Genomic DNA, 52627 nt, shown 5'->3' with positions numbered 1-52627 from the left:
GGCTGGCAGGCCAGGCCCCGTTTGCCGAAAGCGATCATGCCGTCGAGGAAGAAGCGCTTGATGCCGTCGATGCCGTCGCCCGGAAACAGCATCCGGTAATCGGTGCCGAACAGCCCGCCCTTGTGCACGGTCGTGATGTCGACCCAGTCCGCGTCCGGCTCGAAGCTGTATTCGATTTCGGGCGCGTTGAGGCCGATATTGTTGTTGTGGTCCGTCCGCCAGAGCGGGTGCACCCGGTTCGGGCGGAGCGGAATATCGTGCGTCGCCCGGGCGGTGGCGGAGCGCAGGGCCTGCTCAAGCGCGATGAAACCGCCCTCGATCCTGGCCTCGTTCCCGGCCTTCACGTAATAGCGCGGCACGCCGGTATCGGCGCACATCGGGCGGCGGTCTTCCGACGCCGCCTCGTAATTCTCCAGCATGGCTTCCAGCACGAAGGCGGAAAGATCCCCGTCCTCGGCCGCGGCCATCCCCTTGATGCCTGCGAGATAATCGTCCGGAATATCGATCCCGGCCTTGAACATGATCTCGTAGGCAGCCTGTTCGGCTGCTTCTTTCCTGATCACCGGCGTTTCTCCCTGACCGTCAGGCGCCTCATGGGCGCGCTGCGGCAGAGAAAGCCTAGACCCTTTTCCCGGGACGGGGGAAGGGGGCGGCCGGAACTTGTGCCGTTCCGGCGGTGCGTCCCGGCCCTGGGCGCGGGTTTGAGCGGATTCTTAATGAACGCTGACGATTTCCCAGACATCGCCGGGCCGCAGGCAGGCTGTGCCGACCTGTTGCTGATTGCTGCTGCCGACCGCGACGCTGCGCCGGAACTCCCGGCAATAATCGCCCGACGCGGGTGTCTTGCCTGCCTGCTGCTGCCATGCGCCGTCCGGCTGCAAGCAGGCATTGCCATAGGCCGGAACGGCCGTGCCGCCGATGTTGATCGTGTCCTGATACTCGCGGCAATGGGCCGTTACGGCTGGTGCCGGAGTGGGGACAGGCACGGGCACATAGGTCGGCACCCGGATCACTTTCGGAGGTGTTGCCGGGTAGACGGGCACGACCTTATAGACGGTGCGCGTTTGCTTCCGGGACGTGACCCAGTGGCATTTGCCGCGCACGATCTCGTAATGCCCCGACCCGCGATGATGCACATTCTTGTTCTTGTAATAGGTCCGGCAATAGCTGTCGGGGTAATTGCCGCGATCATGCCTGTCCGGATTTTTCCAGGAGGCGGACAGCGCCTCGCCGGCGGCGAAGACGATCAGCATGCCAAGCAGACCGGCGGCGATGCGTAGCAGCAGAAGGCGGGGGCCGAGAAGGCGGGGAGGCAAGATGGCGTGCGTGGTCATGGGAAATTCCGATCCCGGAAATGGTGTCTCGGAATAAAGAACGGCCCTGCACGGGAAATCCGTCGGGGCGCCCATGTAAAAATAGGTTAATCGGCGCTATTTCCCGTCCGGCTTCTTCAGCGCCCGCCGTCCGAAATCTTGAGACGCTGGTCTGCGGTGTCAAACCCGGAGTGAACTCTCCAGGTGCTGGCGGCCGAATAGGCCGTCAGGCCCTGCCGGGTGGGAAGTGGACGTTTGCATGCACTCGGCACCGAGGTCTGCAAAGCGCAAGAAGCAGGCATTCCTCAAAAGAGCGAACGGTAGCCGATTCGTTCGCCACTCTCCAGCCACAACGGACTTTCAGAGAAAGCGGGGAGAGGGGGGCAAACGCTAGATATGCCCACCGCCCCCAACAGGAATTCCCTAGGAATATGGGCGTCTTCTTGTTCTGGTCATCCGTATGCCCGCGAGCTCTAACCCCGCGTCAGACGCGCTTTTCTGGGCATTGCTCTGCGACTACTTGCGGCGTATCCGAGCGAGCCGAGCCTTCGCCACTATTGCAGAAAGCCCAACTGCGGCTTCAATGCCTCCAGTTTCCTCAATAGAAAGGTTGATTAGGCGCCCGATGACCTCGTTGTCAAAGCCAGACGAGATTATTAGGTCCGTGGCTTTGTCTAAACCCGGATACCGCTCCAAACGCAGCAGCGGTTTCTGATTTTCGGTTTCGCCTCGACCTCGTTTCTGCGCCTCTTCCTTCGTGAAGTTGAAGCGCTCCTGTTGCTTGTTGTTCTGACTGCCGTGTAAACCCACAGGAGGTTCGGGAGTGATTCTGGGCATCTGTTTGTCGCTCGTATTTCCCTTAATCACCGCGCGCCGCTTGGCAAAGATGCTTTGCCCGAAAGGTAAGTCGAACCACTGCCATATAGCGGATCCAGCCTTATATTCTTGGCCCTTGGGATCAAGTTTTCCAAGTCCAGATAGTGCAAATGAGCCTTGCCAACGAACAACTGCATCGGATTGATTGGATGGCGGTTCCCAACTGGAAACGTCAGGATATGCGAAGCTGGAGGTGCGTTCGCGCTGCGCGATACTGACCATTCTGCCTGCTTCCTTCCGGATATAGGCTGTGTCTTGTAAGGTCCATTTCGGCTCGTTTACTGCGAGCGCACCAAGTATCGCGCCTGCCATAGTCGCGATCGTATCGGTATCACTCTCCAATTCATTTGCTGAGCGCACCAGTGCTTCTTCTACCCTGTCTGGTAGATAAATTTGACATAGCGTCAATGCTGCCAACGCAGTTTTGAACCCGGAGCCTCGATATTTTTCGGTGAGGCAACCCAATTTGTGCAATATTTCGTGGTAATCTGGACTTTGAGATGATTCGAAAACCTTCTTTATTTTCGAAATATCAGATTGCGCTTCCAGCTGGAATTCATGGATTGCCTCGCGCAAGGATTTTCCCGTTTCACGCTCCCATGTCGGCTCCCAAAGGGACGCAAGCTCGCTGTCACGCTCAATAGCGGATGGGATCTCTTGCATGTAGGATACAAAACTCATTGCGCTTTCGATAGAAGGAACTTTCCGCGTCGAAAATGTGTCCCAGAGGCACAATGAATGAAAAATTGCCCCACAGAAGCCATGAGGGTGGCCGTGAGTGACCAACGCGTCGCGCAAGACGCGGTTTAACATTTCATCCAGAGTGCCCGATGCGCTCCAAACATGGGGTTGTATTCTCATGGCCGCACCGTTGCCGCCGGCAGAGATATATCTCTGCTGGTCCGTCGCGAAGAAATTGGAGAACCAATTTACGCCCCGTTTCGACAAGTTCGCGGCGGCCGCCTTAGAACCTATACCGGCGCCTAAGCAGTACCCTTGCCAAGCTGTCACTTCGACCTTGGCAAAAGCCTCGACATCGAATGAACCGTTTCCACGGATAGACCTTGAAACACAAAGTCGAAGTTGAGTGTCGTCCGAATATGTCCCCGCCGGGAAATCCACCGTTACGCCAGAACGTCCTCCAATAAGCCTTTTCCATTCCGTAGTCTCGAAAACCGTTTTGCGTCCGGTCCTGTGCTCGACACCGCTTTTGCCTCGGCTCAGTTCGGTCATCCACCCGAGTGCATCGCCCGCGGCTGCCCATAGCGCGGAGTTGATAACCGCCCGTTCATAGTCAGCACGCTCATATTTCGCGACTGGTGCTTGATTGCTCTGGATGCTCAATTTTGCCTACCGATGAACTTCTGTGGTTGGATGGAGACGTTGACGCTTGAGTAGCCGAAGTCCTGTAGCCATCCGACCGCTATATCATGATGTTCATCCTGTTCGACATAGACCGTCGTCAGATGTTCCAGACTAAGACTTTCTGGATACAACACTTCTGCTTGTTCACAAGTTGGCAGTGACGCTTCTCTGCCAAATCTTTGCACGTTCCATGGATTGCCATAGTTGCCAAGTTTCTTACGCCGAATGCTCGGTGCAAATAAGGCGCCAAAACCATCTTCAGCTTGCCCTCTCTGGCATTGATCGTAACTGTTATTGGTTGTGGCAAACCAAACTCCATCGTGGGTCATAATTACCGGATCGAAGGACAAAATACACCACCAGACATCGTGATTCGTGTGCCAGCGGCGCGAAACATCTAGAAACCTGCGGTTAATCTCAGAAATCGATAAGTTCACGTATCGAAGCCAGTCTTCAGTCTTATCAAAGAGCGCTGACTCTTCGGGACGAACAGCCGAGTTTAGCTGCAAAACGTGGCGCAGGTAGGCATCTTCACCGAGAAGTGGTCGTGAAAGCAGGCTTTGACTCGCAAGCGAACCAATCAAGCCACGGTTCGTCGTGAAATGAAGGACTTCTGTTATTCCCCGTTTCGCTATCGCCGACTGCAGACTCAAAGCGCCACCTCTTCGTAAGTATTAGCGATGAAGTAATCAGTAAGTCGAGATTCTTCTCCAGGTTTGTATCCTACAATCACTTGCTTCCTAGCCCTGGCAACAGCAACCGCAAGAAGCCTCCTCAAGACTTGGACTTGGTCTGTCCTCTCTTCGTCGCCAAAGCGCGTGTTTTCTTGATTGAAGCCAAGGATGATGACGTGGTCGTATTCGAGACCCTTGGCGGAGTGGAAGGTGGAAATTGCGACATTAACATCTCCTTCTGGCCAATCGGGATTTCTCTGCATATCCACAAAATCAATGCCAGACCTATTCAGCTCAGCCCTAATGGTGTCAAACCATCCACCACCCTCAGGCTTCAAAAAACCCACTGTCTCATTTCTCAAATCAACGTTATTTCGGATATATTCTATGGCCCAAGAAATCTGCTTAGAATATTTCCCAGAGATGACCTTAGGAAGCGGCCCTTTTGTTTGCGCAGAATCCAAATTTGGCAATACACCATCGACATCGACTGTCAGTCCATCCAGTATACCAGAGGCGAAGGCCGCTATTTCTTTTGTGTTTCGATGGTTTTCTTGAAGTCGGTGCGAACGGTTACCCGTCACGTTGACACCTGCCTCCACCCAAGTGAACCCGCGCGCATAAATTCTCTGTGCGGTGTCGATCACGAATGTTGCTGCGTGATCATCTGCTAGGTGGTGTGTGATGGACCTAATCTCGTTTGCGGAGAAATCTTGGCTCTCATCCACAATGATTATGTCGTATTCCAGCGATGGGATGTCGCGGCGCATTTTTATTGCAAGTGTATTCCAGTCCAGCCAACCGTTTTCATCAAGGCGATCGCGATATGGATAGACTACTTCATCCAAAATACGTCGTCGCAGGCTTGCGTCGACCCTTGGCAATGCTCCACGGCCTGTGCGCTCACTTCTGACATATTCTTCTATGTTTTCCGGTTCAAAGCGCCCAAGAAGATACTCAACTTCTTGAACGACATATGACGGGTCGAGACCTTCAAATAAGCTCGCAAGTTGCCGAAGATAACGTCTCGCGTCGTTAGCTTGTACTGCAGTCACGCCAAGCTTCGACAGTGACCACTTTGCGAATGTGGAAATTTCAATCTCGTGATTTGAGCCAGTGATCTGTGCTTCAGCCAGCGCGCGAACATAGCCTGCGAGCGTTCGGTTAAAAGTAAGAAGTAGAACCCTAACCGGACTTTCATTCCCAATACGATCTTTCCGCGCCCGCATCATGTTCGCGAGCGAGGTAAGCCGTAGAAGCGCGGTAGTTGTCTTGCCACTACCCGCTGAGCCTCGGATCAACTCGGCGCCCGTTTGGTTTGTGCTAATGATCTTAAGTTGTTCCGGCGACGCTTTGATTCTGCCCAAATGCTTCATGCTGTTACCCTACCCTCATTTGGCGCAAATCTATCGTTCTGGGCTGGGCATGGAAACACTTTGTTTGCTGGGGTTTCATCGCCAGGGTTTGATCTTGCCCAGTGCAATGGATGGGTTGCGACCCCAAGGCGGCCCTTCACGCGCTTCATGTCGGTGCGTGGCGTGATGCTAAACTTGGCAGGGGGGACCGCTTCGGGCTGGAACGGTCATGCGTCGCGTACCGTACGAAAGTCCGCTTTGGCTCGGTTCCCGCCATCCCCAGCGGGTACCAAGCGTCAGATTTTCGCCACCAGGCACGCGTCCCCTATTGCGCGAACAGCGCATCGCTGCCCGCAGCCGGAGTCCCTGCATGAACTGCGCGGCATAGCACCTCTCCCGACGCTGCTCATACAGTCTTCACATGGTGCTCATCAGTCGGCTTGAAAAAATACAAACATCCAGAACATGCGCTGAGCGGCGCTATTTGCCGTCCGGCTTTTTCAGCGCCCGCCGGGTCAGCCGGTGCAGGCTGAACCAGAGCGCGATGACGAGCACCGGCAGGAATGCGGCGGAGACGATTGTCGGATCGACCGCGATCAGGTGCGCCTTCACCATGCCGTCGAGCAGATATTTCAGCAGATTGACCGCGTAATAGCTGATCGCCACCACGGACAGGCCCTCGACCGTGCGCTGGATGGCGAGCGACTGGGCGGCGCGGCGGTTCATGCTGTCGAGCAGGTCCCGGTTCTGCCGCTCCACCTTCACCTCGATGCCGGTGCGCAGCAGGCTGGACAGGCGCGAGGCCCGTTTCGAGATCGCCTCCTGCCGGCTCTGCACCGACCAGCAGGTGCGCAGGGCCGGGTCGATCCGGCGCATCAGATAGTCGAACAGGTGGATATAGCCGTTCAGGTTGATGGCGCCGAGCTGGCGCAGCCGTCCCTCGACGATCTCGAAATAGGCGGTGCTGGCGCGGTAGCGGTAGCTCGAGCTGGCGATGATGGTCTCCAGCTCGGCCGAGAGCTGGGCCAGCGGGTCGAGCAGGCTTTCGTCGGTGCGGTCCTGATCGCCGTCGGCCAGTTCGGCGGCGATCTTCGCCAGCCCGCGCTCGATCCGCTCCAGCTTCGGGCTGCTCTCGCGGGCGATGGGCAGGGAGAGCAGGGCGAGGCGCCAGTAGGTATTGAGCTCCAGCACCCGCTGCACGGTCTGGCCGAGCAGCTCGGGGCCGAGGGCGCCGGCCCGCAGATACATCCGGTCGAAGCCGTCATCGTGGCTGCGCAGGTCGCCGTATATCTCGACCCGCTCTTTCTCCATGCGGTTGGCCCTCTCCATGCGATTGGCGAACACCTCGTTGCCGTCGAACCAGCGGGACAGCCTGTTGCCGTCGAGCGGCGTCTCCAGGCCGTCGGAGACCGCGACATGCACGGCGACCATGACCTCGCCGAATTTCGCCTCCTTCCAGTCCGCCGGCAGCAGCCCGAAGACGGTTTCCTCGAAGGGCGCCTCGAAGCTTTCCTCGCGCAGGAAGGTGTAGGTCGAGAATTCGGTATGGCGCTCCCACTTCACGGTGAAGGGGCCGAGATCGGCGGTGAAATGCTTCATCTCGGCGGAGGGCTCGGCCTTGCCGAACTTGCGGCAGAGCGCGACCAGATCCTCGAAATCCCGGTCGCCGCCATGCTCGCCGGTGCCGAAACCGATATGGCTGATGCGCAGCGGCGCCCGCACCGGCCGGATCGGGCGGGCGTGCAATTCCAGGGTCAGCGCGTCCCGTTCGGGATGAAATTTCACGTCTCTTGCCCTCCAGAGGCAGAGTCTGTCCGATGCTCACTTTAGCCATGTGCGGCCGCTTCGCCTATGAGGCGTCTCGCCGCGCTTTACTGGCCGCGCTTTATTCCGGGGCTATTCCGCTGCGGTTGGCATCTACTCCGCCGCTGATGGCGGCGCGCCGGCCTCGTCCTCGATCAGCGACTGGCCCGGCGCGACGATGGAGAAATCCACCGGCACCATGTCCAGCGCCAGCCCGGCCTCGGACTGGGTGATGCGGGTGAAGCAGGTCTCCTCCAGCGATCCGGTCTCCGGGAAATCCTCGCGGAAATGGGCGCCGCGGCTGTCCTCGCGGCCGAGCGCGGCACTGGCGATGACGGCGCTGACATCGATCTGGCTCTCCAGGTTCATCCAGTCGTGCCAGGTCATGTTGAAGGCCCGGTCGCCGTCGGCCAGGCCGGTCTCGTGCAGCTCCGCCCGGAAATCGCCGAGCGCGGTCAGGGCACGGCGCAGCCCGTCCCGGTCGCGCAGGATGCCGACATCGTCCCACATGCAGTGGCTGAGCCGTTCGCGCAGGTCGGAAAGGCTGCCGCCGCGCGCCCGGAAGGGCCGTTCTGCACGGGAAATGCCGGCTTCGAGCACATTTTTGTCGGCGTCGCGCCAGGCGGCGCTTCCGGTTTGCACATAGGCCGCCATGCTCTCCCCGGCGATGCCGCCGAAGACGGTGGAGTTGGCGACGCCGTTGCCGCCGAGCCGGTTTGCGCCGTGTACCCCGCCGCAATCCTCGCCTGCGGCGAACAGGCCGGGCAGGCCGGTGCCGCAATCCAGCTCGAATTCCACGCCGCCCATCATGTAATGGGCGGTCGGCACAACTTCCACACGTCCGCCGGCCAGATCGAAGCCGCAATCGGCGCAGCGTTCCACCATCCCCTTGAATTTCCTGGCAATATTCTCCGGGCCGAGATGCGCCATCTGAATAAAAATACCCCCGTTCGGTGTGGTATTTCCGGCCCGCATCTCGGCATAGATCGCCCGGCTGACAATGTCCCGCGTCGCCCTCTCGCCGTGGCTATGATAGCGGCTCATGAAGCGCTCGCCCGCGCCGTTCAGCAGATGCCCGCCGGCGCCGCGCAACCCTTCTTCCAGCACGGTCCCGGTCATCCGCGTATCGGTTCCCGCCAGCAGCCCGGTCGGATGGAACTGCACCATCTCCATGTCCCGCAACGGCAGGTTTCGGCGTAGCGCCATGGCCATGCCGTCGCAGGCCTTGTCGCCGGACGGCGTGTGATAGAGATACATGGTCGGCCCGCCGCCGCTTGCCAGCAGCACGGCCTTGGCCTCGACATAGCGATAGTTTCCGGTTCGCATATCCACCAGCAGAACCCCGGCGATGCCGCTGCCGTCCCGGGCCGGGATCAGCTCGATGGCGCGGTGCTCCTCCAGCCTGTTCACGCCGCGCGCCCAGATCTGTTCCATCAGCCGGTTGATGATCTCGATCCCGGTCAGATCGCCCTTGTGCACGGTGCGGTCGAAGCTCTGCCCGGCGAAGGCCTTCTGGTGCAGCGAGCCGTCCGGATTGCGGTCGAAGAAGCAGCCGAGCTCGTTCTCCAGCTCGTGGATCCGCTCGACCGCCTTGTCCACCAGCTTCCAGGCGAGATCCTGGCGCGGCAGCCACTTGCCGCCGACGATGGTGTCCATGAAATGCCGCTCGACAGAATCGCCCGGTGCCAGCGCCACGTTGTAGCCGCCCTGCACCATCCGGGTGCAGCCGGATTTGCCGATCAGCCCCTTCACCGCGATGGTGACGTCCAGATCCGGGTCCGCCTGCAGGGCATGCAGCGCCGCCATCAGCCCGGCCCCGCCGGAGCCGATGATCAGGATGTCGGTGCGGAGGGTCTCGAGAGGTTGGCTCATAGCGCGACGATCCAGAACAGCAGGCCTGCCAGCACGGAAGCACCGGCGCCGAGGGAAATCAGGGTTTTCAGGGGATCGCGCCAGGGCAGGAATTCCAGCGCCAGCACCCGGATCCCGAAGCCGAGATGCAGGGTCAGCAGCATGACCAGTCCCCATTCGGCAATCTTCACCAGCGGCTGGTCGGTCCAGGCGATCACGCTGTCAAGCGCGACATCGCTGTCCAGCGCCAGCCCAAGCACGAGGAAATGCACCGGCAGGAACAGCGCGAGGGCAAGGCCGGAAAGCCGGTGGCCGAGGGCCGCCCACCAGCCCGGATGGTTCCGGGAGGCGCGCATCATGCCGTCACCGCGATCACGGCGCGCAGGCCGAGGCCGAGCAACAGGGCGCCGAAACCGAACGTTGCGAGATCGAGGGAACGGCCGCGCCAGCCGGCCCATTCTCGCAGAATGTTGCGCAACCCGATCGGCGCATGCAGCGCCACTGCGGTCACGAACAGGCCGTAGAAGGCGGCCCAGAGCAGGCTGCCCCGGGTCCGGCCAAGGATCTCGGCAGCCGAAAGCCCGCCCTCTATGGCAAAGAGGATCATCACCAGGTGGGCGAGGACCAGCGGTGCCAGCAGCATGGCGCTGGCGCGTTGCAGCAGATAGAGACGGGCCTCCAGCATCACAGCGCGCCCTTCATCAGGGCGGCCAGCGTCATCCGCTTCAGCCCGGCGATTCCGGCGGTCGGGTTGAGGCCGACCGGGCAATGCTCGACGCAGCTGCCGTGGCTATGGCAGGAGTGACAGCCGCCGCTCTCGGAGACGGCCCGGAGCAATCCCGCCTTGTCCGCGTCCCGTTCGTCGTTGGCCAGGGTCCAGGCCCGGTTCAGCGCCGCCGGACCCAGATAAGTCTCATCCCAGCCCACCACGTCGCAGGCGGCGTAGCAGACCGCGCAATTGATGCATTCGATCCCGGCATCCGCAGCCTTTCGGGCCGGGCTTTCGGACGAGACCGTGGCCATCGGCTCGTGCCGGGTGCGGGTCGGGACATGGCGGCCGCGGGCATCGCGCCATTTCTCGAAGAACGGCGCCATGTCGGTGGCGAGATCCTTGATCCGCGGCAGGTTGGCCAGCGGCTCGATCCTGAGATGGCCGTCCTCGGCCACGCGGGAGACGTGGGTCCGGCAGGTCCAGCGCGGCTTGCCGTTCACCTGCATGGCGCATGAGCCGCACATGCCCACCCGGCAGGCGAAACGGTAGGCCAGTGCGGGCTCTGCGTGCCGCTGCACCCAGGTCACCACGTCCAGCACGGTCTGGCTGGCCCGGCGCGGCACGCAGTACGTCTGGAGCGCGCCGTCGTCGCGGCCGCGCCAGATCTCCACATTCAGCATTTCTTCCCCATTGGCGGTGTCTTGCATTCCACCACTCCTTTTTTATCGGGGGAGTGTGGCGCCGAATTCACGTGGCGGAAAGGGGGCGGCGTGGAAAAAGTCCGGTTCAGGTGTAGCGGCTCTGGCCCCAGAAGCCGGAACGGGTTTCCAGCAGGGTAGTGAGGCCGGTGCGTTCCAGCGCTTTGGCGATTGCCGCGTCCGCAGCATCCAGCACGCTGCCTTCGTCGAGGCTGGTGACGGCACGGCCGCGCATCAGGATGTCACCGTCGACAATGGTGGTGTCGATATCGGCCCCATTTGCGAAATAGATGGCCCGGTGCAGCGGCATGTTGGCAGGCACCAGATGCGGTTTGCGCAGATCGAGCAGCACGATGTCGGCTTTCTTGCCTGGCTCCAGTGAGCCGATATCGGTCTCCAGGCCGATGGCTCTTGCGGCATCGATGGTAACCATTTCCAGCGCCTTGCCCGGCGGCAGGATCTGGTCGTCGCGGAAATGCCGGCGGTGATAATGCATGGCCTGCTGCATGTGCCGGATCATGTCGCCGGAGCGGTCCGGTGCGGGCGCGTCAGAGCCGATGGCGACGGTCACGCCCTGGTCGATCAGCTCCGGCACCGGGCAGCGTCCATTGATCGAGGCAACGGCGGAGGGGTTGTGCACGACGCTGGCACCACTCTCGCGCAGGGCGGCGATATCCGCCTCGGCCAGATTGGTGCAGTGGGACAGGAAAGCATCCTCGCCGAGCAGGTCCTGCGTGTCGTGGGCATAGGCGATGCTGCCCTCGCGATGTCCGTCCTGGGTAAAGCGCAGGCCCAGTTCTTTCGAGAGGGCGCGGACCTGCCGGGCGTGCTCCGTCACAAGATCGGCTGTCACGCCGTTGGGCAGCGGCTCGCCCAGGCGCGAGACGGGATAGGTGATCGCGACCGAGAGCCGACCATTCTCCGCGCCGTGCCAGGAGGTGGCAACCTGCCGGCAGATCTCAAGCTGTTGCTCGAAGCTGACGTCGCGCTCGCCCCGGTCATGGTCCCAGTCCCTGAAACGCCAGGGGAAGGGCGGCCGGTTGGCGCCGACGGCGAGCATGGCGCGGGTGCCTGCCTGCCTGACGGCGTTGAAATGCGCGTCCGCGACGCCCGGATGATCGGTCCTGCTGATGCTGTCGCCGCCGCCAAGCATGGAAATGCCGGTGGTGACGCCGGCCTTGATCCGCTCAAGAGCGAAAAGCGCGGCGTCCGCCCGCCAGAATTCCTCGTCCGAGCCGAGCGTGTAGATCTGCCGACAGGCATCGAACCAGGCTTTGCCGTCGTCGCTGCCGAGGGTTTTCACCAGCGCGTGCCCGGCATGGGCGTGGGCGTCGATCAGCCCGGGCAGTACCAGCATGCCGCTCGCGTCGATGATCTCCGCGTTTTCCGTTGCGCTGATCTCCTCATTGGGCCCGACGATGGCCGCGATCCGTCCGTCCCGAACGTGAACCGTGCCGCCGTCGATAATCCGCCGATCGGAATCCATCGTGACGACGATGCCGCCGCCTATCACAAGATTGCGCATAATCTCTCCGCGGCAAAACAACTTGGAGTTAAGGGATACTCGACGGACCAGAGAGTGACCTGATCAGGAACGATATGCGTTTCTGAGGACGTAAAAAAGATCGTGGCCGAGGGGGTGTTCCGGGCAGGGGCCATTGCCGCCAATATCCGGAGTCCCGGTTTCCTGCGCTGCCGGGTCGGCAGGAAGGCCGGCGGTTTCAAGCTCCGTCATTCCGAGGCGCTTGAAAATAGATTGGCGATTTCGGTTCTCGAAATCCGGTTTGTCAGACACCGTTTCCTCCATCAGAGCGGCGTGAACCCGTCAGCGGGCTGTCGATTCGTCACCATTCAGTCTGATGAGTCAAGGCGCAGGCGGGTTTCCGTGAACCGTCGCGTGCGACACCGGGAAGGCACGGCGGGGAGTTGCAGACCGGCGCATGGCCCGCCTAGTCTCGGTACACCCGCAGAAGAAGGACGGACACGTGATGAAGACAATCGCTGATTTGATTGAAGACAGGTTTGGCTTCCCGGCTGATGCCGGTCGGGACATGCCGGCCGAGGGTGATCTGGCTCATATTCTCGGGCACCGTTCCCATCGCCGCTACAAACCGGACCCGGTACCGGACGATCTGCTTGAGGTGCTGTTGGCGGCGGCGCTCTCCGCGCCGGCAAAATCGGATCTGCAGCAGTCCGGGGTGCTGATTGTCCGGGATGCGGGGACGCGCGGCAAGATCGAGGCCCTGATGCCGGAAATGCCTTGGATAGCCGACGCACCGGTCTTCATGGTTTTTCTCGCCGACAGCAGGCGCATCCGCCGGATCTCGGAGATGCGGGGCAAACCCTTTGCCAACGACCACCTGGATTCCGTGCTGAACGCGGCGGTCGATGCCGGGCTGGTGATGATGAATTTCATTCGGGCGGCGGAGGCGGTCGGGCTCGGCTGCTGTCCGATCAGCGTTGTCCGCAACCATATAGAGACAGTTTCGGAAATGCTGGAACTGCCGGATCACGTCTTTCCGATCTGCGGTTTCTGCCTCGGCTGGCCGGCGGGCGAGGGGCATATCAGTTTGCGCCTGCCGCCGTCGGTGTTTGTCCATGTTGACCGCTATGACGACAGCCGTCTTGAACAGGAGATTGCGGGGTATGACGCCCGCCGCAGTGCGCGTTTTCAGATCCCGGACGAAAAACAGAGATCGGTCGTTGAATACGGGTTGGCGCAAGATTACGGATGGTCGGAAGACAAAGCGCGTCAGGTTTCGAAACCGGAACGCAAGCAATTGGCCAAATATTTAAAGGGCAAAGGCTTCAATCTTGAGTGAGGCATGACTTGTCCTTCGCGCATGATGGAAAAAGGGCTGGCGTTGCGTTGGGAGATTTCCTAACGTTTCGCGCAATAGGGAGAGCGCGCCGCTAAAAAAACAAAAATTGCGGTTAGGGCATGTGCCTGCGGCCTCCCTAGGACAAGGGAGGAACTTTTAAATGCGTTTCCTGAAAATGGATTTGCGTGCCGCCGCAGTTGCGGCCGCGTTCACGGCATCATTCGGTCTCGCCGCGGCGCCCGCCGACGCGAAGGTCGAAGGGGATACCATTACGCTCGGTGCGGCGATGTCGCTGACCGGCAAATATTCAACCAACGGCATCGATACGCAGAACGGGTACGAGCTTGCGGTCGACATGATTAACAAGGCTGGCGGCGTGACCGTCGGCGGCAAGAGCTACAAAATGAAGATCGCGTACTATGACGATGAGTCGACCCCGGCTCGCGGTGCGCAGCTTGCCGAGCGCCTGATCAATCAGGACGGCGTCAAATATATGCTTGGCCCGTACAGCTCTGGGCTGACCAAGGCAATCGCGCCGGTCACTGAAAAGTACAAGATCCCGATGATTGAGGCGGAGGGCGCGTCCCGGTCGCTCTTCACCCAGGGCTATCGCTACATGTTCGCGGTGCTCTCGACCTCCGAACTGTATCTCGCCAGTTCCATTTCCCTGGCAGCCGAACTTGCGGAAAAGGCGGGCAAGAAGCCGTCCGACGTCAAGGTCGCCCTGGCCTTCGAGAACGATCCGTTCTCGCTCGATGTCCGGGCCGGTGTGGTTGAGGACGCGGCGAAGTACGGCATGAAAATCGTCATCGACGACAAGCTGCCGCGTGACCTGGCCGACATGACCTCGACCCTGACCAAGGTGCGGGCGCTCAAGCCTGATCTTCTGGTGATTTCCGGTCATGCCAAGGGTGCCGTGACCGCTGGCCGCCAGATTAGCGAGCTGAAACTCGACGTGCCGATGATCGCCATGACCCATTGCGAGTCCGCGAAGATCACCGAGAATTTCGGCGCCGGTCCGATGGAAGGCATCCTTTGCCCGACGCAATGGTCCGAAACCCTGAGCTACAAGGACGATCTGTTCGGCACAGCCGCGGAATATGACGCGCTCTTCAAGAAGACCTACCCGAGCTACAAGACCGTTCCGTATCAGGCCGCACAGGCTTCGGCGGCGGTGCAGGTCTGGAAGGACGCCTTCGAGCGGGCCAACAGCTTCGACACCGAAGCCCTGCGGGACGCGATTGCCGATACCGATCTGGCGACCTTCTACGGTCAGATCAAGTTCTCACCGGCCGGCAACAATATCGCCAAGCCGATGGTGCTGCGGCAGATCCAGGATGGCGAATACAACGTGGTCGCACCGACAAAGTGGGCCTCGTCGAAGGTTCGGCATCCGCGTCAGCCGAAATACTGAGCCTCTGACATGCTGAGCGCGGCGGGTGGCATCCTCCCGCCGCGCTTCCTTCTCTTGGCGAGCGCCCGTGCGGCCGCCGCCACACAGGAAGAAAGGCTGAGCGCTCCATGCTCGATAATATTTCAATCCTCGTTCAGGCGCCGATTTTCGCCGTTGACCTGCTGGTTCAGGGGCTGCTGATCGGCGGTATCTTTGTGCTTGCCGCCTATGGTCTGGCGCTTGTCTGGGGAGTCATGAACGTCAAGAATCTCGCCCAGGGTGAACTGGTCATCCTCGGTGGCTATCTGGCTTACCAGGCGACGCTCTGGGACATTCACCCGATCGTCGCCCTGCCGGTGGCTTTTGTCCTGATGTTCGCCTTCGGCTGGGGGATCTACATCACGATCATCAAGCGGGTCGTGGACCGCGACATGTTCACCTCGCTGCTTGCCACCTTCGGGCTCAGTCTGCTGATCCAGCAGTCCCTGAATCTGGTGTTCGGTCCGGAGGTGCGGATCGCGGAAGCGGGCTTCGGCACCCTCACCATGGGGGACCTCAGCATTCCGGTGATCCGCTTTGTCAGCCTCGGTCTGGCGGCAGTCCTGGCGATCGGGCTCATCCTGTTCATGCGCAATTCGCGCATGGGGCAGGCAATCCGGGCAACGGCGCAGGATCCCCGGGCAGCCAGAGTGCTCGGCATCAACACGGACCGGGTCTATGCCTTTACCTTCGCCCTGAATGCCGCCATCTGCGGTTCGGCCGGGGTGCTGGTGGCGATGATCTGGAACATCCAGCCGTTCTATGGCCTGGTTCACTCGATCCGGTCTTTCATCATCGTGACGGCTGCCGGCCTTGGCAATTTGCCGGGCGTCATCATTGCCGGTTTCGGCCTCGGGGTCTGGGAGAATTATGCCGGCTTCGTGTTCGGCGCGGAGTTCGCCATTGCTGCCGTCGTCGGATTGCTGGTCGTGGTGTTGATGATCCGTTTGGTGCAGCTTTACAGACTTCGGCAGGTGGTTCGATGAAGGCGCGCAATCTCGACATGACCGTCTATGCCGGTCTGATCGCAGCCGGCATCTTCGTGCCGCTGCTGTTCCCGGCCTTCACCAGCCAGATGGCGGTGATGTGGCTGATGGTCCTGATGGCCGTCACCTGGGACATGACCGGCGGCCAGATGGGCTACAACTCGCTGGGTAACATCGCCTTTTTCGGTATCGGCATGTATGCCTCCGCCGTCGTGCAGATCGGTCTCGTCTATGACGTGATGGAATACACGGCGGCCTTCGGTGCGATCAAGGTGGACTTCACGGTCTCGCAATACTGGACGGGCCTGCTGCTCGGTATCGGCTTCGGCGGTGTCGCGGCGACCGTGTTCGCCATGCTTGTCGGGCCGTTCATGCTGGGGCTGCGCGGCCCCTATTTCGCCATCGGCACCCTCGGGCTTGCCGTTGCGGTGGCGGAGATGGTCAGCGGCTGGCGCTATGTAGGCGGCGGCAGCGGCATCTCCATGCCAGTCTTCCCCGGCGAAGCCGGCACGGGCTCGGTGGTCTTCTATGTCATGCTGTTCGTGCTCGCCATCGTCTCGCACATGGTCATCCGGGCCATCTACAAGACCCGCTTCGGGCTCGCGGTGAATGCCATACGGGACGACGAGGACAAGGCCGAGGCAATGGGCATCCACACCAACCGCTACAAGGTCATCGCCTGGATGATCGCGGCCTTCTTCATGGGCATTGCGGGGGCGATTTTCGGCAACATGTCCGGCTTCATCGAACCCCTGGAAGTGGCGTTTCCGACGGCAACCTTCGGCATCTTCATGGTGGCGATGGCGCTGGTCGGCGGCAAGGGCACGGTCTGGGGACCGGTGCTCGGCGCCATCCTGTTCCATATCGTCAAGGAAGTGACCTGGACCCATCTGCTGGGCTGGCAGTGGGTGGCGCTCGGCGCGATCATCATCATCAATATCGTTTATTTCCAGCAGGGCATTCTCGGCTGGGCGCAAGACCGCTGGCCGTCGCTGTTCGGCGTGACCGTGGACGAGAAAACCACCCGATCGGGCCAGACGGAGGCAGCGGAATGAGCGGATCGCTAATCGAGGTGCGCGGCGTCTCCAAGAGATACGGCGGGGTCATTGCCAACAAGGATATCAGCATCGATGTGGCCGAGGGAGGCATCACCGGACTGATCGGGCCGAATGGATCCGGCAAGACGACCCTGTTCAACTCGATCGTCGGCTACCATCCGATCGATGAGGGTTCGATCAAGTTCAAGGGCAAGGAGATCTCCAAGCTCCGGGTGCCGGACATTGCCCGGCTGGGCCTGCTCCGGACTTTCCAGCAAACCAGGATCTACTCGAAGATGGACTGCATGAAGAACATGCTGATCTCGGTCTCGCACCGGGAAGAGGGCCTGGGCTCCATGTTCGGCTCCATGCATGACCGGGAGACCGAGGCCTTCGCCGAGGAACTTCTGGAATTCGTCGGGCTTTATCAGAAGCGGTTCCTGATCGCGGGTGAGCTGTCCTTCGGTCAGCAGAAGCTGCTGGAATTCGCCATGGCCCTGATGAACCGGCCGAAGGTGCTGCTGCTGGACGAGCCGACAGCGGGGATCAATCCGACCCTGATCAACGGCCTGATCGACCGGCTGAAGCGGGCGAACGAGCAGTTCGGCATCACCCTCTTCGTCATCGAGCACAACATGCGCGTGATTATGAACCTCGCAGACCGGATATCCTGCCTGGCCCACGGCGAACTGCTCGCCACCGGAACGCCGGACGAGATCCAGAACGACCGGCGGGTGGTCGAAGCCTATCTGGGAGCACACTGATGAGCGACAAGGAAAAAACCGTAAGCGTGACGGTGAGCGAGGCGCGCATCAGCGGCTATGGCCGGGGCGGTGTCGAGACCGTCATCTCCGTCGAGGATGTGGTCCGGCAGGTTGAGGCCATCGCCGACGGGCCGGACCAGGCCCGGATTGATGCACTCGCCGGTCCCGATCCGTTTCTCACCATCGACACGCTGAAGGCCGGCTACGGCAAGATGGAGATCCTGCACGATTTCTCGCTCAAGGTCGGCAAGGGACAATCCTGCTGCCTGATCGGGCCGAACGGGGCCGGCAAGTCGACGATTCTGCATTCGATTTTCGGTTTCACGAATATCTTTTCCGGCACGGTGACGGTCGACGGCAAGGATGTCACCAACCTGTCCTCGAACGAGAAGCTGAAGAATGCGGGCATCGCCTATATCCTGCAGGACAAATCCGTTTTCGGCAGCATGACCGTGGAGGAAAACCTCTGGATGGGCGGGTACCTGAAGGAGAAGACCTCCGAGGCAAAAGAGGCGGCGGAACGGATCTTCGAGAAATATCCCCGTCTCGCGGCGCGCCGGAACCATCTGGCGAAGGTGCTGTCGGGCGGCGAGCGGCGCCTGCTGGAAATCAGCCGGGCGCTGGTCATGGAGCCCGAGATCCTGTTGGTGGACGAGCCCTCCATCGGTCTCGAGCCCCGCTTCATCGACATGGTGTTCGAGATCCTGGACGACCTGCAGCGGGTCGAGGGCAAGACCATCCTGATGGTCGAGCAGAACGCCAAGAAGGGCCTGGAATTCGCCGATATCGGCTATGTGCTGGTGTCCGGCCAGACGGCGATGGCCGGCACCGGCGAGGAACTGCTGGCAAACCCTGAAGTGGGGCGGCTGTTCCTCGGGGGCTGACCCGCTACCGCTCCAGTCCGAGCCTCTTGTGCCATGCTTCGATGCTTTCCTCCGGGTAGGCGTCGAAGCACTGGTCTTTCTTGCCTTTTTCCAGCGGCACCCAGTCCGGCTTCGAGTCCAGCATCAGATGCGTCAGTTCCGGCGCGGCCGGCAGGGGCGTGTCGATGGCGCCGGCCTGCGGGTGGACCAGCCCCGGCCAGCGCGGATCCCAGAGCCAGAGGGCGGAGCCGCAGGATTTGCAGAAGCTGCGTTCGGCCGGGCTTTCGCCGCCGTCCATTTTCGCGTGATATTTCGAGATGTTGTCCGCGCCCTTGATCTGCAGGCTTTCGAAGGTGCCGGACAGATTGATGGCATAGCCGCCGCTGCCCGCCGTCTTGCGGCAGATCGAGCAGTAGCAGCGATTGAACGGATAAGGATGCTTGCTGTCCAGACTGAAGCTGACGGCACCGCAATGGCAGGAGCCTTCGAGTTTCATGCAGCGCTCTCCTTTCGGTTCTGGTTTTTTCAGTCTGCGGCGCCGGACATGCTCGGGCGCAGGAAGGTGATCTGGGCCTTGCCGTAGCGCCGGTTGTCCAGCACTTCCAGCCATTCCGGCACTTCCAGCTCTTCGGTTTTCCCGCATTCGACCACGATCAGTGTCTCGGCATCGATCCAGCCGCCTTTGTGCAGCCGGTCGAGCGCCAGCACCGCGAGGCCGCTGTCATAGGGCGGGTCCATCAGGATGAGATTTGCCGGGCGCGGCGCCGTGCGGTGCAGGGAGAGCACATCGCCCTGGATCACCGTGGACGCGGCATCGGCCTTCAGCCGGGCGATATTTTCACGCAGGGCGGCGACCGCTTCCCGGTCGATCTCGATGAAAAACACTTCCGTGGCGCCGCGGGACAGGGCTTCTAGGCCGAGCGCGCCGGTGCCGGCGAAGACATCAACCACCAGCGCATCCGTCAGCACGTCGCCGAGTCGGCCGCCCTGAAGAACCCCGAACAGGGATTCCCGGGTCCGGTCGGCAGTCGGCCGCGTGTTCCAGTTCTCAGGGGCGGCGAGTTTGGTTCCGCGATTTTTGCCCGCGACGATCCGCATTCTTGTCTCCTCGAGCCGGGCCTGCCCTGGACTCGTCCCGCTTCATGTTTGCATTTCCTGCCGTCCCGCGCGTTGAGGGTTTCCGGTCATCCCCCGGTTTTCCGGCACCAGCGGATTTACCGGCGCCGCGAGATCTGTCGGCGCTCCTGGACTTCTCCGGGCTTCTTGGATTCTCCGAGTTCCGGGGCTTGCCGGCGCTCCTGGACTTACCGGCAGCACCGGTCGCCATTGTCGGCCCGTCCTTGCCGGCGCCGTCCTTCGGCGCGGCGCGACGTCCACCCTTGAATGGCGCTTTCGGCTTCGCCTTCGCGGTGCCGGTCTTCTCCTCCTTGATGCCGAGCTGTTCCTTCAGCGTGGCCGGGCGCACTTCCAGGACGTCGCCCTCCGGCAGATCGCCAAGCTGGAACGGGCCGTAGGAGACCCGGATCAGCCGGTTCACCTTCAGGCCGACATGTTCCATCAGCTTGCGGATTTCCCGGTTCTTGCCTTCCCGGATGCTCAGGGTGAGCCAGGTGTTCGACTTGCCCTCGATATCCCGCTCGACCAGCACAGAGCCGTACTTGATGCCGTCCACGGTCGGGCCGGACTTCAGCAGGGCGATCGATTTCTCGGTGATTGAGCCATAGACCCGGACCCGGTATTTCCTGAGCCAGGCCGTCGCCGGCAGTTCCAGCAGCCGGGACAGGGCGCCGTCATTGGTCAGCAGCAGCAGGCCCTCGGTATCGAAATCGAGGCGGCCGACGGTGACCACGCGCGGCAGGTCCTTGGGCAGCCGGTCGAACACGGTCTCCCGGCCTTCCGGGTCCTTGTTCGTTGTCACCACGCCGCGGGGCTTGTGAAAGCGCCAGAGCCGGGTCGGTTCGATCACCGGCAGAGCAGTTCCGTCGACCCGGATCTTCGAGTCTGCGGTCACGGTGACGGCCGGGCTGGTCAGGATCTCTCCGTCCAGCTCGACCCGGCCGTCGGCAATCCACTGCTCCGCCTCGCGGCGCGAGCAGAGTCCGGCCCGGGCCAGCCGCTTGGCGATCCGTTCCGGGCCGCGGTCTTCGGTGAAAATTTCGCTGAAATCGCTCATCAGGCAGGTCTTACGCTCGGATGCGTCCGGATGCAAACGGCTTGGATGCAATCCGGCTTCCCGCTAGGTATGGATCTATGGATGCTGAACATCAGACAATCATGGCACGGGCACTGGCCGAAGCGGAAGCGGCAGCTGCCCGGGGCGAGGTTCCGGTGGGCGCGGTGGTGACCGGTCCGGACGGCGCGGTGCTGGCCGTGGCCGGCAACCGGGTGGAGGAGCTGGCTGATCCGAGCGCCCATGCCGAGATCCTGGCGATCCGGGCAGCGTCGGCGAAAATCGGCTCACCCCGCCTGATAGACTGCGATCTGCATGTGACGCTGGAGCCCTGCCCGATGTGCGCCCAGGCCATCAGTTTCGCCCGTATCCGCCGCCTGGTCTTCGGCGCCTATGATCCGAAGGGCGGTGGGGTCGAGCATGGCCCGCGGATCTACAGCCAGCCGACCTGTCATCATGCGCCGGAAGTGATCGGCGGGGTGGAGGAAAGCCGGGCCGGCGATCTGCTCCGCAAATTCTTCCAGGACCGCCGCTAGGAGCCTCCCATGCAGCTCAATCTCTCTCCCGATGCCTCCATCGTCATCCTGACCGGGGCGGGCATCTCCAAGGAATCCGGTCTCGACACGTTCCGGGACGCGGACGGGATCTGGTCGAAGGTCAATCTGGAGGATGTGGCAACGCCGGAGGGCTATCTGCGCAACCCGGCGATGGTGCACGCATTCTACAACACCCGCCGCCGCTCCCTGACGGACAGCAACGTGGTGCCGAACGCGGCCCACGCGGCACTCGCCCGGTTGGAGCGGGACTGGCAGGGCGAGGTGCTGCTGGTCACGCAGAATATCGACGACCTGCACGAGCGGGCCGGGTCGTCCCGGTTGCTGCACATGCATGGCGAGATGCTGAAAGCGCGCTGTGAGCGCACCGGCGAGATCTTCGACTGGCGTGACGACCTGACCCTGACCAGCCGCAACCCGACGACGAACGAGGCTGGAGCACTGCGCCCGCATGTCGTCTGGTTCGGCGAGATGCCGCTCTACATGGAAGAGATCTACGAAGCGCTATCCGACGCAGATCTGTTCATTTCCATCGGCACTTCAGGCAACGTCTATCCGGCAGCCGGTTTCGTCCAGGAAGCCCGCATGCACGGCGCCCACACGACCGAGCTCAATCTGGAGCCGTCCGAGGGCGCCACACTGTTCGCGGAGAAACGCTACGGCCCCGCAAGCGAGATCGTGCCTGCCTATGTGGAAGAGCTGCTGGGCGGGGTTTGAAGCCCGCCTGATCCCACGCACTCAATCGTCATCCCGGACCACGATCCGGGATGACGACAGCTTGCTTTACCGCGGTTGCATGCGAATAGCGCCGTCGAGCCGCACGGTCTCGCCGTTCAGCATGACATTGTCGATCATCGCCATGGCCAGCTTGGCGTATTCCGCAGGGGTGCCGAAGCGGGACGGGTAGGGCACGGTGGCGGCAAGGCTGTCCTGCACGTCCTGGGGCATGCCGAGCAGCATCGGAGTGCCGAACAGGCCCGGCGCGATGGTGTTGAAGCGGATGCCCGCCTTGGCGAATTCGCGGGCGCCGACGATGGTCAGCGCATGCACGCCGCCCTTCGACGCCGCATAGGCGCCTTGGCCGATCTGGCCTTCGAAGGCGGCGACCGACGCGGTGGAAATGACGATGCCGCGCTCGCCGTCTTCCAGCGGGTCCGTGCCCTGCATGTCGGCGGCGGCGAGGCGAATCATGTTGAAGGTGCCGATCAGGTTCACCTCGATGACCTTGCGGAAGTTGTCGAGCGGCATCGGGCCGTTCCGGCTGACGATGCGTTCCGCCGGTGCGATACCGGCACAATTCACCAGGATGCGAGCCGGGCCGTGGACGTCGCGCGCTTTGGCGATGGCCGCTTCGGCGGAGGTTGCGTCGGACACATCGCAGTTGACGGCGATGCCGCCGACCTCGTCCGCGACCTTCCTTGCGCCTTCCTCATTGACGTCGAACAGCGCGACCTTCGCGCCCGCCGCTGCCAGTACGCGCGCGGTGCCCGCACCGAGTCCGCTGCCGCCGCCCGTGACGATCGCGGCCTGTCCCTGAACCTGCATACCCTGTTTCCTCCGGTGCTTTCGGGTCCGGCCTTTGCTGGCCGGATGCTTGAACGGTATAAGTCGGGGCAGTGAAACCGAAAGCCGCCCGCGCGTCCAGCGCGGCAAGGGGATCCGCCGCGATGTTGACTTCCTTCCAAGACGTGCCCCGCCCTGCCCTCATTCTCGGCTTCGGCGGCCTGCTGCCGTTCTATCTGATCACCGTGCCGATCTGGCTGACCGACCCGCTCTATGCCTATGTGCTGATCGACAGCCTGATCACCTATGGCGCGGCGATCCTGTCCTTCCTTGGCGCCGTGCATTGGGGCGCCGCCATGTGGCAGGGCGAGCTGGAAGAGGCGCGCGAAGAAGACGAGGAGGAAATGGACCGGGCGGCCTGGGCCCGCTATGGCTGGAGCGTGGTGCCGGCGCTGATCGCCTGGATCGCCACATTGCTCGGCCCATTTTTCGGGTTGCTGCTGATCGCGCTCGGGGTGGCGCTGGCCTATTTCATCGATATTCGCGCCTGCGCTGCCGGATTCCTGCCGGAATGGTATGCCAAGCTGCGGAAATGGCTGACGCTTCTGGTGCTGATCGCGCTCGCCAATGCGGCGATCAGCGGCGTGGTAGCACCCTACTAGCCCTGTCTTGTGGAGGGGGGCCGCTGTTCGGCGGCTTCCTGCTCTTCCAGCAGCACCACCGGATGATGGTCGGTCTTGTTGCGCATGGGCACCTTGCCGAGCTTTGCCTCACGGCGGGCGATGTAGAGCGTCGAAGTGACGATCAGCGCAGCGCCGGCGAGCGTATGCAGGCCCGGCAGATCGCCGAACAGCCAGAAGCCGACAAAGCCGGCGAAGATCAGCCGGGAATAGTCGAACGGCACCACCGCCGTCGCCTCGCCGATTTTGAAGCCCTTGACCGCGCAGGCCTGCCCGGCGGAGCCGAGAGCACCGACGGCGAGCATCATCCCCATCTCGGTCCAGGTCGGCTGCTGCCAGACCAGAATGGCCGGGACAGTCATGATCGAGGTCGAGACAATGCCGAAGCTGAACAGGATGGTGAGTGGGGATTCCGTCTCGGCCAGCTTTTTCACCATGACGACGACCAGGGCGACAAACAGCGTGCCGAGCAGGGCGATGCCGGCGGCGAAGCCGATCTCGGAGGATCCCGGCTGGACCATGACGAGCACGCCGATGAAGCCGACTGCGGTTGCCGTCCAGCGCCGCCAGCGGACCTTCTCGTTCAGGAAAAGCACCGCCAGCACGATCATGAAGAGGGGCTTGGCGAAGCTGATCGCTGTCGCGTCGGCGAGCGGCATGTGGGTCACGGAATAGAAGCCGCAGGCCATGGCGCCGGCGCCGAGGCAGCCGCGCAGCAGATGGCCAAGCGGCCGCTTGGTCTTGAAAACGGAGGGGCCGGCCTTGGCCATGAAGGGCAGAATGACGATCAGGCCGAAGGCGCAGCGGAAGAAGGCGATCTGGAAGGTGTCGAGCCGGGCGCCGAGCAGCTTCACTTCCGCCTGCATGATGGAAAACAGCACACAGGATACGACGATCCAGAGCGCGCCTTGGGCGTTCGGCGACAGGGCGGCCCAGCGGGAAGACAGCGATGGGGAGGCGAGCGCCATTGGGGATCTGCAGGCGCTCGAGCGCCATGTCCATCATCTTCAGGAAGCTCTCAAGATACCCTCCGGTGCAGTCTCTACCAGCGCGGATTGCGCATTGCAGCATTGCCGCTGGCACGAGCCGCCGTTATAGGATGAAGCAACAGGCAAGACGCCGGCCGGCCGCCAGCCGGGAACGGCGCAGTGTTAAGGAATGCGGACAAGCAGGGGACGCCGAGAGACATGACGACAGACAGCACACCGCTCTGGAAGCCGAGTGCCGAGCGGATCGCCGGGGCGAACATCACCCGTTTCATCGAGTTCGTGAACCGCGAGCGCGGCGCCGGCCTGACGGATTACGACAGCCTCTACGACTGGTCGGTGACGGAGCTGGAAGGCTTCTGGGACGCGGTCTGGGATTTCACTGGGATTGTCGGCGACAAGGGCAGCGACGTTATCCTGAAGGATGGCGACAGGATGCCTGGCGCGGCCTTCTTCCCCGATGCGAAGATAAACTTTGCCGAAAACATGCTGCGCCGGCGCGACGATGCGGATGCCATCGTGTTCTGGGGCGAGGACAAGGTGAAGCGGCGGATCAGTTTTGCCGCTCTCTATGACGAGGTCTCGAAATTCGCCCAGGCCCTGAAAGCCGAAGGCGTCGGCCCCGGCGACCGGGTTGCGGCCTTCATGCCGAACATGCCGGAGACCATCATCGCGACGCTGGCAACGGCCAGTCTCGGCGCCGTCTGGTCTTCCTGCTCCCCCGATTTCGGCATTCGCGGCGTCCTGGACCGGTTCGGTCAGATCGAGCCGACGGTTTTCGTGGCCGTTGAGGGCTATTACTACGGCGGCAAGAGCTTCGACACGTTGGACAAGATAACCGGCATTCTGGCCGAACTGCCGACGGTGAAGAAGACGGTCATCGTGCCATATACCCGCGACGAGCCGCCAATCGGCGATATCGAGGGCGCGGTCAGTTATGCGGATTTCACCGGCGCCTATCAGGCGGGCGATATCGCCTTCACCCGCATGGGCTTCAACGCGCCGCTCTACATCATGTTCTCCTCCGGCACCACGGGCGTGCCGAAATGCATCGTGCATGGCATCGGCGGCACGCTTATCCAGCACCTGAAGGAGCATCAGCTTCATAGCGACGTGAAGAAGGACGACCGGGTCTTCTACTTCACCACCTGCGGCTGGATGATGTGGAACTGGCTGATCAGCGGCCTCGCGTCGGAGGCGACGCTGCTGCTCTATGACGGCAACCCGTTCCATCCGGACGGCAACATCCTGTTCGACTATGCCGACGCGGAGAAGATGACCCTGTTCGGTACCTCGGCGAAATATATCGACGCACTGAACAAGGGCGGATTGCAGCCGAAGGACACGCACGACCTCTCGACTGTCCGGGCCATGACCTCGACCGGCTCGCCGCTGGTTCCGGAAGGCTTCGACTATGTCTACCGGTCGATCAAGGCGGATATCCAGCTCTCCTCGATTTCGGGCGGCACGGACATCGTTTCCTGTTTCGTGCTGGGCAATCCGGTGGGCCCTGTCTGGCGTGGCGAAATCCAGACCCGCGGTCTCGGCCTCGCGGTCAATGTGTTCGACGATGATGGCAAGCCCGTGGTCGGAGAGAAGGGCGAGCTGGTCTGCACCCGTCCGTTCCCCTGCATGCCGATCATGTTCTGGAACGATCCGGACGGCGCCAAATACCGGGGCGCCTATTTCGAGAGCTACGACAATATCTGGTGCCACGGTGACTACGTTGAACTAACAAAACGCGGCGGGATGGTGATCTATGGCCGGTCCGACGCGGTGCTCAATCCGGGCGGTGTGCGCATCGGCACGGCGGAAATCTACCGTCAGGTGGAAAAACTGCCGGAAGTGTTGGAAGGGCTCGTCATCGGGCAGGATTGGGACGATGACGTCCGTGTTGTGCTGTTCATCCGTCTGGCCGAAGGCGTGAGCCTGGATGATGCGCTGACGAAGAAGATCAAGGACACGGTGCGCAAGGGGGCGTCCCCGCGCCATGTCCCGGCCAAGATCATCGCGGTTGCCGATATCCCCCGGACCAAGAGCGGCAAGATCGTCGAGCTGGCCGTGCGCAACGTGGTGCACGGCCGCCCGGTGAAGAATGTCGAGGCGCTGGCCAACCCGGAAGCGCTGAAGCTTTATGAGAACCGGCCTGAACTGGCCATCTGACCCGCCCGCCAATGACGCGTCCGCGCATTCAGCTTGGTTGCGCGCGGCTGAGCCGATAGGCTCACGCCGGGGCACTGGGTCGGCAGGCGACAACAAAGGAACGAGACGATCTCGGCTCAGGAAAATTCCGCGCAGCAGCAGGTGACGGACTCGGCGCTGTCCCGCCGTCAGCTCGAGGAAACCGTGCGCGAGCTCGAGGCCGCCATGGAGGAGACGCGGCAATGGCTGGCCCTGTTCCATCGGGCGCTGATCTGCAAGACGCCGCCGGACCCGGAAGTGGTGACGGAAGATGCGCACAGGATGAGCCGCTTCGGCCGTTGGTACTCCACCAACCGGGATGATGATATCTTCTCGCAGCCGGCGTTTGCGACGCTCGTCAGCATACATCAGGGCCTCTATGCGCATGCCGCCACCCTCGCCGTCCGCGGCTGGAAGGACGATTCTGTTCCGACCGAGGAATATGACGCCTTGCTGCACAAGATCGAAAGTTTCAACGAGCAGGCCGGACGCATGGCCCGGGCCTTCCGGGCCGCGCTTTCCGATCTGGATCCGCTGACCGGGACCAATACCCGGATGACCATGGAAAAGGAGCTGTTGCGCGAGCAGCAGCGCATGCGCCGCAGCGGGCGCCCCTGTTCCATCGCCATTGCCGATATCGATCGCTTCAAGTCGGTCAACGACACCTATGGCCATCAGGCGGGAGACCGGGTGCTCTCCCGCATCACTCGGCTCATCGAGGACACGCTGCGGCCGTATGATTCGATCTACCGTTTCGGCGGTGAGGAATTCCTGATCTGCCTGCCGGATTCCGGACCGGAGGATGCGCGCCGCGTGCTCGACCGGGTCCGAAAGCTGATCTCGGAAACCCCAATTGCACTCGACGACGCCGAATCGCTTCTGGTGACTGTGTCGTTCGGTGTCGCCCAGCTTGTGCCGCGCCGGAGCCTGAAGGAAATCACCGAGCGGGCCGACCGGGCGCTCTATGAGGCGAAGAATAACGGCCGGGATCAGGTTGTGGTCTGGACCGCTGAACTCGTCTGACGGCGACAATACGTATTCCCGTTTGAACGGGAATGCGATTGCCGCATCATTCCCGCCGGGTATGATGGATTGCCTTTGTCATTAATGAATTGTTTTTTGGGCTTAAGGGGAAACCGCCGTGACACTCGAAAAAGGCCGGGCCGCCGAGCTGGACCATATGGTCCGTAAAATGGGCGGTATCATCTCGGTGTTTGAAATTCGTTCCGACCCGGTCGGGAATCCGCGTTTCAGCGCCTTTCGCACCCTGATGGATGTTTTCCACGCCATGTGCGAGCGCTCTCTCCGTGAACAGAAGGATTTCGTCGACGAGATGGTCGAGTTAACCGAGGAAGAACGCGAAGAGGTCAAGACCGCCTTCGAGAAGATTTTTGGCACGCCGACGAGCAGTGTCTGACGACGAGTCCGGGCCTCTCTAGATAATGTGATGGAAGGCGAAGCCGCCTTCCTCTTTTGCCCGTTTCTTGAGTTCCGCGAAAGCCGTCAGCACGGTTTCCAGATCCGCCTGATCCTCTTCGGGATCGATGACCAGCATGGCGGCGCTGCAGGTCAGCAGCGGATAGGAGCGCAGGGTGCCGTCCCGGCCCCGCGCTTCGATAGAGCCGCGCTCGCGGGCTTCCCTGTCGTAGAAGCTTTCCACATCCTCGGCGAACTGCTTGCGCGCCTCATAGGCCAGCCGGCTGACATCGGCCGACGCCACGCCACGCGCACCGACGAAGAAATCGTCGCCGCCGATATGCCCGACGAAGTAATCCTGGCCGGCGAAAACCTGCCGCAGGGTTTCCGCAAACAGCAAAAGCGCGCGGTCGCCCTGGCGGAAGCCGTAGGTGTCGTTGAACGGCTTGAAATTGTCGAAATCGAAATGCAGCAGCGACCGGGTATCGTTGTCCTCAGTCAGGGCGTCAGCGATAAAGTCCGAGATTGCGGTGTTGCCGGGCAGCTTCGTCAGCGGGTTCATTTCCCGGGCGGAGATCAGGTTCTTATCGTTTAGCACGCGCAACAGGGATGAATTGTCGAGGAAGCCGGCATAGCGCGCATTCTCGACGATGATCACCCCGTTCAACGTGTCGTTGTGGCTGTAGATCTGCAGGATGCGTTCCGCCTGGGTGTGAATATCCGCGACCGGGCAGGGCCGGACGAAATCGCCGAGCCGCTTGCCGAAACTGCGGTTCACAATCAGGTCCTTGCCGTATGGAGAGAAGGCGTAGGCCTTGAGGTCGGCGTCCCGGATGATGCCGAGCGGCCGTTGGTTGGCATCGAGGATGGGAAACAGGCGGGCATTCTCGTGAGTGCGGAAGGCGTCGAAAACGTCCTGCATCGGTGTTTCGATGTTGAGGGTCGGCACCTCGACGATCTGTTCGCGCAGAAGATGCTGGTCCGATGTCCGGGAGCGCCGGTCGCGCCGCCGGGCCGACAGCAGGCTTTCGTAGCTCCGGCTGAGACTCTGGTGATCCAGCGTCGGACGGGCAACGAGATAGCCCTGCACCATGTCGAAGCCCAGTTCCCGGCAGCTGCTGAGATCCTCGTCCGTCTCCACACCCTCGGCAATGGTCTGGATGCCGAGCACCTCGAACATGTCGATCAGGCTGGAGACGAATAGCTTTTTCTTCGGATCGCGGGCGACATTATTGATGAAATAGCGATCGAACTTTACATATTCCGCGTGTTCCTCATGCAGCAACCGCAGCCGCGCATAGCCTTCGCCGATATCGTCGAGTGCGATCTTGATACCGTTGTCGCGGGCCTTACGCAGGGCCAGGGTGGCTGCGCTGTCCTGCGAGATATCCGATTTCTCGGAGACTTCAAGGCAGAGCTGCGTGCTGGAGAGGCCGAGGCCGGCCATCGCATTCAGGGTCTTCGGAACATTGCGGCCGATCTCGGGAAGGCTGCGGGCGTCGATATTGAAGAACAGATGCAGGCCTTCGGCGCAGGAGAGATTGGCGAAATCCGTCAGAGCCTTGGTCAGCAATTGTGATTCAAGCTCTTCGACAATGCCGTTCTCTGCGGCCAGATCGAACAATTGCGCAATGCTTTTGAAACCCAGCGTCTCGGTGCCGCGCAGCAGGGCTTCAAAACCATGGGTCAGGCCGGTGTCGAGATGAACGATCGGCTGGAACGCATGGCGAACGCCATGGATAATTTCTTTCAGCGGGGGAAACGATTCAACAGTATCGACGTCGCCGGCCGGCGTTGAAACTGCTGCGTTCATATCAAGCACTAAAACTCACCCCGAGGACGGAAGGCCCCAATGTTACTGTGCTTTCTATTCCATTCCGAGGATTTTTTAATCTGTTTGTATGTGAAGATTAGGTGAAGGAACTCGCGGAGTTTTCTCTGTTTTTGAGATAATTTTACTTAATGGCGCCGGCGGTTTCCCGGGCCACGGCGCGCCAGCCGATGTCACTCCGGCAAAAGCCGTTCGACCATTTGATGGCCCCGACCGTCTCGTAGGCACGGGCCTGGGCGGCGGTGACATTCTTTCCGAGTGCGGTGACCACGAGCACACGGCCGCCGGTGGCGAGCAATACGCCCTTGTCCGTGCGGGCGGTGCCGGCATGGAAAGTGGTCACGGTGTCGCTGTCCGGCGCGAGTTCGGCGATCAGCGTGCCTTTCTCGTAGGAATTGGGATAGCCCTTCGAGGCGAGCACGACGCAGAGTGCGCTCTCCGGCCGCCAGCGCAGGGTGATCTGGTCGAGCTGGCCGTCCACTGAGGCGATCAGGGCCGGCAGGATGTCGCTCATCAGCCGCAGCATCAGCGCTTCGCATTCGGGATCGCCGAAGCGGACATTGTGTTCGATCAGCTTGGGACCATCCCTGGTGATCATCAGTCCGGCGAACAGCACGCCCTTGAAGGGCATGCCTTCGGCCGCCATGCCGTCGACCGTCGGCTGGACGATTTCTTTCATGACCCGCTGGACCATGGCGTCGTCCATCACCGGTGCCGGTGAATAGGCACCCATGCCGCCCGTGTTCGGGCCGGTATCGCCGTCCCCGACAGCCTTGTGGTCCTGGGCGGTGGCCAGCGCCAGCGCGGTCTTGCCGTCGCAGAGGGCGAAGAAGCTGGCTTCCTCGCCGATCAGGCATTCCTCGATCACCACTTCTTCACCGGCCGCACCGAAGGCGCCACCGGCGAGGGCGTCTTCAAGCGCGGAGATCGCCTCGTTGACAGTCTGCGCAACGGTCACGCCCTTGCCGGCGGCAAGCCCGTCCGCCTTGATGACGATGGGAGCGCCCATTTTCGTGACATAGTCCTTCGCCGCCTCCAGATCGGTGAAGCGGGCATAGGCGGCGGTCGGGATATTGTGCCGGTCGCAGAGTCCCTTGGTGAAAGCCTTGGAGCCTTCGAGCTGGGCCGCGGCGGCGCTCGGCCCGAAGGCCTTGATGCCGGCATCTTCCAGCTTGTCGACCAGACCGGCGACCAGCGGCGCTTCCGGGCCGACCACGACGAAGTCGATGGCGTTCTCCCTGGCGAAGCTCACCACACCGTCGATGTCTTCCGCTTTCACCGCGACGCAGTCGGCGACAGTCGCGATCCCGGCGTTACCCGGCGCGCAGTAAAGCTGATCGCAGAGGGGGGAGGCCGAAATGGCCCAGCACAAGGCATGTTCCCGCGCACCCGATCCGACGACCAATATCTTCATTTTCCTGTTCCTATGCTTTCACTCGGCGGCCTTGTAGCATAGATTCCTTCCATGCAAGACGACAGCGCGCCGCCGCTCGGCAATATCCCCGAATTCTCCGTCAGCGAGATATCCCATCAGGTCAAACGCACCGTCGAGGGGGCCTTCGAGCATGTCCGCGTCCGGGGGGAGATTTCCCGGCCGACACGGGCAGGCTCCGGCCACCTTTACCTGACCCTGAAGGACGAGAAGTCGGTGCTCGACGCGGTCTGCTGGCGCGGGGCGGCGCAGAAACTGTCGATCCAGCCGGAAGAAGGCATGGAGGTGATCTGCACCGGCAAGCTCACCACTTTCCCGGGCCGCTCGAAATACCAGATGGTGATCGAGCAGATGGAGCTGGCGGGCGAAGGCGCGCTTCTCAAGCTGCTGGAAGACCGGCGCAAGAAACTGGCTGCCGAAGGCCTGTTCGACGCTGCGCGCAAGCGCCCTTTGCCCTTCCTGCCGACAGTGATTGGCGTGGTCACCTCGCCGACCGGGGCTGTGATCCGGGATATCTTGCACAGGCTGTCCGACCGGTTCCCGAGCCATGTGCTGGTCTGGCCGGTACTGGTTCAGGGCGAGACGGCGAAGGATCAGGTCGCGGCCGCCATCGAGGGCTTCAACCGGATGGCGCCGGACGGTGCCGTGCCGCGTCCGGACCTGCTGATCGTCGCCCGTGGCGGCGGCAGCCTGGAAGACCTTTGGGCCTTCAACGAGGAAATTGTGGTCCGCGCCGCAGCGGCGAGCGAGATCCCGCTGATTTCCGCCGTCGGGCACGAGACCGACACCACGCTGATCGATTTCGCCTCGGACCGCCGGGCGCCAACCCCGACCGCCGCCGCCGAGATGGCGGTGCCGGTGCGGGCAGATCTGCTGGCAACACTGATGCAGGACGAGGCACGGCTTTTCAACGGCCTGCGCCGCAAGTTCGCCGAATCGGAAACCCGACTCTCCGGCCTTGCGCGTGGTCTCGGCGATCCGCGCTCGATCATCGAGGCGAAGGCGCAGACGGTGGATTACCGCTGGCAGTCGGCGGGTGCGGCGGCGGAACGCAGGCTCTCCCGCGCGAATGACCGGATGCGCGATCTGGCCTCGAGAATCCTGGACCCTCAGGCCGAGCTGAACCGGATGGAAAGCCGCTTCAAGGTGGCGGAGCAGCGCTGGGCATCCTCGATCCGCAGGGTCGGGGAGGTCGCGGTCAGCAAGCTGGGTGCTGTCGCCGGACGGTTGCGGCTTGAGCCGATCGCCGAACGGACACTGCGCGGCGATCGCGATCTGGTCCGGCTCGGAACTCAGTTCGAACAGGCCTTTGTGCGGGTTGTCGACCTGCAGGAAAAACGGCTGGATGCGGCGGGCCGCCTACTTGAAAGCAATTCCTATGAGCAGACCCTGAAGCGCGGTTTCGCGCTGGTGCGGGATGCGGACGGTGCGCCTGTCACGCGTGCGGCGGGTTTGTCCGAGGGCGACGGGATTTCCATCCATTTCGGCGATGGCGCCCGCGGTGCGGTGATCGGCGAGACGTCTGCATCCGTGGTGGGGAGTGGCGGCAGGCCGGTGGAAAAACCGGTGGAGCCGAAACCTGAGCCCAGGCCGAAGCCGAAAAAGCCCGACCCGGCCCAGGGGAGTCTGTTGTGATTCGTTTTCTGTTCGTCGCCCTGTTGGCTCTTATGGCGCGCCCGGCAGATGCCGTGACGCTGGAGATGAATGGCGCCTTCACCCAGGGCGGGATCATCATGGGGCGCACCGATCCCGGCGTTAAACTGACCCTCGACGGCCGCCCCGTGCGGGTCAGCGCCGACGGGGTGTTCGTGCTCGGTTTCGGACGCGATGCGGAGCCGGGTGCGATGCTGGTTGCCACGGCGCCGGACGGATCCGAGGAGCGCAAGGCCCTGAAGGTTGCCAAGCGGACCTACAACATCCAGCGGATCGACGGATTGCCGCAGAAATATGTCGAGCCGAAGCCGGAAGTGCAGGCACGGATCAGTCGTGAGAACGCGAAAATCAAAGCAGTGCGGGAGATCGACACGGATCATCCCTATTTCGCGGAGGGTTTCATCTGGCCGGCATCGGGACGGATTTCCGGGGTCTATGGCAGCCAGAGAATCCTGAATGGCGTACCCAAATGGCCGCATTTCGGTGTCGATGTCGCCGCCCCGACCGGCGCGCCGGTGATTGCGCCCGCGAGCGGAATCGTCCGGCTGGCGGAGAGGGATCTCTATTATACCGGCGGGACGGTGATCATTGATCACGGGCACGGCCTCAGCTCCGCTTTCCTGCATATGCAGACAGTGACAGTGAAGGTCGGCGAGGAAGTGCGACGCGGCGCTCAGATCGGGACGGTCGGCGCCACCGGCCGGGCGACCGGGCCGCATCTGGACTGGCGGATCAACTGGTTCGATGTGCGCGTTGACGCGGCCGTTCTGGTACCGCCGCTGCCCCCGAAAAACTAGCCGCCGGGCGCGGCGACCCTGTCCAGCAGGGTCTCGATGCCTGCCGGATCTTCCCAGGCAAGCTCCACATCGACCCGCCTGATCAGCAGCCGCAGCTCTTGCGGGAGCCGGACATGATCCTTGGAAGTGGTCAGCAGCAGGGCGTCTTCCTGTTCGGCCTGCGCGATCAGATCGATCAGATCTTCTCCGCGATAAGGCTCATGATCGCCGAAGGACCGGGTTGCGATCAGCTGGACACCGAGTGTCCGCAGGGTGTCGAAGAATTTCCCGGGCCGTCCGATCCCGGCGAAAGCGATGGCCCGTTCACCACGCAATCCCGCGCTTGCACGGGTTGGTGTCAGATGGCCGCGGAAAACCGGGAGTGTTTTGCTCAGCACCCCCCCCAGATTGCCGGGATCGTCTCCCAGCAGCATGACGGCATCGGCCCGGGCCAGCCCTTGCGATACCGGTTCACGCAACGGTCCGGCCGGAATGACATGGCCATTGCCGAAACCGTAGCCGCCATCCACCACCAGCACGGACATGGATTTGGCGAGGGCGGGGTTCTGGAATCCGTCATCGAGCAGGATGATGTCCGCACCTGCCTCTACCGCCATCCGGGCACCGGCGGCCCGGTCGCGGGCGATCCATGTCGGCGCGGCTTCGGCCAGCAGCAGCGGCTCGTCACCGACGTCGCGGGCACTGTGCCGCTCCGGCAGAACCTGTAGCGGTCCTGTCTCTCTGCCACCATAGCCCCGGCTGAGAAATGCCACCTTCAGGCCGCGCCGGACCAGAGCCCGGCCAAGCGCCAGGGCGACGGGCGTTTTCCCGGCGCCGCCAGCAACGAGATTGCCGACGCACAGCACCGGCACCGGAGCCTGGTACGGGCTGGTGAAGCTGGATTTCAGGAAAGCACCGGCCCGATAGAGCCAGGAGGCAGGCGTCATCACGGAGGGCAGCAATCCTCCGCGACGCCAGAAGCCTGGCGCTTTCACCTTGTCTCTCCGGGAGGAATAACGGCCGCGAGGATCCGTTCGGCCATGTCATCCGCGATCCTGCCCTGGCCTTGTGCGAAGGTGAGGGCGGCGGAGGCCATGGCCGGGCGTTCCGGACTGTCGCCAGTCAGGGCGGCGACCCGGTCTCCAAGCCCTGCGGCATCGACTTCTTCGGCAGCGCCTGCCGCGATCATGTCGGCGGCAATATCGGCATTCTTCGCCATCAGCGGTCCGAACAGGACCGGTTTGCCGAAATGGGCCGGCTCAAGTGGATTGTGCCCGCCGACCGGGATCAGGGACCCGGCGACGAACACCGTATCCGCGAGTGTGAAGAAGCAGCCCATTTCCCCCAAAGTGTCGGCCACATAGATCGCGGTTGTCATGTCGGGCAGAGCACCATTTTCCCGGCGCACGGCCAGGAGATCTTTTGAGGAAGCCAGCGCTGCTATATCGGGGCCGCGGGCCGGGTGGCGCGGAACGATGATGGTCAGCAGGTTCGGCACGCTCTCCGCGGCCCTGCGATGGGCGTCGAGCACGGCAAGCTCCTCGCCATCATGGGTGCTCGCCGCGACAAAGACCGGCCGCGTGCCGATGGCTTGCTTCATCTTCCCGAGTTCGGTTGCGTCGACCGTGAGCGGTGCCGCCGCGCGCTTCAGGTTGCCGATGGAGAGCACCGGTGCGTCCGTCAGGCTTTCGAAGCCAGCTTTCTGTTGATCGTTGCTGGCCAAGATCAGGGAAAAATCCCGGAACAACCGGCTGGTCAGGAAGCCGAACCGACGCCATCTGGCAAAGGAGCTTTCGGACATGCGGGCATTGGCCAGAACCAGCGGGATGTTCCGGGACCGGGTGGCGAGGACCAGGTTCGGCCAGAGGTCCGATTCGACGAACACGGCGGCCGAAGGGGCCCAGTGATCGAGGAAGCGCGCGATCCAGTGCGGATGATCGATGGGAACGAACTGATGTATCGCCCGTTCCGGCAGCCTGCCCGCCATCAGTTCGGCGGATGTTCTGGTGCCGCTTGTCAGCAGGACATGCAAGCCGGGGTCCCGCGCCAGCAAGCGGTTGATCAGGGCGAGAGCCGCCTGGCATTCACCGACGCTGGCGCCATGGACCCAGAATAACCGTCCGTCCGGACGCTTCCGGGTGGCGATGCCTCGGCGCTCCGAAATCCTTTCCGGGTCTTCCTTGCCGCGCGCAAGCCGCTTTTGCAGAAAGGCTTCGACGACGGGCGTGCCAAGCTGCATGGCCGCCTTGTAGAGGGCGAAGATCATGAGGCTTCCGGCGCCGGATCGGCGGGCGCGATCAGATCCGTTCCGAGAGCGGCGTCCGCTTCGGCGCAGAGCTGGTTCAGGCGGTTTTCCAGCTCAACCCGCAGCGCTTCCATCTGCGCTTCGTCGGCGCCACGGGGCACGAAAATCGGCTCGCCCCAGATATAGACGCCGCGGCTGAAGGGCAGGGCGAGGATGAACCGGTCCCAGCTGCGCAGCACCCGGCGGCGGGAGACGTTCCAGGTCACGGGATAGATCGGCGCGCCGCTCATCCGGGCAAGCGCGATCACGCCTCCGGAAGCCCGCATGCGTGGCCCGCGCGGTCCATCCGGCGTGACGCCGACGCTGGTGCCGTCCCTAAGCGCGCGCAGCATGTCCCGCAGGGCCTGGGCGCCGCCCTTGCCCTTGCCGCCGGAGCCGACGATATCCCGGATCCCGAGATGCTCGATCGTGCGGGCGATCAGCCGGCCGTCGGGATGCTTTGATTGCAGCATGGCGAACGGCCGGTCGCTGTTCCAGATTTCCGTCATCAGCATGATGCGATTATGCCAGAAAGCGCCGATGATGGGCTTCTCGCTCCGGAAGGCGGCGTCCGCGATTTCGGGATTAATGATTTGCCAACGGATGGTGCGTGCGAGGCTCCGGATCAGGGTGGCCAGCAGGCGGCTTGCGACCTCCCGGCCGGTATCCGTGCGCAACAGACGTTTCAGCATGCTTTCCGTTCGAACTTCAGGACCGAATCGGTCACTTTTCGCGATTACGGGAATGCATACTAGGGCACTGTTGCCGGGCCAAGTGCTTATTGGCGTAAAAAGTCAGGCAGCTTTGACGGATCGCGCCCCGAGAAGGCCGAAAGCGGCGTCGGAATCGAACGGAGCAAGGTTGGCGAAGAACTGTTCCGCGCAGGCCCGCCAGCTGTAGCCGAGCGCATAGGCCCGACAGTCCTCGGCGGAGAGATTCAGCGCAGCTTTTGCTGCAGCACCTAGATCATCAGACAGCACGCCGACCTTGTCGGAGGCGATGACATCCAGCGGCCCGGGTACGGGGAAAGCGGCGACCGGTGCGCCGGACGCGAGGGCTTCCAGCATCACCAGCCCGAATGTGTCGGTCCGGCTCGGGAAGACGAAGACATCCGCCGCTGCGTAATGCCGGGCCAGCTCCTCGCCTTTCTTGGCGCCGGCGAAGATGGTGTCCGGGAACCGCTTCTTGAGCATGGTCATGTCCGGACCGTCGCCGACCACGACCTTGCTGCCCGGCAGGTCCAGCTCAAGGAAGGCGGGCAGGTTCTTCTCCACCGCTACCCGGCCGACAAACATGAAAACCGGCCTCGGCGCGTCGACGGCGTCCTTGGCCTGGGGCCGGAACAGCTCGGTATCGACACCCCGGCTCCAGTCCTTGATGTTGTCGAAACCGCGCGCCTCGAGGTCGGCGCGGATGGATTTGGTGGCCACCATGACACCGGTGGACTTGCCGTGGAAATGGCGCATGACCTTGTAGGTCCAGGACACAGGCACGCCGAGGCGCGGTTCGACATATTCCGGAAAGCGCGTGTGATAGGCCGTGGTGAAGGGCAGCTTGTTGCGCACGCAATAGCGCCGCGCCGTCATCCCCAGCGGTCCCTCGGTGGCGATATGAATGGCATCCGGCCGGGCCGCTTCGATCATCGCCGGGACCCGGAAGAAAGGCCAGCAGGCCAGCCGGATTTCCGGGTAGGTCGGGCAGGGGATGGTGGTGAACTGGTCCGGCGTGATGGTGTCGACCGCGTGGCCCATCGCCCTGAGCTCGCCGATGACCGTGCTCAGGGTGCGGACAACGCCGTTTACCTGAGGGAACCAGGCGTCGGAAACGAGAAGAATTTTCATGGGGCTAACCGCCTCAGGCGAAGGTGAGATGCCTCACCTCGGCCCAGTTGAGGATTTCCATCCGTCCGTCCGGATGCTCGACAAGGGCCGTGCAGCTCTCGACCCAGTCGCCGTCGTTGCAGTAGATGACATCGCCGATCTGCTTCATCTCGGCCTTGTGGATGTGGCCGCAAATGATGCCGTCGACGCCGCGCTTCGAGGCCTCGTCGGCCAGCGCATTCTCGAAATTGCCGATGAACTCGACCGCGCGCTTCGCCTTGTTCTTCAGGTAAGCGGAGAGCGACCAGTAGGGATAGCCGAGGAAGCGGCGGATCTGGTTGAAATGGGTGTTGAGCGTGAGGGCGAGGTTGTAGGCACTGTCGCCAACCAGCGCGAGCCACCTGTTGTACTTTACCACCACGTCATACTGGTCACCGTGCAGGATCAGGAAGCGGCGGCCGTCCTTGGTGACGTGGATATGCTCGTCACGGACTTCGATCTGGCCGAAATTCTCCCCCAGGAAGCCTCGGAACATTTCGTCGTGATTGCCGGGCAGGAACATCACCTTGGTGCCCTTGCGCGCCTTGCGCAGCAGCTTTTGCAGCACGTCGTTGTGGCTCTGTTTCCAGGACCAGGAACGTTTCATGCGCCAGATATCGATGATATCGCCGACCAGATAGAGGTAGTCGGATTCCGTATGCTTCAGAAAATCGAGGAGATACTCGGCCTGACACCCCTTGGTCCCAAGGTGAATATCGGAAATCCAGATTGCCCGGTAACGGTCGGTGCCCTTCTGGCTGTTCATTTGCCGTTATCCCGTTTCTGAAAACTTACCGGACCTTGAATGAAAACCGCTTAGGGCCAATCTGTGTTGTGCGCTCTATTATGAATCACCCCATATTTTGTAAAATGAACTTTGTATGACTTCATGAATCTGTAACAAGAAAACGATTTATATTTGTCGAACTCAGTAGCCCGTTTAATAAAACTGTCATCTGCCGGGCTTCGAAAAACCCACAAGCGGGAGTTTCACTTGGATCAAATCACCGGCGATTCGGCCCTGGTGAAAGCAAGCGATTTGATGACGTCCATGACCGGCGAGGGCCGTCGCCGTGTGGTCGTGATCTATAATCCGAAGGCCGGGCAGCGGCGCTATCCGCTGTTTTCCTCCGTCATTGAGCGGCTGAAGGCTTTCGGGGTCGCGGTCGCGGTGCTGGAGACAGGCGCGCGCGGCGATGCGGAAGCCTTTGCCCGGCGGGCCCGGCAGCACAGTCTCATGCAGGTGAGCGACGCCCCGGATGCAGTGGTCGCAGCTGGCGGCGACGGCACCATCAACGAAGTGGTGAACGGCATGAGCGGCGGGGATTTGCCGCTGGCCATCCTGCCGCTCGGTACGGCGAACGTGCTCGCCGCAGAGATTGGCCTGAAAGTGAAACCCGAGGCGATCGCCGATACGATCTGGCGCGGTCCGGTGATCGATGCGCATACGGGTGATGTGAACGGCCATCGTTTCACGCTGATGGCCGGAGTCGGCCTTGATGCGGATGTGGTGGCCAATGTGAACACGAAGGTGAAGGCCCGGCTCGGCAAGGGCGCCTATGTCCTGACCACCCTGTCGGAACTGGCCTCTTACAGGCCGCATTATTACCGGGTGGCGATCAATGGCCATACTTACAAGGCGGCCTCGGTCGTGGTCGCCAAGGCGCATTATTATGGCGGAACATTCATCTGTGCGCCCGACGCCAGGCTCGATGCGGAGATCCTGCATGTCTGCCTGTTCGAACGGGCTGGGCGCTGGAACGTGGTGCGCTATGCGGCGAACATGATGATGGGCCGGCTTCCATCAACGGTCGGCTACCGGATTGTCCAGACCCGGTCGGTGTCGATCTGGGCCGAGGAGGAAGCTTATAGTGGCGACCCTGTGCAGGCGGACGGGGATATCGTGACCAATCTCCCCGCCACCATTTCCCTGCCATCGCAACCGCTCAGGCTGGTGGTGCCCAGAGGGGATCGCTAGGCGAGGCGGAGGCTAGCCACCGTTAAGCTCCGACCAATTCTTTTCCGCCTGACGGATATAGCCGTCGGGATTCCGGTGCCAGAGTTCCTGCACACGCTCGTTGCGGCTGAGATAGAGGCGGCCGTCTATAATGTCGAAGACCGTCGGATCCGCACCGTAGAGCTTGCCCTTGGAGAGGGCGAAGGTGCTGTGGCCGCCGAATTGAGGCATATAGCGGTTAGGGTCCTGCAGGAACTGATAGCGATTGTCGGCGTTTTTGAAAAGGAACCGTATACCGTCAAATTCAACGGCATACGTTTCGTCTCCACGGACGGCGGCATAGTCTGTGAAATAGGCAACAGGATCGTATCCACCGATGGCGAGGCCCCGGTGTGCGCTGATTGTCGGGTCGATCACATTCATTTCGGACGCGTCTGTCGGGTCGCGGGACACGGCAGCAGCCAGTCCAACCGCGACAAGCACAAGGAACAGGCGCGGCAAGCTCCGTTTGCAGCTCATCTTAGGGCTCCATAGGAAATTTCTCGGTTGCGCCTGATCTGGGGTGGCGCAATCGGGATTGCCAGAGTTTTCGAGTCACGAATTAGTGAAAGATTTCGAAAGGCCTATGCTTTCGATCCGGCAAGAGTAAGGCCATCGACGCGAAGGGTCGGCGCGTCGGTACCGTACTTGAAGGTCAGATCGTTCGCTGGCGTCAGATTCTTGAAGATCTCCGTGAGGTGTCCGGCCACGGTGATTTCAGAGACAGGATATGCCAACTCGCCGTCCTCGATCCAGTAACCGCCGGCGCCGCGGCTGTAGTCCCCGGTGACGATGCTGACGCTGGAGCCCATCATGTCGGTGATGTAGAGACCGGTGCCGACCGATTTGATCAGATCTTCGGGACTCATCTCGCCCGGCTCAAGGTAGAGGTTCGTGGCTGACGGGCTCGGCGGCCCGCCGACGCCGCGCGAGGCGTGACCGTTGCTCTCGAGGCCAAGCTGCCGGGCCGTCGACAGATCGAGAATCCAGGACGAGAGACGGCCATCCTCGACGATCATCTGCTTTTCTGTCGGCAGGCCCTCGGCGTCGAACGGACGGGAGCGGAAGCCTCGGTCACGCAGCGGATCGTCGACAATACGGATGTTCTCGGCAAAGACCTGCTCGCCCATCTTGTCCTTCAGAAAACTCGTGCCTCGCGCGATCGACACGCCATTGATGGCGGAGGAGAGATGGCCGAGCAGCGAGCGGCTGACCCGTGGGTCGAAGATCACCGGGACACGCTGAGAGGACGGGCGCTTCGGGTTCAGGCGCCGAATCGTCCGTTCGCCCGCCCGGCGGCCGATCTCGGAGGCATCCTCAAGATCAGCGAAAAAGACTTTGGCGGTATAATCGTAATCCCGCTCCATGCCCTGACCTTCGCCCGCCAGCATGACGGCGGAAACGGAGAAGCTGGAGCGCTGGTATTGACCGGAAAAACCGTTGCTCGCCGCGAAGGCGACCTCGGTCGTGCTCCAGCCGGCGTCGCCACCTTCCGAATTGGTGATACCCTTGACCGCCAGCCCGGCCTCTTCGGCGGAGGCCGCCAGATTTGTCAGATCCTCGGCCGAAGGCTCGTAGGGATCGAACATTTCGATCTTGGGGCTGGCGCCGGCGATCTGGCTGGCATCGGCAATCCCGGCAAAGGGATCTTCCGGCGCGACCTTGGCCATGGCGACGGCCCGTTCGACCAGTTCCTCGAGGGCCTCCGGTCTTGTGTCGGATCCGGACACCGATGCCTGCCGTTTTCCGATCAGGACGCGCAGGCCGATATCGTTGCCCTCCGCGCGTTCGACCGCTTCCGGTTTGCCCAGGCGTTGCGAGACGGACAGCGAGCGCCCGGTCAGGTAAATGGCGTCCGCCGTCTCGGCGCCGGCCTTGCGGGCCTTGGCAATCAGGCTGTCGAGCAGGTCTAGTCCGCCGTTTTCTGACATTTTTCTTCCGTCTCCGTCACAGAACCGGTTGAGACATAGGGCGGATCGGCGGCGCACGCAACCGAGGGTGTCCGGGATTGCGGTTTGAATGTGGCCCAACCCGTCGTGTTTCCGCCAAAGCCGGGGGGTACATCAGGCTTACCCCACTGTTGAGAAGGAGGAACCGATGAAACGGATTCTCAGTGCTTTTGTTCTGTCCGCAGCCCTCATACCAGTTGCTGTCGCGCCGGTCCCGGCGCAGATGTTCCAGCTCTATGACGGGGTCGCGGCCGTGCGCGGCCAGGCCGATAGCCAGGACGGGTTTGCGCACAGTCTCGCTGCCGAATACCGGCGCTTTGCGCTCTCCGAGGCGGACGACATGGCAGACTGGATCGATGCCGAGCATTTTGCGAAAAAGACCCTGGCCTCGGCGCGGGGTGAGGCCGTGCCGCCGGAAGATCTTGCAGACTGGACGCTTGGAGACGCACAGCTTCCGGCCCTGCAATCCTCCCGCGCCCGGCTGATCTCGGCCTTCGACCGGGATGCCCGGATTCTGGCGCCTCATGCCTCCGCCCGCGCCCAGGCCCAGTTCGACTGCTGGGTCGAACAGGCGGAGGAAGGGCATCAGAAAGACGACATTGCCGCCTGCCGGGACGGATTTCTCAACGCCATGCTGGAGATCGACGCTTCGCTTGACGCCTGGGACAATGAGCGGATCGAGCAGGAATATCCGGCAAAGTAGGGTACCGGGTCATTTCCAGATCGGCTTGCCGCTGCCGGGCAGCCCGAGCGAGGACCATTTCCGGTCGACCAGATCGATGATCTCCTGGTCCATCCGGATTTCCTCGCCCCATTCCCGCTTGGTCTCGGGGGGCCATTTGTTGGTGGCGTCGAGGCCGATCTTGCCGCCGAGGCCGGATTCCGGGCTGGCGAAATCGAGATAGTCGATCGGCGTGTTCTCGATCATCGTCACGTCCCGGACCGGGTCCATCCGGGTCGAGATCGCCCACATGACGTCCTTCCAGTCCCGGGCGTTGATGTCGTCATCCACGATAATCAGCCATTTCGTGTACATGAACTGCCGGAGATAGGACCAGGCGCCCATCATCACCCGCTTTGCGTGGCCCGGATAAGCCTTCTTCATGGAGATGACGGCGATCCGGTAGGAGCAGCCTTCAGGCGGCAGCCAGAAGTCGGAGATCTCCGGGAACTGCTGCTGGATCAGCGGGATGAAGACCTCGTTCAGGCCCTCGCCAAGGACGGAGGGTTCGTCCGGCGGACGGCCCGTGAAGGTGGTTAGGTAGATCGGATCGCGCCGCATGGTAATGGCGGAGACGTTGAAGACCGGGAATTGCTCGACCGAATTGTAGTAGCCGGTGTGGTCGCCATAGGGGCCCTCGTCGCCATACTCTTCGAGCGAGACATAACCCTCAATGACGATCTCGGCTTCGGCAGGCACCTTCAGCGGCACCGTCTTGCAATCGACCAGATCAACCTTCTTGCCGCGCAGGAGGCCGGCGAACTGGTACTCGCTCAGCGTGTCCGGCACCGGCGTGACAGCGGCGAGGATGGTGCCCGGATCGGCCCCGATCACCACGGCGGCGGGCAGCGGTTCCGGCTTCTCGTTCTTCCAGCGCTGATAATGCTGGGCGCCGCCGCGATGCTTCAGCCAGCGCATCAGGGTCTTGTTCTTGCCCAGCACCTGCATGCGGTAGATGCCGAGATTGAAATCGTCTTCCTTGCGTTTGCCTGGTCCCTTGGTGACCACCAGCGGCCAGGTGATCAAGGGCGCGGGCTCGCCCGGCCAGCAGCTCTGGATCGGCAGCTTGGAAAGATCGACCTGGTCCCCTTCCATGATCACGTCCTGGCAGGGGCCGTAGCCAACCGTGCGCGGTTTCATCGCCATCACGGTCTTCAGCAGCGGCAGCATGTCCAGCGCCTCGCGCCAGCCGCCCGGAGGCTCGGGCTGGCGCAGGAAGGCCAGGGTCTCGCCAACCTCGCGCAGTTGTTCCGGCTCCCTGTCCATACCCCATGCGACCCGCTCCACCGTGCCGAACAGGTTGGCCAGCGCGGGCATGTCGTATTTCTGCCCGTCCGGTCCGACGACATTCTCGAACAGTACCGCAGGCCCGCCCTCGGCCAGCAGGCGGGTCTGGATCTCCGTCATTTCCAGGACGGGCGAGACCGGCTCGCTGACGCGGACGAGACGCCCCTTGCTCTCGAGCTGGGCCATGAAGTCGCGCAAGGAGGAAAAGGGCATGAGGCACTCCGTTGGTGAACAGCGCCGCGCGGACGCGCCGTCAGATATACCCGCGCGGCCCGGCGGGGACCAGACGCGACAGTGCAGCGTGATTGATAGCATTCGCACGGCGCTGTATACCGGACCGGTAAATTCGGCACGGAGTTTTCTCATGGCCTACTGGGTAATCGGCGGCGAATACACGGACACGTCCTTCACGCATATCAAGGGCGGCGATGCGGAGACCAAGATCGGTCCCTTCCCGGATTATGAAACGGCGAAGTCGGTCTGGGGCAAGCTGGCCTGGGAACATGTGGACGATGCCCACACCCGGTACCGGATCTGGGATGATGGCTCAGAGCAGTTCTGGGTCGTCGGCGGAACCTACAAGTCAACCGATTTCAGCGAGACGGTGGACGGCACGCCGGAGCAGCGGGTCGGGCCTTTCGACAGCTATGAAGCAGCGAAAGCCGAATGGCAGAAACGGGCGTGGGAAAGCGTTGATGATGCGCATACCCGGTTCCGGATCGAAAAGGTCAGCGACTGACGCTGATGCCCGATTACGCTCCGCACGGGAATTACGAGATCTGGCTGGATCCTGATCAGGATCTGGTGATCCGGATCAAGGCCTCGGGCTTCGTCAATCTTGAAATGCTGCGCATCCACAACGCGCGGACCGACGAGATCGTGGCCGGTTTCAAGGGCCAGCCTTACGTCATAGTCTGCGACTTCGATGGCGGCATGGTGATGACGCCCGATGCCGAAGATGCGTGGATCAAAAGTGCGGTCAGCCGAGTCGTGCGCGGCTGGGCCGGCGTCGCCTATTTCTTCGGCGGGGATGCCGAGTTTAAGACTCTGGTACGTGCCCAGGTGACCCGGGTTTTGGATGCCATCGGGGTGCCGTGGCATGAAGTGGAGGACGAAGAGGCGGCGATTGTCTGGGCCATGAACAGGCTCGCAGAAGTTACTCGACCGTAGCGCCTGACAGAATGACTTTTGCCCGCTCTGTGATCGGATCCTAATGTCAGCGGGCAACGCACGTGCCCGATTGTGCGCCGCACGGTAATTACCAGATTGGGCCCGACCACGACCATATTCGGATAGTCCTGATCATGGCGCCGGGTTCGATCAATCTCGAGATGCTGCGCCTGCTACAGCGAGCGACCAAACAGCATCGTCGATGGGCTTGGCAGTGCGCCCTGCGGTATAGTCTGTGGCTTTGAATTCGGCATGTTGATGTCGCCGGAAGCAGAGGATGCCTGGATCAAGGGTGGGGCCTCGCGGGCTGCGCATGGCTGGCGCTCTGTGGCGTTTTATTTCTCCGATGCGGCGGGGAGCAAAACGACCCCGCGCGCAGGTGACCCGCGTCGTTGACGGAATCGCCGTGCCTTGGAAAGAGGCTGCCGATTATGACGAAAGTATCGAGTGGATTCTGGGAACGCGAAGAGCAGTTAGGTTTTTGGCTCAGTGTAATTGCCGGGGTGCATGCAACCCCTTGTAGCGGCGCTTTGTCTCTTATTTACGGATGGGCCTGATTTGAATAAGCTTCTCTAATGGTCGCATTCGCTCCGCACGGTGAATATCGTCTGGACGTTGATGATCGCATCGTCAGAACTGTCTCTGCTGATGCGATGAACGATGAGGCGATCGCCCAGTTCGGTCGAGATATGGCTGCGGTCTTTGAAGGTTTCGCAGGGCGGCCGTTCGGATATTATTGTGTCTATGGACCCGGTGTGCTCCTGACCCCGGACGCGATCGAGCAGGCTCGCCCTAACATTCTAAACCGGCACGCGAAGGGCGGCGTCGCCACGGCGGTCAATTTCTCGCAATCGGACCACCCCACGATCATTCGCGCCCAGATTGCGGAAATCTATCGAGAGATGGATGTTGTCTGGCGGGAGTTCGAGACCTACGACGAGGCCAAAGCTTGGCTGCTTGAGAAAATCGCCGAAGCGGATCGGGCATCGGGTCCGAATGCGAAATGAGCCCACGGACGGTTGTCGTGAAATAAAGTGTGGAGCATTGACGGTGCCCGACTTCGAGCCTCACGGAGAATACGGGTTCAAGCTGGACTGCAGGATCGTCAAGATCAAGGCTTCCGGGATCATTAATCAGGAAGCGATCAAAAACCATTCCAAGCATCATTTTTCGTCAGTGTACAGATCGGCGGATTGTGCGAGAAGGCGGGTGTGCCCTGGCGCGAATGCGACAGCTACGAGGCTGTCAAAACCGTGGCTGGAAGCCCGAATAGTCGAGGCGCGAAAAACGGCCGTGCATGATTGACGGACATGTCGTTCGGGAATCCGCCCTTATGGGCCGAATCCTTCTGCTGAATCACCGCTTGCTCGGGCCATGACCGTTCCATTACGTTGCCGCACTGCAAAACTTTCGAGCAAGCGAGCCATACCCAATGTCGAGTTCGGCCGAATCCGCGCCGCGGACGGATTTTCAGTCTCTCATTCTCACCTTGCAGAGCTATTGGGCGAGCAAGGGATGCGTGATCCTGCAGCCTTATGACATGGAAGTCGGCGCGGGGACGTTTCACCCGGCAACGACCCTGCGCTCGCTCGGTCCGGATGATATCTGGAAGGCGGCCTATGTGCAGCCCTCCCGCCGTCCGACCGACGGCCGCTATGGCGAGAATCCGAACCGGCTGCAGCATTATTACCAGTTCCAGGCGCTGATCAAGCCGTCTCCGGCGGACAGCCAGGAGCTTTATCTCGGCTCCCTGAAAGCCATCGGCCTCGACCCGATGAAGCATGATATCCGCTTCGTCGAGGATGACTGGGAAAGCCCGACGCTGGGCGCCTGGGGGCTTGGCTGGGAGATCTGGTGCGACGGCATGGAAATCTCGCAATACACCTATTTCCAGCAGGTCGGCGGCATCGATTGCGATCCGGTTCCGCTGGAGCTGACTTACGGGCTGGAGCGTATCGCGACCTACATCCAGGGCGTCGATTCGATCTTCGAACTCGACTGGGACGGCGTGCCGAAGGAAGAGGGCGGCAAGACCTACGCCGATATCTTCCAGCAGGCCGAGCGGGAATTCTCCACCTGGAATTTCGAGATCGCCGGGACGGACGCCCTGTTCCAGCATTTCAAGGACGCGGAAGCGGAATGCGAGCGCATTCTCTCCGATGAGCGGCCTCTGCCGCTGCCGGCCTATGACCAGTGCATGAAAGCCAGCCATACCTTCAATCTTCTGGATGCACGCGGGGTGATCAGCGTGACCGAACGGCAGGCCTATATCGGCCGGGTGCGGGCGCTGGCGAAGCGCTGTTGCGAGCGATGGGTCGAGGCCGGTAAGGCCGCGAAGGGGGAGGCGGCCAATGTCTGAGTTGCTCGTCGAACTCTTCAGTGAGGAAATTCCGGCCCGGATGCAGAAGAAGGCAGCGGACGACCTGCTGTCCCTGCTGACCCAGAAGCTGAAGAAGGCTGGTCTGGACTACAGCTCGGCCACCGCAAATGTGACCCCGCGCCGCCTGATCGCTGTGATCGACGGTCTGCCGGACAAGCAGCCGGATACCAGCGAGGAACGCCGTGGCCCGAAAGCCGATGCGCCGGAGAAAGCCCTCGCGGGTTTCCTCGGGTCCGTCGGCCTGACGCTGGATCAGTGCGAGAAGCGGGAAACGCCGAAAGGCACGTTCCTCTATGCCGTGGTCGAAACCAAGGGCGCGGAAACCCGCTCCGTGCTGCCGGGCATTCTCGCCGAGGCGGTGAAGGAACTGGCCTGGCCGAAAAGCATGCGCTGGGGCCGTCACGCCTTCCGCTGGGTGCGTCCGATGCATGGCGTCTTGGCGGTATTCGGCGGCGAGACGTTGGATGGCGAGATCGATCTCGGCGGCGGCGCGCTGATTTTCACGAACCAGACGCGCGGTCACCGTTTCCTGGCGCCCGATGCCATCACGGTCAGCGATTTCGCGGACTATCAGGCGAAGCTGCGCGCGGCTTTCGTCATCATCGACCGGGAAGAGCGCAAACGCATCATCGAGGAAGGCGCCGCCGCGCTCGCCAAGGCCGAAAGCCTGACGGTGAAGCCGGATCAGGGCCTGCTGGAAGAGGTCTGCGGTCTGGTCGAATGGCCGGTGCCGATCATGGGCCGGATCGACGATGCCTTCATGGATGTGCCGGCGGAAGCATTGGTTACTTCCATGCGCAGCCACCAGAAATATTTCTCTGCCGAGCATGCCGACGGCACGCTTGCGAGCCGTTTCATCACCGTCTCCAACATGGCGGCGGACCCGGAGCGGGACGCGACCATCCGGGCCGGGAACGAAAAGGTTCTGCGGGCCCGCCTGTCGGACGCGAAATTCTTCTGGGATCAGGACCGGGCGGTGAAGCTGGAGGCCCGGACAGTCAAACTGTCCGACATCCTGTTCTACCAGAAGCTCGGCACCGTTGCGGACAAGAGGGCGCGGCTGGAAGCGCTGGCGGAATGGCTCGCGGGCTATGTGCCGGGTGCCGATGCCGCAAAGGCAAAGCGGGCGGCAACGCTCTGCAAGGCGGATCTCGTGACCGAGATGGTCGGTGAGTTCCCCGAATTGCAGGGCATCATGGGCCGCTATTACGCGCTGCATGACGGCGAGGCGCCGGAAGTCGCCGACGCCATCGCCGACCACTATGCGCCACAGGGCCCGAACGACCGCTGCCCGACCGCGCCTGAAAGCATCGTCGTCGCGTTGGCTGACAAGCTCGACACGCTCGCCGGATTCTTTGCCATCGACGAGAAGCCGACTGGCTCCAAGGACCCGTTCGCGCTGCGCCGGGCCGCGCTTGGCGTCATTCGCCTGATTGTGGAAAACAAGCTGCGACTGCCGCTTAAAGAAGCTTTCGGTTATGCGATCGAGTTACTGAAAGAAATCATTCCAGAATCTGAATTCTATAAGGCTGGCGAACCTTATGCGGACATGGTTGCTGACGGGGCATCTGAAAAACTAGAAGTGCTTCGTGGCATCGTGCCTTTGGTGCTTCTCGATTTCTTCGCTGATCGATTGAAAGTCCATTTGCGCGATGGTGGTGTGCGGCACGATCTGGTTTCCGCCGTGTTCGCGCTTGGCTCCGAGGACGATCTGGTGCGTCTGCTTGCTCGTGTAACAGCGTTGCAGTCTGTTCTTTCCACCGATGATGGCGCCAACCTGCTGGCAGGTGTCCGCCGGGCTGGCAACATCGTGCGTGCGGAGGAGAAGAAGGACGGTGTGGCTTATGATGGCCGCACCGACGACGGCTTGCTCGCAGAGGATGAGGAAAAGGCACTTTCACAGGCTTTGATTGTGGCGGAAGATGGAGCCGACAAAGCCCTCGCTGATGAGGATTTCGAAGCGGCCATGGCGGCTCTTGCGAGTTTGCGTGGGCCGGTCGATGCCTTCTTCGACAAGGTGACGGTCAATGACGACGATCCGGCAGTACGCCGGAACCGGCTGGCGCTGTTGGCGCGGGTCGGGTCGGCCGCGCACAGGATCGCGGATTTTTCGAAGATAGAGGCCTGACGGCGGCGCGATGGAGAAGTGGATCTACACATTCGGCGGGGGAGTGGCAGAAGGCTCCGCCGGTATGGAAGATCTGCTTGGCTCCAAGGGCGCCAATCTTGCCGAGATGAGTGCTATCGGGCTGCCCGTGCCGCCCGGTTTCACCATCACCACCGATGTCTGCGGTTATTATCACAGCCACGGCAGCAGTTTTCCGGACACGCTTGAGGCCGCTGTTCGGGAAGGGCTGGCACAGCTTGAAAAAGCCCGTGGCACCCGGTTCGGCGATCCGGAAAACCCGCTGCTCGTCTCCGTCCGCTCCGGCAGTGCCGCCTCGATGCCCGGGATGATGGACACGGTGCTCAATCTTGGGCTCAACGATGCCGTGGTTGAGGGCCTTGCCCGGAAGTCCGGCGACCGCCGCTTCGCCTACGATTGCTACCGCCGTTTCATCAACATGTATGGCGAAGTGGTGCTCGATGTGGACGGCTTCCTGTTCGAGGAGGCCGCCGACGAGATCAAGGAAGATTACGGCGCGGATTTCGACCGCGATCTCAGTGCCGACGCCTTTGCCGGGATGGCCGCGCGCTTCAAGGAGATCGTCGAGAGCGAGTCCGGCGAGAAATTCCCAGAAGATCCCCTGCAGCAGCTCTGGGGGGCAATCGGCGGCGTGATCCGGTCATGGAATAATCAGCGTGCAGTGATCTACCGCTCCCTCCACGATATCGCGGACGAAACCGGCACTGCGGTCACCGTGCAAACCATGGTGTTCGGCAATCTCGGCCAGGAGAGCGTTACCGGTGTCGCCTTCACCCGTAACCCTTCCACCGGGGTGAAAGAACCGTACGGGGAGTATTTGCCGAATGCCCAGGGCGAGGATGTCGTCTCCGGGTTGCGCACACCCTTGCCGCTTGTGGAAAGCGGCATGCATGGCGCGGCGGAGGATGCGAAGGCGTTGTCCGTCCATGCGCCCACCCTGTTCGGCAAGCTTCAGACCCTTTGTGACCGCCTGGAACGCCACTATGGCGATATGCAGGACATCGAATTCACGGCCGAAGGCGGCGAGCTGTTCCTGCTGCAGACCCGCGCCGCCAAGCGCACCGTCGAGGCCGGTCTGAAAATAGCCATCGATATGGAAGCCGAAGGCCTGATTTCCCGCCGGGACGCCGTGATGCGGGTCAATCCGGACGATCTCGACAGCCTGCTCTATCCGTCCGTCGATCCCGCCGTGGGCGCGGAGCCGATCGCCCGCGGCCTGCCGGCCTCGCCGGGGGCGGCCAGCGGCGTCGCCGTGTTCGATCCGGACGATGCCATCCGCCGGTCCCGCGATGGCGAGGACGTCATCCTTGTCCGTAAGGAAACCAGCCCGAACGACATTCACGGCATGCATGCCGCAGCGGGCATCGTGACCGCACGCGGCGGTTTGACCAGCCATGCGGCGGTGGTGGCACGCGGCATGGGGCGGCCCTGCATCTGCGGTGCCAGCACGGTCCGGATCAATGCGGAAGGGACCTGCTTCACGGTTGGCGACATCACCGTGCGTGATGGCGACGAGATCACCCTCGACGGCACCGGCGGCGGTATTTATCTCGGCCGCATCCCGACCGTCGAGCCACAACTGTCCGAAGACCTGAAGACCCTGGTGTCCTGGGCCGACGAGATTCGCAAGCTCGATGTCCGGGCCAATGTGGAAACCATGGAGGATGCCCGCGCCGCGCACGCATTTGGCGCCGATGGAATCGGTCTGGTCAGCACGGAGCACACTTTTTTTGCGCCGGAACGCATCATGACCGTCCGAGAGTTGACGCTGGCCCGTAATGAGAAGGAACGTCGGCCGTCACTTGAGCGGCTGTTCCCGCTGCAGCGGGACGACTTCACAAGGCTGTTCCGCGAGTTGCGCGGATTTCCGGTCGCGGTCCGCCTGCTCGATCCACCGCTCGACCAGGTCTTGCCGGTCTCGGACGGGGACTACCGGGAGACAGCCGAGGCCCTCGGCCTGCCGGTGGATGCCGTGCGCAAGCGGGTCGCGGCGGTGCGCCAGATCGTACCTGTCCTCGGCCATCGGGGCTGCCGGCTGGCGATTTCCTATCCCGAGATCACCGATATGCAGGTCCGCGCCATGTTCGAGGCCGCGAGCAGTGTGTTGCAGGAGTTCGGTGACACGGTGACGCTGGAAATCACCGTGCCGCTGGTTGTCGGCAAGCGGGAGTTCGATTTCGTCCGGGTCATCGTCGACCGGGTGGCGGCGGAGGTCGAGCAGGAAACCGGCTGCACCATCAGCTACAGGGTCGGCACCCTGATCGAGCTGCCCCGCGCCGCTTTGCGTGCCGGCGAGATCGCCAAGAGCGCCGATTTTTTCAGCTTTGGCACGGACGATCTGACGCGCACCGTATTCGGCATGTCACGCGATGACGCGGACGCGTTCCTGACCACGTACATGAACAATTCCGTGGTCGATCTCGACCCCTTCGTCACCCTCGATATCGAAGGGGTGGGGGAGCTGGTGCGGATCGCGACGGAACGGGGACGGGCGGAAAACCCGAAATTGCTGATCGGTATCTGCGGCGAGCATGGCGGCGATGCGAAGACTGTTCGCTTCTGTCATTCCATCGGCCTCGATTATGTCTCCTGCGCGCCGAACCGCCTGCCCGTGGCGCGCATCGCCGCGGCGCAGGCGACCATCCTGGGCGATGCAGAAGCCTGACTAGGGCCTATTTTGCCCCGAGCGGCCCCGTTCCGACGGTTTGTCGAAAGTCAGCGCGTTGACGTAAGTGGATATGGCTCTCACACTGCCCGCAAAAATAATGGGGAGGAAGCCATGGGTCGGAAGAAAGCACTGGTGGTCGGCGCGCTGGGGGTCATCGGGCGGCGGCTGATCCAGCTTCTTGAGGAAACAGGCGGGTGGGATATCGTCGGCGTTAGCCGGCGGGTTCCGGATTTCCCCAGCAAGGCATCCTATATTTCCGTCGATATGCTCGACCGGGCGGATGCTGAAGCCAAGCTGGCCCATCTGACGGATGTCACCCATGTTTTCTACACTGCTTTCCAGGTCCGCCCGACCTGGGCCGAGCATGATGCGCCCAATCTCGCCATGCTGGTGAATGCTGTTGAACTGGTCGCGGCTGTCTCTCCCGTGCTGGA

At 62.1% G+C, this 52627-nt stretch carries 50 protein-coding genes (1 of these 50 cut by a window edge); 23 read left to right on the top strand and 27 right to left on the bottom strand.

The genetic code is table 11. From position 1 onward, the window contains the following. The 12 genes from RH950_RS00835 to RH950_RS00780 form a co-directional block, all read right to left on the bottom strand. The coding region (locus tag RH950_RS00835) for a fumarate hydratase (protein ID WP_350052728.1) at nucleotides 1-563 on the bottom strand (563 nt) is incomplete at its 3' end. Nucleotides 564-713: 150 nt separating this feature from the next. Beyond that, nucleotides 714-1334, bottom strand: coding sequence for a hypothetical protein (locus tag RH950_RS00830; protein WP_350052726.1), 621 nt, complete (start codon nucleotides 1332-1334; stop codon nucleotides 714-716). A 495-nt stretch (nucleotides 1335-1829) separates the two neighbouring features. Next, nucleotides 1830-3533, bottom strand: a complete 1704-nt coding sequence (locus RH950_RS00825) for an ADP-ribosylglycohydrolase family protein (RefSeq protein WP_350052724.1) — start codon at nucleotides 3531-3533, stop codon at nucleotides 1830-1832. After that, nucleotides 3530-4207 carry a DarT ssDNA thymidine ADP-ribosyltransferase family protein gene (locus RH950_RS00820; RefSeq protein ID WP_350052722.1) on the bottom strand — a complete coding sequence of 226 codons (678 nt, stop codon included), beginning with the start codon at nucleotides 4205-4207 and terminating at the stop codon, nucleotides 3530-3532. Before RH950_RS00820 ends, RH950_RS00825 begins: the two co-directional genes overlap by 4 nt. Continuing rightward, complete coding sequence (locus RH950_RS00815; protein WP_350052720.1) at nucleotides 4204-5604, bottom strand: 3'-5' exonuclease; 1401 nt, start codon at nucleotides 5602-5604, stop codon at nucleotides 4204-4206. The genes RH950_RS00820 and RH950_RS00815 overlap by 4 nt, the downstream gene beginning before the upstream one ends. 459 nt (nucleotides 5605-6063) lie before the next feature. Beyond that, nucleotides 6064-7368, bottom strand: a complete 1305-nt coding sequence (locus RH950_RS00810) for a DUF3422 family protein (protein ID WP_350052719.1) — start codon at nucleotides 7366-7368, stop codon at nucleotides 6064-6066. Between the two features lie 132 nt (nucleotides 7369-7500). After that, a complete protein-coding gene (locus tag RH950_RS00805; protein ID WP_350052717.1) occupies nucleotides 7501-9258 on the bottom strand; it encodes an L-aspartate oxidase in 1758 nt (585 codons plus the stop codon). After that, nucleotides 9255-9596 (bottom strand): succinate dehydrogenase, cytochrome b556 subunit, encoded by a 342-nt coding sequence (locus RH950_RS00800; RefSeq protein ID WP_350052715.1) that lies wholly within the window; start codon nucleotides 9594-9596, stop codon nucleotides 9255-9257. Before RH950_RS00800 ends, RH950_RS00805 begins: the two co-directional genes overlap by 4 nt. Next, a complete protein-coding gene (locus RH950_RS00795; RefSeq protein ID WP_350052713.1) occupies nucleotides 9593-9922 on the bottom strand; it encodes a succinate dehydrogenase in 330 nt (109 codons plus the stop codon). Before RH950_RS00795 ends, RH950_RS00800 begins: the two co-directional genes overlap by 4 nt. After that, on the bottom strand, nucleotides 9922-10656 hold the full coding sequence (locus RH950_RS00790) for a succinate dehydrogenase/fumarate reductase iron-sulfur subunit (protein WP_350052711.1): 735 nt from the start codon (nucleotides 10654-10656) through the stop codon (nucleotides 9922-9924). Before RH950_RS00790 ends, RH950_RS00795 begins: the two co-directional genes overlap by 1 nt. Nucleotides 10657-10735: 79 nt before the next feature. Further along, nucleotides 10736-12172, bottom strand: a complete 1437-nt coding sequence (locus tag RH950_RS00785; protein ID WP_350052709.1) for an amidohydrolase family protein — start codon at nucleotides 12170-12172, stop codon at nucleotides 10736-10738. A gap of 63 nt (nucleotides 12173-12235) precedes the next feature. Further along, a complete protein-coding gene (locus RH950_RS00780; protein ID WP_350052707.1) occupies nucleotides 12236-12442 on the bottom strand; it encodes a hypothetical protein in 207 nt (68 codons plus the stop codon). Nucleotides 12443-12635: 193 nt separating this feature from the next. Between RH950_RS00780 and RH950_RS00775 the strand changes: the two genes are divergently transcribed. The 6 genes from RH950_RS00775 to RH950_RS00750 all read left to right on the top strand — a co-directional run bounded on the left by RH950_RS00775 (nucleotide 12636) and on the right by RH950_RS00750 (nucleotide 18572). Further along, nucleotides 12636-13469, top strand: a complete 834-nt coding sequence (locus RH950_RS00775) for a nitroreductase family protein (protein WP_350052705.1) — start codon at nucleotides 12636-12638, stop codon at nucleotides 13467-13469. Nucleotides 13470-13629: 160 nt separating this feature from the next. After that, nucleotides 13630-14883, top strand: coding sequence for an amino acid ABC transporter substrate-binding protein (locus RH950_RS00770; protein ID WP_350052703.1), 1254 nt, complete (start codon nucleotides 13630-13632; stop codon nucleotides 14881-14883). A gap of 107 nt (nucleotides 14884-14990) precedes the next feature. Further along, nucleotides 14991-15887, top strand: a complete 897-nt coding sequence (locus tag RH950_RS00765) for a branched-chain amino acid ABC transporter permease (protein WP_350052701.1) — start codon at nucleotides 14991-14993, stop codon at nucleotides 15885-15887. Then, nucleotides 15884-16942 (top strand): branched-chain amino acid ABC transporter permease, encoded by a 1059-nt coding sequence (locus tag RH950_RS00760; protein ID WP_350052699.1) that lies wholly within the window; start codon nucleotides 15884-15886, stop codon nucleotides 16940-16942. The genes RH950_RS00765 and RH950_RS00760 overlap by 4 nt, the downstream gene beginning before the upstream one ends. After that, entirely contained in the window at nucleotides 16939-17688 is a 750-nt protein-coding gene (locus RH950_RS00755; protein WP_350052697.1) for an ABC transporter ATP-binding protein, read from the top strand. Before RH950_RS00760 ends, RH950_RS00755 begins: the two co-directional genes overlap by 4 nt. After that, complete coding sequence (locus RH950_RS00750) at nucleotides 17688-18572, top strand: ABC transporter ATP-binding protein (protein WP_350052695.1); 885 nt, start codon at nucleotides 17688-17690, stop codon at nucleotides 18570-18572. Before RH950_RS00755 ends, RH950_RS00750 begins: the two co-directional genes overlap by 1 nt. Before the next feature lie 4 nt (nucleotides 18573-18576). Here the strand turns inward: RH950_RS00750 and RH950_RS00745 are convergent, their stop codons facing one another. From RH950_RS00745 to RH950_RS00735, 3 genes are read right to left on the bottom strand one after another with little or no spacing between them, the layout of a single operon-like run. After that, complete coding sequence (locus tag RH950_RS00745; RefSeq protein WP_350052692.1) at nucleotides 18577-19047, bottom strand: GFA family protein; 471 nt, start codon at nucleotides 19045-19047, stop codon at nucleotides 18577-18579. A 29-nt stretch (nucleotides 19048-19076) separates the two neighbouring features. After that, entirely contained in the window at nucleotides 19077-19649 is a 573-nt protein-coding gene (gene rsmD / locus RH950_RS00740) for a 16S rRNA (guanine(966)-N(2))-methyltransferase RsmD (RefSeq protein ID WP_350052690.1), read from the bottom strand. Next, nucleotides 19600-20724, bottom strand: coding sequence for a pseudouridine synthase (locus tag RH950_RS00735; protein WP_350052689.1), 1125 nt, complete (start codon nucleotides 20722-20724; stop codon nucleotides 19600-19602). The genes rsmD and RH950_RS00735 overlap by 50 nt, the downstream gene beginning before the upstream one ends. Before the next feature lie 77 nt (nucleotides 20725-20801). Here RH950_RS00735 and RH950_RS00730 point away from each other — a divergent pair, with 77 nt between their 5' ends. After that, a complete protein-coding gene (locus tag RH950_RS00730) occupies nucleotides 20802-21257 on the top strand; it encodes a nucleoside deaminase (protein WP_350052687.1) in 456 nt (151 codons plus the stop codon). A gap of 9 nt (nucleotides 21258-21266) precedes the next feature. Then, nucleotides 21267-21992 carry a Sir2 family NAD+-dependent deacetylase gene (cobB, locus tag RH950_RS00725; RefSeq protein WP_350052685.1) on the top strand — a complete coding sequence of 242 codons (726 nt, stop codon included), beginning with the start codon at nucleotides 21267-21269 and terminating at the stop codon, nucleotides 21990-21992. Between the two features lie 66 nt (nucleotides 21993-22058). Here cobB and RH950_RS00720 read toward each other — a convergent pair whose 3' ends face one another. Further along, nucleotides 22059-22820, bottom strand: a complete 762-nt coding sequence (locus tag RH950_RS00720) for an SDR family NAD(P)-dependent oxidoreductase (protein ID WP_350052683.1) — start codon at nucleotides 22818-22820, stop codon at nucleotides 22059-22061. 122 nt (nucleotides 22821-22942) lie between these two features. On the opposite strand from RH950_RS00720, the gene RH950_RS00715 reads away from it, so the two are divergent. Beyond that, nucleotides 22943-23440: a DUF3429 domain-containing protein gene (locus tag RH950_RS00715; RefSeq protein ID WP_350052681.1), complete on the top strand. Its 498-nt coding sequence runs from the start codon at nucleotides 22943-22945 to the stop codon at nucleotides 23438-23440. Here the strand turns inward: RH950_RS00715 and RH950_RS00710 are convergent. Next, the gene (locus RH950_RS00710) at nucleotides 23437-24426 is read right to left on the bottom strand and encodes a DMT family transporter (RefSeq protein ID WP_350052679.1); all 990 of its coding nucleotides are present in this window, start codon (nucleotides 24424-24426) and stop codon (nucleotides 23437-23439) included. The genes RH950_RS00715 and RH950_RS00710 overlap by 4 nt on opposite strands. Before the next feature lie 219 nt (nucleotides 24427-24645). On the opposite strand from RH950_RS00710, the gene RH950_RS00705 reads away from it, so the two are divergent. From RH950_RS00705 to RH950_RS00695, 3 genes are all read left to right on the top strand, one after another. After that, a complete protein-coding gene (locus RH950_RS00705) occupies nucleotides 24646-26607 on the top strand; it encodes an acetoacetate--CoA ligase (RefSeq protein ID WP_350052677.1) in 1962 nt (653 codons plus the stop codon). A 141-nt stretch (nucleotides 26608-26748) separates the two neighbouring features. Continuing rightward, the gene (locus RH950_RS00700) at nucleotides 26749-27648 is read left to right on the top strand and encodes a diguanylate cyclase (RefSeq protein WP_350052675.1); all 900 of its coding nucleotides are present in this window, start codon (nucleotides 26749-26751) and stop codon (nucleotides 27646-27648) included. Between the two features lie 118 nt (nucleotides 27649-27766). Next, nucleotides 27767-28042: a hypothetical protein gene (locus tag RH950_RS00695; protein WP_350052673.1), complete on the top strand. Its 276-nt coding sequence runs from the start codon at nucleotides 27767-27769 to the stop codon at nucleotides 28040-28042. Between the two features lie 18 nt (nucleotides 28043-28060). Here RH950_RS00695 and RH950_RS00690 read toward each other — a convergent pair whose 3' ends face one another. Both RH950_RS00690 and purD read right to left on the bottom strand, forming a co-directional pair. Then, entirely contained in the window at nucleotides 28061-29854 is a 1794-nt protein-coding gene (locus RH950_RS00690; protein WP_350052734.1) for an EAL domain-containing protein, read from the bottom strand. Nucleotides 29855-29996: 142 nt separating this feature from the next. Further along, nucleotides 29997-31286: a phosphoribosylamine--glycine ligase gene (purD, locus tag RH950_RS00685; RefSeq protein WP_350052671.1), complete on the bottom strand. Its 1290-nt coding sequence runs from the start codon at nucleotides 31284-31286 to the stop codon at nucleotides 29997-29999. Between the two features lie 51 nt (nucleotides 31287-31337). Here purD and xseA point away from each other — a divergent pair, with 51 nt between their 5' ends. Together xseA and RH950_RS00675 are read left to right on the top strand one after the other, a co-directional pair. Beyond that, the gene (gene xseA, locus RH950_RS00680) at nucleotides 31338-32939 is read left to right on the top strand and encodes an exodeoxyribonuclease VII large subunit (RefSeq protein ID WP_350052669.1); all 1602 of its coding nucleotides are present in this window, start codon (nucleotides 31338-31340) and stop codon (nucleotides 32937-32939) included. Continuing rightward, the gene (locus tag RH950_RS00675) at nucleotides 32936-33754 is read left to right on the top strand and encodes a M23 family metallopeptidase (protein ID WP_350052667.1); all 819 of its coding nucleotides are present in this window, start codon (nucleotides 32936-32938) and stop codon (nucleotides 33752-33754) included. The genes xseA and RH950_RS00675 overlap by 4 nt, the downstream gene beginning before the upstream one ends. On the opposite strand, the gene lpxK is transcribed toward RH950_RS00675, so the two are convergent. The 5 genes from lpxK to RH950_RS00650 form a co-directional block, all read right to left on the bottom strand. Next, entirely contained in the window at nucleotides 33751-34728 is a 978-nt protein-coding gene (gene lpxK, locus RH950_RS00670; protein WP_350052665.1) for a tetraacyldisaccharide 4'-kinase, read from the bottom strand. The two genes, RH950_RS00675 and lpxK, sit on opposite strands and share 4 nt — an antisense overlap. Next, nucleotides 34725-35999 carry a 3-deoxy-D-manno-octulosonic acid transferase gene (locus RH950_RS00665; protein WP_350052663.1) on the bottom strand — a complete coding sequence of 425 codons (1275 nt, stop codon included), beginning with the start codon at nucleotides 35997-35999 and terminating at the stop codon, nucleotides 34725-34727. The genes lpxK and RH950_RS00665 overlap by 4 nt, the downstream gene beginning before the upstream one ends. Next, nucleotides 35996-36709 (bottom strand): lysophospholipid acyltransferase family protein, encoded by a 714-nt coding sequence (locus RH950_RS00660; RefSeq protein WP_350052661.1) that lies wholly within the window; start codon nucleotides 36707-36709, stop codon nucleotides 35996-35998. The genes RH950_RS00665 and RH950_RS00660 overlap by 4 nt, the downstream gene beginning before the upstream one ends. 102 nt (nucleotides 36710-36811) lie before the next feature. Beyond that, nucleotides 36812-37858 carry a glycosyltransferase family 4 protein gene (locus RH950_RS00655; RefSeq protein WP_350052659.1) on the bottom strand — a complete coding sequence of 349 codons (1047 nt, stop codon included), beginning with the start codon at nucleotides 37856-37858 and terminating at the stop codon, nucleotides 36812-36814. A 13-nt stretch (nucleotides 37859-37871) separates the two neighbouring features. Then, on the bottom strand, nucleotides 37872-38642 hold the full coding sequence (locus RH950_RS00650; RefSeq protein ID WP_350052657.1) for a UDP-2,3-diacylglucosamine diphosphatase: 771 nt from the start codon (nucleotides 38640-38642) through the stop codon (nucleotides 37872-37874). 228 nt (nucleotides 38643-38870) lie between these two features. On the opposite strand from RH950_RS00650, the gene RH950_RS00645 reads away from it, so the two are divergent. Next, nucleotides 38871-39854, top strand: a complete 984-nt coding sequence (locus RH950_RS00645) for a diacylglycerol/lipid kinase family protein (RefSeq protein ID WP_350052655.1) — start codon at nucleotides 38871-38873, stop codon at nucleotides 39852-39854. A 12-nt stretch (nucleotides 39855-39866) separates the two neighbouring features. On the opposite strand, the gene RH950_RS00640 is transcribed toward RH950_RS00645, so the two are convergent. Then, nucleotides 39867-40352, bottom strand: a complete 486-nt coding sequence (locus tag RH950_RS00640) for a YHS domain-containing (seleno)protein (protein ID WP_350052653.1) — start codon at nucleotides 40350-40352, stop codon at nucleotides 39867-39869. 104 nt (nucleotides 40353-40456) lie between these two features. Continuing rightward, nucleotides 40457-41803, bottom strand: a complete 1347-nt coding sequence (locus tag RH950_RS00635; protein ID WP_350052651.1) for a TldD/PmbA family protein — start codon at nucleotides 41801-41803, stop codon at nucleotides 40457-40459. A 166-nt stretch (nucleotides 41804-41969) separates the two neighbouring features. Here RH950_RS00635 and RH950_RS00630 point away from each other — a divergent pair, with 166 nt between their 5' ends. Continuing rightward, nucleotides 41970-42524 (top strand): hypothetical protein, encoded by a 555-nt coding sequence (locus RH950_RS00630; RefSeq protein ID WP_350052649.1) that lies wholly within the window; start codon nucleotides 41970-41972, stop codon nucleotides 42522-42524. Between the two features lie 9 nt (nucleotides 42525-42533). Here the strand turns inward: RH950_RS00630 and RH950_RS00625 are convergent, their stop codons facing one another. After that, nucleotides 42534-44042 (bottom strand): UbiD family decarboxylase, encoded by a 1509-nt coding sequence (locus RH950_RS00625; protein WP_350052647.1) that lies wholly within the window; start codon nucleotides 44040-44042, stop codon nucleotides 42534-42536. A 151-nt stretch (nucleotides 44043-44193) separates the two neighbouring features. Between RH950_RS00625 and RH950_RS00620 the strand changes: the two genes are divergently transcribed. The 7 genes from RH950_RS00620 to RH950_RS00590 all read left to right on the top strand — a co-directional run. Beyond that, nucleotides 44194-44568: a DUF4170 domain-containing protein gene (locus tag RH950_RS00620; protein WP_350052645.1), complete on the top strand. Its 375-nt coding sequence runs from the start codon at nucleotides 44194-44196 to the stop codon at nucleotides 44566-44568. 5 nt (nucleotides 44569-44573) lie between these two features. Then, the gene (locus RH950_RS00615) at nucleotides 44574-44999 is read left to right on the top strand and encodes a hypothetical protein (protein WP_350052643.1); all 426 of its coding nucleotides are present in this window, start codon (nucleotides 44574-44576) and stop codon (nucleotides 44997-44999) included. Nucleotides 45000-45574: 575 nt separating this feature from the next. After that, nucleotides 45575-46006, top strand: coding sequence for a hypothetical protein (locus RH950_RS00610; protein ID WP_350052641.1), 432 nt, complete (start codon nucleotides 45575-45577; stop codon nucleotides 46004-46006). Nucleotides 46007-46431: 425 nt separating this feature from the next. Continuing rightward, nucleotides 46432-47358: a glycine--tRNA ligase subunit alpha gene (locus RH950_RS00605; protein WP_350052639.1), complete on the top strand. Its 927-nt coding sequence runs from the start codon at nucleotides 46432-46434 to the stop codon at nucleotides 47356-47358. Further along, the gene (gene glyS, locus RH950_RS00600) at nucleotides 47351-49507 is read left to right on the top strand and encodes a glycine--tRNA ligase subunit beta (RefSeq protein ID WP_350052637.1); all 2157 of its coding nucleotides are present in this window, start codon (nucleotides 47351-47353) and stop codon (nucleotides 49505-49507) included. The genes RH950_RS00605 and glyS overlap by 8 nt, the downstream gene beginning before the upstream one ends. 10 nt (nucleotides 49508-49517) lie before the next feature. Continuing rightward, nucleotides 49518-52190 carry a pyruvate, phosphate dikinase gene (ppdK, locus tag RH950_RS00595; protein WP_350052635.1) on the top strand — a complete coding sequence of 891 codons (2673 nt, stop codon included), beginning with the start codon at nucleotides 49518-49520 and terminating at the stop codon, nucleotides 52188-52190. A 114-nt stretch (nucleotides 52191-52304) separates the two neighbouring features. Next, nucleotides 52305-52627: the beginning of an SDR family oxidoreductase gene (locus RH950_RS00590; protein ID WP_350052633.1), read on the top strand. 730 nt of this gene lie beyond the right edge of the window; the window shows 323 of its 1053 coding nt (coding positions 1-323); it begins with the start codon at nucleotides 52305-52307; its stop codon lies off the right edge, out of view.

The sequence above is a fragment of the Nisaea sp. genome (assembly GCF_040217065.1).
Lineage (GTDB): Bacteria > Pseudomonadota > Alphaproteobacteria > Thalassobaculales > Thalassobaculaceae > Nisaea.
Note: the sequence above shows the minus strand (reverse complement) of the source record. Positions and strands in the feature narration are given on the sequence as shown.

Bases quoted from the DNA above. Each gene is read 5' to 3' on its own strand.
- RH950_RS00830 (WP_350052726.1), bottom strand. From the start codon at position 1,334: ATGACCACGCACGCCATCTTGCCTCCCCGCCTTCTCGGCCCCCGCCTT.
- RH950_RS00815 (WP_350052720.1), bottom strand. From the start codon at position 5,604: ATGAAGCATTTGGGCAGAATCAAAGCGTCGCCGGAACAACTTAAGATC.
- RH950_RS00805 (WP_350052717.1), bottom strand. From the start codon at position 9,258: ATGAGCCAACCTCTCGAGACCCTCCGCACCGACATCCTGATCATCGGC.
- RH950_RS00800 (WP_350052715.1), bottom strand. From the start codon at position 9,596: ATGATGCGCGCCTCCCGGAACCATCCGGGCTGGTGGGCGGCCCTCGGC.
- RH950_RS00795 (WP_350052713.1), bottom strand. From the start codon at position 9,922: ATGCTGGAGGCCCGTCTCTATCTGCTGCAACGCGCCAGCGCCATGCTG.
- RH950_RS00790 (WP_350052711.1), bottom strand. From the start codon at position 10,656: ATGCAAGACACCGCCAATGGGGAAGAAATGCTGAATGTGGAGATCTGG.
- RH950_RS00785 (WP_350052709.1), bottom strand. From the start codon at position 12,172: ATGCGCAATCTTGTGATAGGCGGCGGCATCGTCGTCACGATGGATTCC.
- RH950_RS00775 (WP_350052705.1), top strand. From the start codon at position 12,636: ATGAAGACAATCGCTGATTTGATTGAAGACAGGTTTGGCTTCCCGGCT.
- RH950_RS00770 (WP_350052703.1), top strand. From the start codon at position 13,630: ATGCGTTTCCTGAAAATGGATTTGCGTGCCGCCGCAGTTGCGGCCGCG.
- RH950_RS00765 (WP_350052701.1), top strand. From the start codon at position 14,991: ATGCTCGATAATATTTCAATCCTCGTTCAGGCGCCGATTTTCGCCGTT.
- RH950_RS00760 (WP_350052699.1), top strand. From the start codon at position 15,884: ATGAAGGCGCGCAATCTCGACATGACCGTCTATGCCGGTCTGATCGCA.
- RH950_RS00755 (WP_350052697.1), top strand. From the start codon at position 16,939: ATGAGCGGATCGCTAATCGAGGTGCGCGGCGTCTCCAAGAGATACGGC.
- RH950_RS00750 (WP_350052695.1), top strand. From the start codon at position 17,688: ATGAGCGACAAGGAAAAAACCGTAAGCGTGACGGTGAGCGAGGCGCGC.
- RH950_RS00745 (WP_350052692.1), bottom strand. From the start codon at position 19,047: ATGAAACTCGAAGGCTCCTGCCATTGCGGTGCCGTCAGCTTCAGTCTG.
- rsmD (WP_350052690.1), bottom strand. From the start codon at position 19,649: ATGCGGATCGTCGCGGGCAAAAATCGCGGAACCAAACTCGCCGCCCCT.
- RH950_RS00735 (WP_350052689.1), bottom strand. From the start codon at position 20,724: ATGAGCGATTTCAGCGAAATTTTCACCGAAGACCGCGGCCCGGAACGG.
- RH950_RS00730 (WP_350052687.1), top strand. From the start codon at position 20,802: ATGGATGCTGAACATCAGACAATCATGGCACGGGCACTGGCCGAAGCG.
- cobB (WP_350052685.1), top strand. From the start codon at position 21,267: ATGCAGCTCAATCTCTCTCCCGATGCCTCCATCGTCATCCTGACCGGG.
- RH950_RS00720 (WP_350052683.1), bottom strand. From the start codon at position 22,820: ATGCAGGTTCAGGGACAGGCCGCGATCGTCACGGGCGGCGGCAGCGGA.
- RH950_RS00715 (WP_350052681.1), top strand. From the start codon at position 22,943: ATGTTGACTTCCTTCCAAGACGTGCCCCGCCCTGCCCTCATTCTCGGC.
- RH950_RS00710 (WP_350052679.1), bottom strand. From the start codon at position 24,426: ATGGCGCTCGCCTCCCCATCGCTGTCTTCCCGCTGGGCCGCCCTGTCG.
- RH950_RS00705 (WP_350052677.1), top strand. From the start codon at position 24,646: ATGACGACAGACAGCACACCGCTCTGGAAGCCGAGTGCCGAGCGGATC.
- RH950_RS00690 (WP_350052734.1), bottom strand. From the start codon at position 29,854: ATGAACGCAGCAGTTTCAACGCCGGCCGGCGACGTCGATACTGTTGAA.
- purD (WP_350052671.1), bottom strand. From the start codon at position 31,286: ATGAAGATATTGGTCGTCGGATCGGGTGCGCGGGAACATGCCTTGTGC.
- xseA (WP_350052669.1), top strand. From the start codon at position 31,338: ATGCAAGACGACAGCGCGCCGCCGCTCGGCAATATCCCCGAATTCTCC.
- RH950_RS00665 (WP_350052663.1), bottom strand. From the start codon at position 35,999: ATGATCTTCGCCCTCTACAAGGCGGCCATGCAGCTTGGCACGCCCGTC.
- RH950_RS00660 (WP_350052661.1), bottom strand. From the start codon at position 36,709: ATGCTGAAACGTCTGTTGCGCACGGATACCGGCCGGGAGGTCGCAAGC.
- RH950_RS00655 (WP_350052659.1), bottom strand. From the start codon at position 37,858: ATGAAAATTCTTCTCGTTTCCGACGCCTGGTTCCCTCAGGTAAACGGC.
- RH950_RS00650 (WP_350052657.1), bottom strand. From the start codon at position 38,642: ATGAACAGCCAGAAGGGCACCGACCGTTACCGGGCAATCTGGATTTCC.
- RH950_RS00640 (WP_350052653.1), bottom strand. From the start codon at position 40,352: ATGAGCTGCAAACGGAGCTTGCCGCGCCTGTTCCTTGTGCTTGTCGCG.
- RH950_RS00635 (WP_350052651.1), bottom strand. From the start codon at position 41,803: ATGTCAGAAAACGGCGGACTAGACCTGCTCGACAGCCTGATTGCCAAG.
- RH950_RS00630 (WP_350052649.1), top strand. From the start codon at position 41,970: ATGAAACGGATTCTCAGTGCTTTTGTTCTGTCCGCAGCCCTCATACCA.
- RH950_RS00625 (WP_350052647.1), bottom strand. From the start codon at position 44,042: ATGCCCTTTTCCTCCTTGCGCGACTTCATGGCCCAGCTCGAGAGCAAG.
- RH950_RS00620 (WP_350052645.1), top strand. From the start codon at position 44,194: ATGGCCTACTGGGTAATCGGCGGCGAATACACGGACACGTCCTTCACG.
- RH950_RS00615 (WP_350052643.1), top strand. From the start codon at position 44,574: ATGCCCGATTACGCTCCGCACGGGAATTACGAGATCTGGCTGGATCCT.
- RH950_RS00610 (WP_350052641.1), top strand. From the start codon at position 45,575: ATGGTCGCATTCGCTCCGCACGGTGAATATCGTCTGGACGTTGATGAT.
- RH950_RS00605 (WP_350052639.1), top strand. From the start codon at position 46,432: ATGTCGAGTTCGGCCGAATCCGCGCCGCGGACGGATTTTCAGTCTCTC.
- glyS (WP_350052637.1), top strand. From the start codon at position 47,351: ATGTCTGAGTTGCTCGTCGAACTCTTCAGTGAGGAAATTCCGGCCCGG.
- ppdK (WP_350052635.1), top strand. From the start codon at position 49,518: ATGGAGAAGTGGATCTACACATTCGGCGGGGGAGTGGCAGAAGGCTCC.